47 protein-coding genes and 1 riboswitch are annotated in these 52,683 nt (G+C 69.5%); of the genes, 28 read left to right on the top strand and 19 right to left on the bottom strand.

Translation table 11 applies throughout. From position 1 onward, the window contains the following. Window positions 1-11: 11 nt before the first annotated feature. From AX744_RS15865 to paaZ, 5 genes are all read left to right on the top strand, one after another. Complete coding sequence (locus AX744_RS15865; RefSeq protein WP_046748874.1) at window positions 12-1,331, top strand: MFS transporter; 1,320 nt, start codon at window positions 12-14, stop codon at window positions 1,329-1,331. A gap of 122 nt (window positions 1,332-1,453) precedes the next feature. Further along, the gene (locus AX744_RS15860) at window positions 1,454-2,644 is read left to right on the top strand and encodes an acetyl-CoA C-acyltransferase (protein WP_061017934.1); all 1,191 of its coding nucleotides are present in this window, start codon (window positions 1,454-1,456) and stop codon (window positions 2,642-2,644) included. Next, entirely contained in the window at window positions 2,644-3,414 is a 771-nt protein-coding gene (locus tag AX744_RS15855; RefSeq protein ID WP_061017931.1) for an enoyl-CoA hydratase/isomerase family protein, read from the top strand. Before AX744_RS15860 ends, AX744_RS15855 begins: the two co-directional genes overlap by 1 nt. Next, window positions 3,411-4,295: a 3-hydroxyacyl-CoA dehydrogenase family protein gene (locus AX744_RS15850; RefSeq protein ID WP_061017927.1), complete on the top strand. Its 885-nt coding sequence runs from the start codon at window positions 3,411-3,413 to the stop codon at window positions 4,293-4,295. The genes AX744_RS15855 and AX744_RS15850 overlap by 4 nt, the downstream gene beginning before the upstream one ends. Then, a complete protein-coding gene (gene paaZ / locus AX744_RS15845) occupies window positions 4,292-6,373 on the top strand; it encodes a phenylacetic acid degradation bifunctional protein PaaZ (protein WP_082738552.1) in 2,082 nt (693 codons plus the stop codon). The genes AX744_RS15850 and paaZ overlap by 4 nt, the downstream gene beginning before the upstream one ends. Window positions 6,374-6,394: 21 nt before the next feature. On the opposite strand, the gene AX744_RS15840 is transcribed toward paaZ, so the two are convergent. The 7 genes from AX744_RS15840 to dhaK all read right to left on the bottom strand — a co-directional run bounded on the left by AX744_RS15840 (window position 6,395) and on the right by dhaK (window position 14,624). Then, window positions 6,395-7,036 carry a TetR/AcrR family transcriptional regulator gene (locus AX744_RS15840; protein ID WP_061017921.1) on the bottom strand — a complete coding sequence of 214 codons (642 nt, stop codon included), beginning with the start codon at window positions 7,034-7,036 and terminating at the stop codon, window positions 6,395-6,397. Window positions 7,037-7,133: 97 nt separating this feature from the next. Then, window positions 7,134-8,453, bottom strand: coding sequence for a phenylacetate--CoA ligase PaaK (gene paaK / locus AX744_RS15835; protein WP_061017939.1), 1,320 nt, complete (start codon window positions 8,451-8,453; stop codon window positions 7,134-7,136). A gap of 23 nt (window positions 8,454-8,476) precedes the next feature. Further along, entirely contained in the window at window positions 8,477-8,905 is a 429-nt protein-coding gene (gene paaI, locus AX744_RS15830; protein WP_061017920.1) for a hydroxyphenylacetyl-CoA thioesterase PaaI, read from the bottom strand. Between the two features lie 136 nt (window positions 8,906-9,041). Next, a complete protein-coding gene (locus tag AX744_RS15825; RefSeq protein ID WP_157543628.1) occupies window positions 9,042-10,328 on the bottom strand; it encodes a hypothetical protein in 1,287 nt (428 codons plus the stop codon). 155 nt (window positions 10,329-10,483) lie between these two features. Further along, window positions 10,484-12,991 carry a phosphoenolpyruvate--protein phosphotransferase gene (gene ptsP, locus AX744_RS15820; RefSeq protein ID WP_082738551.1) on the bottom strand — a complete coding sequence of 836 codons (2,508 nt, stop codon included), beginning with the start codon at window positions 12,989-12,991 and terminating at the stop codon, window positions 10,484-10,486. Further along, on the bottom strand, window positions 12,988-13,632 hold the full coding sequence (gene dhaL, locus AX744_RS15815) for a dihydroxyacetone kinase subunit DhaL (RefSeq protein WP_061017936.1): 645 nt from the start codon (window positions 13,630-13,632) through the stop codon (window positions 12,988-12,990). Before dhaL ends, ptsP begins: the two co-directional genes overlap by 4 nt. Next, window positions 13,632-14,624: a dihydroxyacetone kinase subunit DhaK gene (dhaK, locus tag AX744_RS15810; protein ID WP_058632482.1), complete on the bottom strand. Its 993-nt coding sequence runs from the start codon at window positions 14,622-14,624 to the stop codon at window positions 13,632-13,634. Before dhaK ends, dhaL begins: the two co-directional genes overlap by 1 nt. A gap of 88 nt (window positions 14,625-14,712) precedes the next feature. Here dhaK and AX744_RS15805 point away from each other — a divergent pair, with 88 nt between their 5' ends. Next, window positions 14,713-15,552 carry an IclR family transcriptional regulator gene (locus AX744_RS15805; RefSeq protein WP_227751373.1) on the top strand — a complete coding sequence of 280 codons (840 nt, stop codon included), beginning with the start codon at window positions 14,713-14,715 and terminating at the stop codon, window positions 15,550-15,552. A gap of 37 nt (window positions 15,553-15,589) precedes the next feature. On the opposite strand, the gene AX744_RS15800 is transcribed toward AX744_RS15805, so the two are convergent. Then, a complete protein-coding gene (locus tag AX744_RS15800) occupies window positions 15,590-17,743 on the bottom strand; it encodes a RecQ family ATP-dependent DNA helicase (protein WP_061017916.1) in 2,154 nt (717 codons plus the stop codon). Between the two features lie 136 nt (window positions 17,744-17,879). On the opposite strand from AX744_RS15800, the gene AX744_RS15795 reads away from it, so the two are divergent. The 8 genes from AX744_RS15795 to AX744_RS15760 all read left to right on the top strand — a co-directional run bounded on the left by AX744_RS15795 (window position 17,880) and on the right by AX744_RS15760 (window position 24,585). After that, entirely contained in the window at window positions 17,880-18,299 is a 420-nt protein-coding gene (locus AX744_RS15795; RefSeq protein WP_061017910.1) for a hypothetical protein, read from the top strand. 87 nt (window positions 18,300-18,386) lie between these two features. Then, window positions 18,387-19,361 (top strand): 1,2-phenylacetyl-CoA epoxidase subunit PaaA, encoded by a 975-nt coding sequence (paaA, locus tag AX744_RS15790; RefSeq protein WP_058632485.1) that lies wholly within the window; start codon window positions 18,387-18,389, stop codon window positions 19,359-19,361. Then, the gene (gene paaB, locus AX744_RS15785) at window positions 19,361-19,666 is read left to right on the top strand and encodes a 1,2-phenylacetyl-CoA epoxidase subunit PaaB (RefSeq protein ID WP_061017908.1); all 306 of its coding nucleotides are present in this window, start codon (window positions 19,361-19,363) and stop codon (window positions 19,664-19,666) included. Before paaA ends, paaB begins: the two co-directional genes overlap by 1 nt. Beyond that, window positions 19,663-20,559, top strand: coding sequence for a 1,2-phenylacetyl-CoA epoxidase subunit PaaC (paaC, locus tag AX744_RS15780; RefSeq protein WP_442922836.1), 897 nt, complete (start codon window positions 19,663-19,665; stop codon window positions 20,557-20,559). The genes paaB and paaC overlap by 4 nt, the downstream gene beginning before the upstream one ends. After that, the gene (gene paaD, locus AX744_RS15775) at window positions 20,553-21,047 is read left to right on the top strand and encodes a 1,2-phenylacetyl-CoA epoxidase subunit PaaD (RefSeq protein ID WP_046748862.1); all 495 of its coding nucleotides are present in this window, start codon (window positions 20,553-20,555) and stop codon (window positions 21,045-21,047) included. Before paaC ends, paaD begins: the two co-directional genes overlap by 7 nt. Before the next feature lies 1 nt (window position 21,048). After that, window positions 21,049-22,212, top strand: a complete 1,164-nt coding sequence (paaE, locus tag AX744_RS15770; protein WP_061017906.1) for a 1,2-phenylacetyl-CoA epoxidase subunit PaaE — start codon at window positions 21,049-21,051, stop codon at window positions 22,210-22,212. A 13-nt stretch (window positions 22,213-22,225) separates the two neighbouring features. Further along, window positions 22,226-22,996 (top strand): enoyl-CoA hydratase/isomerase family protein, encoded by a 771-nt coding sequence (locus AX744_RS15765; protein ID WP_061017899.1) that lies wholly within the window; start codon window positions 22,226-22,228, stop codon window positions 22,994-22,996. A 65-nt stretch (window positions 22,997-23,061) separates the two neighbouring features. Next, complete coding sequence (locus tag AX744_RS15760; RefSeq protein ID WP_061017897.1) at window positions 23,062-24,585, top strand: ATP-dependent DNA ligase; 1,524 nt, start codon at window positions 23,062-23,064, stop codon at window positions 24,583-24,585. 43 nt (window positions 24,586-24,628) lie between these two features. Here AX744_RS15760 and AX744_RS15755 read toward each other — a convergent pair whose 3' ends face one another. Continuing rightward, complete coding sequence (locus tag AX744_RS15755) at window positions 24,629-25,138, bottom strand: phosphoribosyltransferase (RefSeq protein WP_046748858.1); 510 nt, start codon at window positions 25,136-25,138, stop codon at window positions 24,629-24,631. A gap of 163 nt (window positions 25,139-25,301) precedes the next feature. Between AX744_RS15755 and AX744_RS15750 the strand changes: the two genes are divergently transcribed. Beyond that, complete coding sequence (locus AX744_RS15750) at window positions 25,302-26,951, top strand: thiamine pyrophosphate-binding protein (protein WP_061017894.1); 1,650 nt, start codon at window positions 25,302-25,304, stop codon at window positions 26,949-26,951. A gap of 89 nt (window positions 26,952-27,040) precedes the next feature. On the opposite strand, the gene AX744_RS20065 is transcribed toward AX744_RS15750, so the two are convergent. Continuing rightward, window positions 27,041-28,981: an endonuclease/exonuclease/phosphatase family protein gene (locus tag AX744_RS20065; protein ID WP_231728832.1), complete on the bottom strand. Its 1,941-nt coding sequence runs from the start codon at window positions 28,979-28,981 to the stop codon at window positions 27,041-27,043. Window positions 28,982-29,074: 93 nt separating this feature from the next. On the opposite strand from AX744_RS20065, the gene AX744_RS15740 reads away from it, so the two are divergent. Continuing rightward, window positions 29,075-29,467: a VOC family protein gene (locus AX744_RS15740; RefSeq protein ID WP_061017892.1), complete on the top strand. Its 393-nt coding sequence runs from the start codon at window positions 29,075-29,077 to the stop codon at window positions 29,465-29,467. A 29-nt stretch (window positions 29,468-29,496) separates the two neighbouring features. Here the strand turns inward: AX744_RS15740 and AX744_RS15735 are convergent, their stop codons facing one another. From AX744_RS15735 to AX744_RS15710, 6 genes are all read right to left on the bottom strand, one after another. Then, entirely contained in the window at window positions 29,497-29,871 is a 375-nt protein-coding gene (locus AX744_RS15735) for a VOC family protein (RefSeq protein ID WP_058632490.1), read from the bottom strand. Between the two features lie 161 nt (window positions 29,872-30,032). After that, window positions 30,033-30,662 (bottom strand): response regulator transcription factor, encoded by a 630-nt coding sequence (locus AX744_RS15730; RefSeq protein WP_061017891.1) that lies wholly within the window; start codon window positions 30,660-30,662, stop codon window positions 30,033-30,035. Then, window positions 30,656-31,777, bottom strand: a complete 1,122-nt coding sequence (locus AX744_RS15725; RefSeq protein WP_061017889.1) for a sensor histidine kinase — start codon at window positions 31,775-31,777, stop codon at window positions 30,656-30,658. Before AX744_RS15725 ends, AX744_RS15730 begins: the two co-directional genes overlap by 7 nt. Before the next feature lie 28 nt (window positions 31,778-31,805). Then, window positions 31,806-32,561, bottom strand: a complete 756-nt coding sequence (locus AX744_RS15720; protein WP_058632493.1) for an ABC transporter permease — start codon at window positions 32,559-32,561, stop codon at window positions 31,806-31,808. Window position 32,562: 1 nt separating this feature from the next. Further along, window positions 32,563-33,537, bottom strand: coding sequence for an ABC transporter ATP-binding protein (locus tag AX744_RS15715; protein WP_061017888.1), 975 nt, complete (start codon window positions 33,535-33,537; stop codon window positions 32,563-32,565). 87 nt (window positions 33,538-33,624) lie between these two features. After that, window positions 33,625-35,496, bottom strand: a complete 1,872-nt coding sequence (locus AX744_RS15710) for an FAD-dependent monooxygenase (RefSeq protein ID WP_061017887.1) — start codon at window positions 35,494-35,496, stop codon at window positions 33,625-33,627. A gap of 175 nt (window positions 35,497-35,671) precedes the next feature. On the opposite strand from AX744_RS15710, the gene AX744_RS15705 reads away from it, so the two are divergent. Further along, window positions 35,672-36,379 (top strand): IclR family transcriptional regulator, encoded by a 708-nt coding sequence (locus AX744_RS15705; protein WP_061017885.1) that lies wholly within the window; start codon window positions 35,672-35,674, stop codon window positions 36,377-36,379. 114 nt (window positions 36,380-36,493) lie between these two features. Here the strand turns inward: AX744_RS15705 and AX744_RS15700 are convergent, their stop codons facing one another. Next, entirely contained in the window at window positions 36,494-37,873 is a 1,380-nt protein-coding gene (locus tag AX744_RS15700) for an MFS transporter (RefSeq protein ID WP_061017883.1), read from the bottom strand. 150 nt (window positions 37,874-38,023) lie between these two features. On the opposite strand from AX744_RS15700, the gene AX744_RS15695 reads away from it, so the two are divergent. From AX744_RS15695 to AX744_RS15655, 9 genes are all read left to right on the top strand, one after another. Continuing rightward, window positions 38,024-39,493: a fumarylacetoacetate hydrolase family protein gene (locus tag AX744_RS15695; RefSeq protein ID WP_061017881.1), complete on the top strand. Its 1,470-nt coding sequence runs from the start codon at window positions 38,024-38,026 to the stop codon at window positions 39,491-39,493. Continuing rightward, on the top strand, window positions 39,490-40,218 hold the full coding sequence (locus AX744_RS15690) for a GntR family transcriptional regulator (RefSeq protein WP_061017879.1): 729 nt from the start codon (window positions 39,490-39,492) through the stop codon (window positions 40,216-40,218). The genes AX744_RS15695 and AX744_RS15690 overlap by 4 nt, the downstream gene beginning before the upstream one ends. Continuing rightward, the gene (gene hpaE, locus AX744_RS15685; RefSeq protein ID WP_046748846.1) at window positions 40,215-41,714 is read left to right on the top strand and encodes a 5-carboxymethyl-2-hydroxymuconate semialdehyde dehydrogenase; all 1,500 of its coding nucleotides are present in this window, start codon (window positions 40,215-40,217) and stop codon (window positions 41,712-41,714) included. The genes AX744_RS15690 and hpaE overlap by 4 nt, the downstream gene beginning before the upstream one ends. A gap of 92 nt (window positions 41,715-41,806) precedes the next feature. Beyond that, on the top strand, window positions 41,807-42,970 hold the full coding sequence (gene hpaD / locus AX744_RS15680; RefSeq protein WP_046748845.1) for a 3,4-dihydroxyphenylacetate 2,3-dioxygenase: 1,164 nt from the start codon (window positions 41,807-41,809) through the stop codon (window positions 42,968-42,970). A gap of 9 nt (window positions 42,971-42,979) precedes the next feature. Beyond that, window positions 42,980-43,765, top strand: a complete 786-nt coding sequence (locus AX744_RS15675; RefSeq protein ID WP_061017877.1) for a fumarylacetoacetate hydrolase family protein — start codon at window positions 42,980-42,982, stop codon at window positions 43,763-43,765. Continuing rightward, window positions 43,750-44,550, top strand: a complete 801-nt coding sequence (locus AX744_RS15670) for an HpcH/HpaI aldolase family protein (RefSeq protein ID WP_061017875.1) — start codon at window positions 43,750-43,752, stop codon at window positions 44,548-44,550. Before AX744_RS15675 ends, AX744_RS15670 begins: the two co-directional genes overlap by 16 nt. A 113-nt stretch (window positions 44,551-44,663) precedes the next feature. Then, window positions 44,664-45,893, top strand: a complete 1,230-nt coding sequence (locus AX744_RS15665) for an MFS transporter (RefSeq protein WP_052748791.1) — start codon at window positions 44,664-44,666, stop codon at window positions 45,891-45,893. A gap of 38 nt (window positions 45,894-45,931) precedes the next feature. Further along, the gene (locus tag AX744_RS15660; RefSeq protein ID WP_046748842.1) at window positions 45,932-46,654 is read left to right on the top strand and encodes a DUF6882 domain-containing protein; all 723 of its coding nucleotides are present in this window, start codon (window positions 45,932-45,934) and stop codon (window positions 46,652-46,654) included. A gap of 30 nt (window positions 46,655-46,684) precedes the next feature. Then, window positions 46,685-47,242 carry a hypothetical protein gene (locus tag AX744_RS15655; protein WP_061017873.1) on the top strand — a complete coding sequence of 186 codons (558 nt, stop codon included), beginning with the start codon at window positions 46,685-46,687 and terminating at the stop codon, window positions 47,240-47,242. Between the two features lie 75 nt (window positions 47,243-47,317). Here the strand turns inward: AX744_RS15655 and AX744_RS15650 are convergent, their stop codons facing one another. Together AX744_RS15650 and glyA are read right to left on the bottom strand one after the other, a co-directional pair. Continuing rightward, window positions 47,318-48,196, bottom strand: coding sequence for a bifunctional methylenetetrahydrofolate dehydrogenase/methenyltetrahydrofolate cyclohydrolase (locus AX744_RS15650; RefSeq protein WP_046748840.1), 879 nt, complete (start codon window positions 48,194-48,196; stop codon window positions 47,318-47,320). A gap of 168 nt (window positions 48,197-48,364) precedes the next feature. Next, the gene (glyA, locus tag AX744_RS15645; RefSeq protein ID WP_046748839.1) at window positions 48,365-49,639 is read right to left on the bottom strand and encodes a serine hydroxymethyltransferase; all 1,275 of its coding nucleotides are present in this window, start codon (window positions 49,637-49,639) and stop codon (window positions 48,365-48,367) included. A gap of 38 nt (window positions 49,640-49,677) precedes the next feature. Beyond that, window positions 49,678-49,762: riboswitch (ZMP/ZTP riboswitch) on the bottom strand. 108 nt (window positions 49,763-49,870) lie between these two features. Here glyA and AX744_RS15640 point away from each other — a divergent pair. Continuing rightward, window positions 49,871-51,382, top strand: coding sequence for a family 20 glycosylhydrolase (locus tag AX744_RS15640; RefSeq protein ID WP_082738549.1), 1,512 nt, complete (start codon window positions 49,871-49,873; stop codon window positions 51,380-51,382). Then, window positions 51,379-52,551 carry an N-acetylglucosamine-6-phosphate deacetylase gene (gene nagA / locus AX744_RS15635; RefSeq protein ID WP_061017869.1) on the top strand — a complete coding sequence of 391 codons (1,173 nt, stop codon included), beginning with the start codon at window positions 51,379-51,381 and terminating at the stop codon, window positions 52,549-52,551. Before AX744_RS15640 ends, nagA begins: the two co-directional genes overlap by 4 nt. Window positions 52,552-52,683: the final 132 nt, after the last annotated feature.

Below are 52,683 nucleotides of genomic sequence, written 5' to 3'. Positions count from 1 at the left end.
ATGGAGTTCTCATGACGTCAGCAGTCTCCGACCGCACCCCATCCACACGGATGCCCGCCGAGGAACGGCGCGTACTCGCCGGCACCCTCGTGGGCACGTCGATCGAGTGGTACGACTTCTTCATCTACGCGCAAGCAGCGGGGCTGGTGCTCGCGCCCCTCTTCCTGGCTCCGATCGCACAGGAGAACCCCGGCTTCGCCCAGGTGCTCTCGTTCGCGACAATCGGCATCTCCTTCCTCTTCCGCCCGCTCGGCGCGATCGTCGCGGGCCACCTCGGCGACAAGCTCGGTCGCAAGAAGATGCTCGTGCTCACCCTCGTCATGATGGGCCTGTCCACGTCGTTGATAGGCCTCCTTCCGACGTATGCCGCGATCGGCGTGGCCGCGCCCATCCTGCTGATCCTGCTCCGCATCGTGCAGGGATTCTCCGCGGGTGGCGAATGGGGCGGAGCCGCCCTGATGGCCGTCGAGCACGCGCCGAACAGCCGCAGAGGACTCTTCGGGGCGTTCCCGCAGATCGGCGTCCCCGTCGGCATGATCCTTGCCACTTCCACCCTGTGGGTGCTCACCAGTTCGATGTCGCCGGAGGCCTTCCTCGAGTGGGGCTGGCGCATCCCCTTCCTGCTCTCGATCGTGCTCATCGCGGTCGGCTACGTGATCCGACGCGCGGTCGATGAGAGCCCGGTGTTCGAGGACCTGCGGCGCCGCCGCAAGGAGGCATCCGCTCCCCTGCGCCGGCTCTTCCGTCAGAACACCAAGCAGGTCGTCCTCACCGCGATCATCTTCATCGCGAACAACGCGGCGGGGTACCTGCTCATCGCGTTCTTCGCGACCTACGCCGTCACCACCCTCGGCATGGACCGACCCCCGGTGCTGCTGGCGACCACCCTCGCCTCGTTCGGGTGGCTCATCTTCACCCTGTGGGGCGGACACCTCTCCGACCGGCTCGGCCGCATCCGCACGTTCCAGATCGGCTACGTGGCGCTCGCACTCTGGGCGGTGCCGATGTGGTTCCTCATCGACACCGCGAACATCCTCTGGTACTTCGTGGCACTGTTCGTGATGACGTTCGCGCTCGGACTCTCTTACGGCCCGCAGGCAGCCCTGTACGCGGAGATGTTCCCCGCGAACGTGCGCTATTCGGGCGTCTCCATCGGCTACGCCCTCGGTGCGATCCTCGGCGGAGCGTTCGCGCCGATGATCGCGGAGGCGCTGATGAACCAGTTCCACGCGGCCTGGACGATCGGCGTGTACATCGCGGTGGCATCCGTGATCTCGCTGATCGGCGTCTCGCTCGTCAAGGAGACGAAGGGCGTGGACCTGCTCAGCTGAAGCCGCTCCGATCGCGGCGCCGGCCACACCTGTGACATAATTACCGGACGATCGGTCAGTAATTCGGGCCGATCGTCCGGACAACGGGCAACCCGTCGAGACAACGCAGTCAGGAGTTCCGCATGACCGAGGCCTACCTCGTCGGAGGCGTACGCACCCCGGTCGGTCGCTACGGCGGAGCCCTGGCCTCCGTCCGTCCCGACGACCTCGCAGCGATCGTCGTCCGCGAGGCCGCGCGACGCGCAGGCGTCGACCCCCTCCAGGCGGAGATCGACGAGGTCATCCTCGGCGCCGCGAACCAGGCGGGCGAGGACAACCGCAATGTCGCCAGGATGGCGGTCCTGCTCGCCGGCCTTCCCGACAGCGTCCCCGGCATCACGGTCAATCGGCTGTGTGCCTCCGGCATGTCCGCCGTCACGATCGCCGCTCAGGCGATCCGAGCCGGCGACGCCGACCTCATCATCGCCGGCGGCGTCGAATCGATGACCCGCGCACCCTGGGTGCAGGCCAAGCCCGAGAAGGCATGGGCGAAGCCCGGCGCCGCGTTCGACACCTCGATCGGCTGGCGATTCCCGAACCCGCGGCTCCTGGCCCGCGAGAAGGCGACGTACACGATGCCGGAGACCGCGGAGGAGGTCGCGCGCGTCGACGGCATCGGACGCGAAGAGGCGGACGCGTTCGCCCTGCGCTCGCAGCAACGGGCCGCCGCGGCGATCGCAGACGGACGGTTCGAGGCGGAGATCGTCGGAGTCCCCGTCGGCTCGGGTGAGGTGCTCGTGGACGAGGGCCCTCGACCGGAGACGACGCTCGAAGGCCTCGCCCGACTGCGGCCCGTCGTCGCGGGCGGTCAGGTCGTCACCGCCGGAAACTCGAGCGCGCTCAACGACGGTGCCTCCGCGATCATGGTCGCGAGCGCGGAGGCGGTCGAGCGGCACGGGCTGACACCGCGGGCGCGGATCGTCGTCGGCACCAGCGCAGGACTCGCGCCCGAGATCATGGGCCTCGGACCGGTGCCCGCCACGGAGAAGGCGCTGCAGCGCGCCGGGCTCTCCATCGACGACATCGGCTCCGTCGAGCTCAACGAAGCGTTCGCCACCCAGTCCATCGCCTGCCTCCGACGCCTCGGGCTGGACGAATCCCGCGTAAACGCCGACGGCGGAGCGATCGCGCTCGGTCACCCGCTCGGCTCGTCCGGCTCCCGCCTTCTGGTCACGCTCCTCGGACGCATGGAGCGCGAGGGCTCCCGCTACGGACTCGCCACCATGTGCGTCGGCGTCGGCCAGGGCGCTGCTCTGATCGTGGAGAAGGTGTGATGCCGCGGTCTCCCCTCGGCGATACGCAGGCGCACGACGAACCCCTCCTCGTCGAAAGGCGTCACGACCGCGTGGTCGCCACCCTCAATCGGCCGCACAAGCGCAACGCGATCGACCAGGCCACGATCGACGCGCTGCACGCGCTGTGCACCGAGCTGGAGACCGTGCCGCTCCCGCTGATCCTCACCGGCGCCGGCGGGGTCTTCGCGGCGGGTGCCGACATCGCCGAACTGCGCGAACGGCGTACCGCCGACGCGCTGCGCGGGATCAACGCTCACGCGTTCGTCCGACTCGCCGAACTGCCGATGCCCGTCATCGCGGCGATCGACGGCTACGCGCTCGGCGGTGGAGCCGAGCTCGCCTACGCGGCGGACATCCGCATCGGGACGCCGACGCTCGCGATCGGCAACCCGGAGACCGGGCTGGGCATCCTCGCAGCGGCCGGCGCGAGCTGGCGTCTCAAGGAGATCGTCGGCGACGCCAGGGCGATCGAGCTGCTGCTCACGGGTCGCACGGTGAAGGCAGAGGAGGCGCTGCGCATCGGGCTGGTCTCGGCGATCCACGAGACGACGGACCTGCTGCCGACCGCCCACGCCATCGTCGACCGCATCGCCCGCAACGACCCCGCAGCGACCATCGCGACCAAGCGGGTGTTCCGGGCACCCCGCGACCACCACCCCGCCGCCGATCTGGAAGCCCAGGCCGAGCTCTTCGAGAGCCCGGAGAAGTTCCGACGGATGACCGACTTCCTCGAACGGAGAGACCGATGACCGAGAGCACGTTCATCGCGCCCGAACAGGTGGGGGTGCTCGGCGGCGGCCGTATGGGCGCGGGCATCGCGCACGCCTTCCTGCTCGCCGGCTCCCGGGTCGGCATCGTCGAACGCGACGCCGACGCGGCGGAGGCGGCCACGGCACGCGTGCTCGAGTCCATCGACGCCTCGGTCGCACGCGGCACGGCCCTCGACTCCCCCGAGGCCTATCGGGCGCGCCTGACCACGGGCACGGATGCCGCCCTATTCGCGCAGTGCACGCTCGTCGTCGAAGCCGTTCCGGAGGACCTCGCCCTCAAGGTCGACGCGCTCCGTCGGGTCGAGGCGCAGATCGCACCGGACGCCGCCATCGCCTCGAACACCTCGTCCATCTCGATCGATGGGCTGGCCGCGGTGCTCGATCGCCCCTCGCGGCTGCTGGGCATGCACTTCTTCAATCCGGTGCCCGCCTCCACCCTCGTCGAGATCGTCCATGGTGCGAGCACCGCTCCTGCGCTCGTCGATGCCGCCCGCGGCTGGGTGGCCGCCATCGGCAAGACACCGATCGTCGTGGCCGATGCTCCCGGATTCGCGTCGTCCCGCCTCGGCGTCGCGATCGGGCTCGAGGCGATCCGCATGCTGGAGGAAGGTGTGGCCTCCGCCGAGGACATCGACGCCGCGATGACGCTCGGATACAAGCACCCCGTCGGTCCGCTGCGGCTCACCGACATCGTGGGCCTCGACGTGCGCCTGGGCATCGCCGAGTACCTCTCCGCACAGCTGGGTGAGCGCTTCGAACCTCCGGCCCTGCTGCGACGCCTGGTCGCCGAAGGCCACCTCGGCCGCAAGAGCGGACGCGGCTTCTACGAATGGGACGCCTCAGGAAGGGAACAGAAATGATCGAGATCCTCCCCAGCTACGTCGAGGGAGCGTGGTGGACGCCGTCGTCCGACGCCGAGGCCACGGATGTCCGTGACGCCTCAACGGGAGAGGTCGTCGCCCGCGTCTCGACCGACGGGCTCGATCTGGGGCCCGTGCTCGACCACGCCCGCACCGTGGGACAGGCGTCGCTGGGGGAACTCACCTTCCATCAGCGCGCCGTGGTGCTCAAGCAGCTCGCCCTCGCCCTCACCGAGCGCAAGGCCGAGCTGTACGAGCTGTCCAGCCGCACCGGTGCCACAGCGCAGGACTCCTGGGTCGACATCGACGGCGGGATCGGCGTGCTGTTCGCGTACTCCAGCAAGGGCCGGCGCGAGCTGCCCAACGCGAAAGTGTACGTCGACGGGGGTGTCGAGAACCTCTCCAAGGACGGCTCGTTCCTCGGCCGCCACATCTACACGCGACTCCGCGGCGTCGCCGTGCAGATCAACGCCTTCAACTTCCCGGTCTGGGGGTCTCTCGAGAAGTTCGCACCCGCGTTCCTCGCCGGCGTCCCCACCGTTGTGAAGCCGGCCACCCCCACCGGATACCTCGCCGAGGCCATGGTGCGCGTGATGGTGGAATCGGGGCTCCTCCCCGACGGTTCGCTGCAGCTGGTCTCCGGCAGCGTGCCGGGTCTCTTCGACGAACTGCGGCTGGGCGATCTGGTCGCCTTCACCGGCTCCGCGTCGACCGCCGAGAGCCTGCGTGCCCACGATGCCGTGCAGACGGGAGGGGTGCGCTTCACGAGCGAGACCGACTCGATCAACGCGTCGGTCCTCGGAACGGATGCCGTCTCGGGCACGCCGGAGTTCGATGCGTACGTCAAGCAGCTGGTCGCCGAGATGACCACGAAGGCCGGGCAGAAGTGCACCGCGATCCGCCGGGCGATCGTGCCGGCGGAAGCTGTCGACGACGTGATCGCCGCGGTCCGCGAGCGGCTGTCGTCGCGCGTGATCCTCGGCGACCCGCGCGCCGAAGGGGTGACCATGGGCCCGCTCGCCTCCACCGCGCAGCGTGAGGAGGTGCTGCGTCAGGTCGACCGTCTGCAGGCCGGCGGCGGCGAACTGGTGATCGGCACGACCGACGCGCCGATCGTCCGCCATGCCGACGGCACCGAAGGAGCAGCCCCCGACGGCGCCTTCGTGGCGCCGATGCTGCTGCGCTTCCCCGATCCCACGAGCCCCGCCGTGAACGAGATCGAGGCGTTCGGACCCGTGTCGAGCATCGTCGGCTATCGCACCCTCGACGAGGCGAGCAGCCTCGTGGCTCGCGGCGGCGGCTCGCTCGTGACGAGCGTGGCGACGCACGACCCCGAGGTGGCCGTCGCCCTCGCCACCGGCATGGCCGCCTACAACGGGCGCGTCCTCTTCCTCGACCGGGACGACGCCCGCACCTCGACGGGGCACGGCTCTCCACTCCCGAACCTCGTGCACGGTGGCCCGGGCCGCGCGGGCGGAGGTGAGGAGCTCGGCGGCATCCGGGCGGTGCTGCACCACATGCAGCGCACCGCGGTGCAGGGTTCCCCGGAGATGATGACCGCGCTCACGGGAGTCTGGCACCAGGGCGCGAGCTCGCGCCCGTACGAGCGGGGCGACGGCGTGCACCCGTTCCGAAAGTCGCTGGCCGAACTGCACGTCGGCGATCAGGTGGCCAGCGGCTCGCGCACGGTGACCCTCGACGACATCGAGACGTTCGCGGCGTTCACCGGCGACACGTTCTACGCGCACATGGACGAGGACGCTGCCTCCGCGAATCCGTTCTTCCCCGGACGCGTGGCGCACGGATACCTGCTGGTGTCGTGGGCTGCGGGGCTGTTCGTCGACCCGGCCCCCGGCCCCGTGCTGGCGAACTCCGGGCTCGAGAACCTGCGATTCGTCACGCCCGTCTCCCCCGGCGACGACATCAGGGTCGAGCTGACCGCGAAGCAGATCACCCCAAGGGAGACCGACGAGTACGGGGAGGTGCGGTGGGATGCGGTGCTGAAGAACCAGCACGATGACATCGTGGCCACGTACGACGTGCTCACCCTGGTGGCGAAGGAGCGTGCGGCGGCGTGACGCTGAGCGCGGGAGCCCCGGTCAGACGACCGCGGCTCCCGCGCCATCGTCCGTGCGCAAGCCGTCCAGGGCGATGGCCACCACGTCGTCTGCGAGACGGTCGGCGCCCTCGCGCCCGCCGGGCCGATACCACTCGACGATCGAGTTGATCATCCCGAACACCAGACGCGCCACCACACTCGCGTCGATGTCGGCCCGCAGTTCCCCCTCGCGCTGCGCCTCAGACACGAGAGCGGTGATCCGACGGTCGAACGCCCGGCGACGGATGAGAGCCCTGCGCTCCACCTCGGTGTTGCCCCGCACCCGCAGCAGCAGCGTCACGGCCGGCAGCTGCTCCACGAGCACCCGGACGGCGCCGCGCAGCACCTGCTCGAGCCGGTCGACCGCGCTCGATGCCCCCTGAGCGGCAGCCGAGTCGGGAATCGGGCCGTCCACCACGGCTTCCAAGCCGCTCAGCGCCGCGTCCAGAGCGAGGTCGAGGATCTCGTCCTTCGAGCCGAAGTGATGGTAGATCGCCGACTTCGACAGACCGAGGCGCTCGGCGAGCATCCCGATCGACGTGGCGTCGTACCCGTACTCGTTGAACGCGGCGACGGCGACGGCGAGGATCCCCTGCTGGTCGTACCCCGGTCGGCCTCGTCGCGTGCTCTGCATCTCGGACATCACCCCACAGTCTCGCACTCGAAGCGGCGGGCGGGCGGGAGCACCGACCGCGAGGCGGGCGCGACAGCTCTCCGTGTCAATCCCCGCATCGCCCGCATCAGCGCAGGTCGTACACCCGCTTGTACTTCCCCTCGCTCCGGGGCAGCGCTCCCGGCTCCTCGAGTTGGACGGCCACCGTCGATCCGACGAAGATCTTGATCCGCTGCGCCAGCACCTCCGCGGCGCTGCGGCAGGTCTCGACGGACAGGTCGGGGTGCCGCTCGATGCGGACCTTCAGCGTGTCCATGCGCCCCGCCTTCGACAGCTCGAGGATGAAGTGCGGGGTCAGCTGCTCGATCCCCAGCACCAGCTCCTCGATCTGCGTGGGGAACAGGTTCACGCCCCGCAGGATGATCATGTCGTCGTTGCGGCCGGTGATCTTCTCCATCCGCCGCATCCCGGGCCGGGCCGTCCCGGGAAGCAGGCGGGTGAGGTCGCGGGTGCGATAGCGGATGACCGGGAACGCCTCCTTGGTCAGAGAGGTGAACACGAGTTCCCCGAGTTCGCCGTCTGGCAGCACGGCGCCGCTCTCTCCGTCGATGATCTCCGGCAGGAAGTGGTCCTCCCACACATGCGGACCATCCTTGGTCTCGAGGCACTCGTTGCCCACACCGGGCCCCATCACCTCGCTGAGACCGTAGATGTCGAGCGCGTCGATGCCGAGGCGCTGCTCGAGCTCGTGACGCATCTCGTTCGACCAGGGCTCCGCTCCCAGAACCGCGACCTTCAACGAGGTGGAGCGCGGGTCGACTCCCTGCGCGGCCATCGCATCGGCGATCGTCAGCAGATAGCTGGGCGTGCACAGGATCGCGTCGGGCTCGAAGTCGAGTATCAGCTGCACCTGGCGTGCGGTCTGGCCGCCGGACATCGGGATGACCGTCGCGCCGAGCGCTTCGATGCCCGCGTGTGCGCCGAGCCCGCCGGTGAAGAGCCCGTAGCCGTATGCGTTGTGCACCTTCATGCCGGGGCGGATGCCGCTGGCTCGCAGCGAACGCGCGACCAGCGCGCCCCACCGCTGGAGATCGCCTCTGGTGTAGCCGACGACCGTCGGGCGGCCGGTGGTGCCGCTGGAGGCGTGGATGCGGGCGACGTCGGACATCGGCACAGCGAACATCCCGAACGGATAGGTCTCGCGCAGATCCGCCTTGGTCGTGAAGGGAAGCAGCCGCACGTCGTCGAGCGTGCGGATGTCGTCCGGGTGCACGCCGGCCTCGTCGAACTTGCGCGTGTAGAGAGGCACGTTCGCGTAGGCGTGGCGCACGGTCTGCTGGAGTCGACCGAGCTGGAGCGCGGCGATCTCGTCGCGCGTCATCCGCTCTTCCGCGTCGAGCTCGGCGGATGCGGGCGGGTGGACGTGGGAGGGTGTTGCGGTCGTCATCGACACGAGGTTCTCCGGAGCATTCAGAAGGTCTGGCTGGTGGTGCGGGAGCGCCCGCGGAACTCGGCGACGGGATCGCCCCGTTCGTCGACCACGGTCACGTCGTAGATGCCGGAGCGTCCGCTGAGCGACCGTCGGACGGCGGTGGCGGTGAGGGTCTGTCCCGATACGGTCGGCTTCAGGAAGGAGATGTCCGCGCCAGCGGCCACGGTGACCCTGTCGTCTTCGTTGCACGCGATCGCGAAGGCGGTGTCCGCCAGGGCGAAGACGAAGCCGCCGTGGGTGATGTGGAAGCCGTTGGTCATGTCGTCCCGCACGCGCATCGAGACGACCGCGTGGCCGGGGTCATCGCGTTCGACCACGAGGCCCAGCGAAGCCGAGGCGCGGTCGCGCTCCATCATCGCGCGGTTCGGGCGCGCGTCGTCCGTCGTCCGCGCCGTCGCTTCCGTCATCGTCGACCTCCTCGTCGAGCGGGTTCGGGCGCTGCACCTGCGGTACCCGATCCGCTCATACTAACCGACCGATCGTTCAGTTAGTCAAGCAGGTCAGCCTCGTCTGCTCCGGGATCCCGGCCTGTGGACGACCCCCTCAGCTGAAGTCGGGAAGCCGGCGCAGTGTCGCATCCTCCGTCAGGATGCCGGTGATCACGGCACTCGGGTCGCCTGCGTCGCGATCGACGCGGAACCGGATCGCCGCCCCCTCGCGCGTCGTCCACTGATAGAAGTACTCGCCGGAGGACACGATACGGATCGCCGTACCCCCGGGGAACGCATCCTCGGCCTCGCCGACGGTGTCGCCGATCCGCACCTCGCCTGCCGTCGGCAACGCGGCAGGATCCTCCTGGGGCTCGTTCCCGACGTTCGCGGAACCGATGGATGCGGCATCGACGACGGAGTCGCCCGCGTCGGTCCACAACAGCACAGAGGCCGAACCGTCCGGACTGACGATCCGCGTCTGCCCTCCGTCCCACTCCGGCCTGATCACCGTCGCTCCCGGGACGGCCGCGATGGCCTCGTCGAGGTCGGAGCCGAGGACGATCGGCCCGATCCCGGTAGCGCTCACCTGCCAGCTGCTCCACGCTGCAGCAGGGTCGACAGCAGGCGGCGTCGCTGCGGGCGCCGGCGGGTTCGCGGTCAACTCCTCGATCAGCTGCGACCGAGCGTCGGACGCCTGGTCGCTCAGGAACGCGGCGGCCCGCTCAGCGTCGAAGGCGGCGTCGCCGGTGAACGGCTGCCAGAAGTTCACGAGGACGTTGCCGACCGACGCGTACCCCTGGTAGAGCCGGTGTCCGCCGACGAGTCCGTCGTCGAGCACCAACGCTCCGGTGACGGCGCGGATCCCATCCCCGGAGTCGAGCGTGGTCGAATCGAACGTCGACGCGCCGCTGCCGTAGGTGAAGTCCGCACACTGCTTCGCCACCTCGACGTACCGGTCCATCAGCCCCTGCGCCGTCGCCTCGTCCGCGAACTGGAGCACATGCATCCAGCCGTCCCGCCCATCGGGGAGGGAGCTGGTCCACGTGACCGAGCGCGCGCCGATCGACGCCTGGGAAGGCTCGTAGAGGAAGAGGTTGCAGATCGCCGGCGAGAGCTCGGGGCCGCCTCCGTCGGAGATCTGGATCAGCGACGGTGACGGCGACCCCACGTCGCCGACGTCGGGGAGGAGACCGGCGATCTTGTCGGCGCTCGGCAGGAACCAGTCGAGCTGGTCTCCGACGAACACCGTCGGACCGTCGTACGGCACCGGAGCAGGGCTCTCGGTTGCCGGAGTCGGCTTCGGTGTGGCTTGCGGTGCGGGCACGCACCCCGACAGGGCGATGATCGCCCCCGCCGTGAGCACTCCCAGGACAGTTCGTGACGACCACCGTGTGGACATGGACCCTCCGATTGCTCGCGACGCCACGATCGACGCCCCCTCGCTGATGAGCCTAGGGCCGGATCCATCGCCCTCACGCTTCTGGACCATGTCCATATCAGAATGGAACGAAACGCATGCCGAGATGCGCATACGACGTGGCAGGACCGTCTCGTTCACCCCTCGACGAGAGCCGAGGAAGCGGCAGCGCGGGCGGCATCCGCAGAGCTCGCACCGACTGCTGCCTCCGCGGCTCGTCGACAGTCATCGACGGACAACTCCTGCAGGCGCGCGGCCACGCGACCGAGCGATCGCGGCGCCATGGACAGCGACGTCACCCCGAGGCCGATCAGGACCGGAGCGAGCGCGGGGTCGCCGCCTGCTTCGCCGCAGACGCCCACCGACTTTCCGGCAGCCCGACCTGCGGCACCGACGGCGGCGATGAGTCGCAGCACTGCGGGCTGCCACGGATCGTTGAGGTCGCCCAGATCGCTGAGCAGCCGATCCGCCGCCATCGTGTACTGGGCGAGGTCGTTGGTGCCGAGGCTCACGAAGTCGACGACCTCGAACAGCTCCGCGGCGAGCAGTGCGGCGGACGGGGTCTCGATCATGATGCCGACCCTGTCGAGCCCCGCGGACCGACAGCGTTCGGCGAAGTCCCTGGCCTCGTCGACCGTCGCGACCATCGGAGCCATCACCTCGACCTCCGCCGCTTCCGCCGCGGCCGCTCGTGCGAGGGCGACCAGCTGATCATCGAGCAGTTGCGGGCGGCGTCGGGCGATCCGCAGCCCGCGTACGCCGAGCGCGGGGTTGTCCTCGCTGTCGGAGTTGGCGAAGGGAAGGGGCTTGTCGCTCCCCGCGTCGAGGGTGCGCACGACGACCTTGCGCCCAGGGAAGGCGGACAGCACGCCGCGATAGGCGGTCACCTGTTCGTCGATGCTCGGCGCCTCGGCGCGGTCGAGGAAGCAGAACTCCGTGCGGAAGAGTCCGACACCCTCCGCATGCGCCGAGGCCGCCACCGTCGCGTCCGCCGCTCCTCCGACGTTGGCGAGCAGCGGTATGCGGTGCCCGTCGGAGAGCGCTCCGACGCCGTCGAAGTCGACAGCGGTCGCCGAGGCGCGCGCTTCGGCGACGCGGGATTCCGCCGGGGCGACCTCCACCGTGCCGCGGTCGCCGTCCACGAGGACCATCGTCCCCACCGGGATCGCCTGGGCGTCGACGACACCGACGACAGCCGGCAGTCCGAGGGAGCGCGCGATGATCGCCGTGTGCGAGGTCGGTCCGCCCTGGACCGTGACGAGGGCGACGCATCGGCCCCCGGCGAGCAGAGCGGTGTCAGCGGGAGCGAGGTCGGCGGCCACCAGCACGAAGGGATCGTCGCGCTCGGGGACACCCGGCATGTCGACTTCGAGGATCTCGGCGATGATCCGGTCGCGTACATCGCGGATGTCGGCGATGCGCTCGGCCATCCGACCCCCCAGCGCGGCGAGAGCCTTCTCGTGGACGACGGCGGTCTCCCAGACCGCACGGGCGGCGGTGCGCCCCTTGGAGAGGACCAGAGCCGTCGCCTCGGACACCAGCTCGGGGTCGGAGGCCAGCAGGCGCGAGGCATCGAGGATGGCCTTGGTCTCTCCCGTCGCCTGCGCCGTGCGTGTGCGGAGCTGATCGGCGACCGCGACGGCGGCCCACTCGATCGCTGACACCTCGGAATCGCGGTCGGCGGGGGGCACCAGCACGTCCGGATCGGGTTCGGGAAGCGGCGGTGCGAGATGCACGACGGGGGCGGCGGCCCGGCCGGAGCTCACCCCGCGCCCGCGGAGCACGGCGCCCGGCGCGACGGTTCGCGTCGGCTCCTCCTGCTCACGCGATTTCGGTTCATCCGCGCGCATCGGCAGACCGGGTGCGGGTGCGGGTGCGATCGAAGTCGCGTCGCCATCGGGTCCGGTCTCCTCGGCCCCCTCCCCGAAGCCGTCATCGAACAGAGCGACCAGGCGATCCAGCGCCTCCTCTCCCCCATCGCCCCGTGCGGTCAGCTCGATCTCGTCCCCCTGCCGCGCACCGAGCACGAGCAGCCGCGTCAGGCTCGCCGCCGACGCGTCGGGGCCGTCGGGGAGCCGGCGCACGCGCACATCCGCGCCGGACGACGCCTTCGCGATCAGTGCCGCAGGACGCGCATGGATCCCCTGCGGGTTGCGGACCCGCACTCGTCGCACCTGCGCGTCATCGTCCTTCGGAGCATCGGAGGTCTCCGCCTCGTGCGCCTCCTCGACACCGAGGGCGCCGGTCTTCGCCGCCAGGGCCGTAGAGGCCTCAGCCGCCACGGTGTCGAGCGATCCGCCCGCCGCAGCGGACACGACAGCGGCGAGAAGCCCCTCCACGAAGGGTGCGGGAGCGAGCCGGACGGGCACGTCGCTCGAACGCAGCTCCACCGCGAGTTCCGCGCTGAGCACGGCTGAGCCCAGATCCATGAGCACGAGGACGCCGTCGCACTCCGTGGCGAGCTCATCGATGGCGGCGGACACCGCGACAGCGTCCGTACCGAGGATCGGTACGCCCTCGGCGTCGACTCCGGCGCCGGCGGCGACCCGCACCCGCACCTCGCCGTCGTGGACCATCTGCAGGGCGAGCTCCAGCGCCGCCTCCCCGAGCCGTGCACTGTGGGAGACGGCGACGATGCCGATCATCTGGCGCTGTCCTCGATCGTCTCGGCGAGCGTCTCGAAGAGGATCGCCGTCGAGGCCGCTCCGGGGTCGAGGTGTCCGGCGCTGCGCTCGCCCAGGTAGCTCGCCCTGCCCTTCCGGGCGACGAGAGGGAGGGTGGCGTCCCGACCTGCCGCCGCGGCATCCGCAGCGGCTCTGGCGGCGTCGGAGACGGAGGCGCCCGCGGCGAGCGCGGCATCCATCGCGTCGACCGCCGGCGCCATCGCGTCGAACATCGTCTTGTCCCCCGCCTCGGCCTTGCCGCGCGCGACGATACCGTCGAGTCCTGCCCGCAGTGCGGCCGCGAGAGCGTCGCCGTCGAGATCGGACACGGCACCCGCGGCCATGCCCATGCGGAGGAAGAACGTGCCGTACAGAGGCCCGCTGGCACCGCCGACCGAGCTCACCAGCGTCATGCCGACCGTCTTCAGGAGCTCGTCCACCGTTGCCGGCGCGCCGGCGGACAGCTTCTCGCCGACAGCGCCCATGCCCCGAGCCATGTTGGCCCCGTGATCGGCGTCGCCGATGGCCGAGTCGAGTTCGGTGAGCCAGTCGCGCTTCTCCGTCACGGCGGCGCCGAAGCGTGCGATCCAGTCGGCGAGGAGCGTGGTGTCGACCGCGGCCATCAGACGCCCCATCGCAGACCGGGGGTGTTCACCGGGGCATCCCACAGCCGCAGCAGCTCATCGTCGGCTTTGAGCAGGGTCACCGAGCACCCGGCCATGTCGAGCGAGGTGATGTAGTTGCCGACGAGGTTCCTGGCGACCTGCACTCCGGCCTTCTCCAGCAGCGCGGCGACCTCGCCGTACATGAGGTACAGCTCGATCAGCGGGGTCGCACCCATGCCGTTGAGCATCACGATCGCAGGACCGGTGCCGTCGATGTCGGCCAGGATCGGCTCGACGAGCTGCCGGGCGATCTCGGAGGCCGGGGCGAGGGGTTCGCGATGCCGACCCGGCTCCCCGTGGATCCCTATGCCGATCTCCATCTGATCGTCCGGAAGGTCGAAGGTGGGCTTGCCCGCTGCGGGCACCGTGCAGCTGGTGAGGGCCATTCCCATCGAGCGGCCCTGTCCGTTCACCTTCTTCGCCAGCTCGACCACGGCCGGGAGGTCGCGCCCCTCCTCCGCTGCCGCCCCGAGGATCTTCTCGAGCAGCACGGTGAGGCCCACCCCGCGGCGTCCTGCGGTGTACAGGGAGTCCTGCACCGCGACGTCGTCGTCCACCGTGATGCTGCCCACCTCGATGCCGTCCATGGCGGCGAGCTCGGCGGCCATCTCGAAGTTCAGCACGTCACCGGTGTAGTTCTTCACGATGTGGAGCACACCCGCTCCGCGATCGACGGCCTTGGTCGCGACCTGCACGCGGTCGGGGGTGGGTGAGGTGAAGATCTCTCCGGCGACAGCGGCGTCCAGCATCCCGGTGCCGACGAAACCGCCGTGCAACGGCTCATGGCCGGAGCCTCCGCCGGAGACGATCGCGACCTTGCCCTGCGCCTTGGGCGTGGCGCGCGTGATGACGTGGTTCTCCAGGTCGACGGAGAGCTCGGGGTGAGCGAGCGCGACGCCTCTCAGCGACTCGACGAGAACGTCTTCCGGGGCGTTGATGAGCTTCTTCATCGTTCGATCTCCTTTGATCTTTCGCGGACTCTTTCGCAGAAATCCGAAAGCAATTCGTTAATGTCGAATATGCTCGGAGCCTGCCGGGTTGTCAAGATCAATCGTGAAGCCCGGCTCCATCGACACCGGCTCGACGACGCACCGGAAGGAGGCCCTCCCCGTGATCCAGGCGATCGACCGCGCGGCGAAGATCCTCGAACTGCTCCAGGGAGCACGCCACCTCGGCATCACCGACCTCTCTGCAGCCCTCGGCCTGCCGCCGTCGACCGTGCACGGGATCGTGAAGTCGCTGCGCGCGCACGGGCTCGTCGCGAAAGAGCGGGGTGGCCAGCGCTACATGCTCGGCCCCACCCTGCTGCGCCTGAGCAACGTCTACCTCGACACCCTCGACGTGCGCGCCAGAGCCATGCGGTGGACGCAGGAGCTCGCACGCCGCACCGACCTGTCCGTACGGCTGGGCGCTCCGCACTTCACCGATGTGCTCGTCATCCACCACAATCTGCGCCCCGATGACAGCCAGCAGATGCTCGAGACCGGTGTCGCCATCCCCGCCCACGCCTCGGCGATGGGCAAAGTGCTCCTCGCCTACGACCTCGGGTTCCAGCAGAGCGTCTTCGAACAGCCGCTGCGCAGCCTCACCGGCGACACCGTCACCGACGTGGCGCGCCTGACGCTGGAGCTGCCGTCGATCGCCGAACGCGGCATGGCCGGGGAGTTCGACGAGGCCGTCCTCGGCGAGTCCTCGATCGCCGCCCCCGTCGCTGACGCGTCGAACGACATCGTCGCCGCGGTCGCCGTCGTGTTACCCACCTCGCAAGCGCCGGCGTCGGATGCGATCCTCAACGCACTGCGGGAGACGGCACGCAACATCTCACGCGAACTCGGCGCCACCGCCTGGCCCCCGCGCATCGCGCCCGCCGACGACTGACACCTGTCCCACGCAGCGCCACCCCGACGGTCGGCTGTCAGCCGCGCAGCGCCAGCGCGAAGGGCAGCACGCCCGTCGCCCCGGCACGACGGAGCTCACGCGCCGCGACGGTCATCGTCCACCGGCTGTCGACGAGGTCGTCGACGAGCAGCACCGGTCCGGTCGGCACATCCAGATGCCGAGCGCTGAAGCGCTCCCAGAGTCCCGCGAGGCGGAAGACGCTGTTCCCACCCGGCCCGCCGGAAGGCCCTCCTCCCACGAGTTCGAGCGCCCCGAGATACGGCAGGCGCCCGACATCGGCGAGTCCGCGCGCGAGCGAGTCGACCAGCAGCGGGTGCGAGCGCGAGGGCATCGCGACCACCGCCACGGGGCGCTCCTCCCACCCCCATCCTGCGAGCACGCGGACGCACGCCTGCAGCAGCTGCGGTGTCACCGCGGCATCGGGCGCCCCGGCCGCGAACAGCTCGCGCAGCGCCCCGCCCCAGCCCAGATCGGTGAGACGCGCGAGTGCACGCCCCTCACTCGCCTGCTCGTCTGCCGGGATGCGCCCCTTGACCGGCACGTCCAGCCGGTCCGCACCGGTCGGCCAGGCACGACGAGGCTCGATCGGCACTCCGACGCGGTCGAGCGATTCCACGGCCTGCGAGCTCGCGGAGGCGCCGATCTCCCGCGGGAACCACTCTCCCGCGCAGTTGTCGCACCTCCCGCACGGAGCGGCCGTGTCGTCGTCGAGCGCGCGCTGCAGGAACTCCATGCGGCACCCGTCGGTCTGCTCGTACTCGATCATGTGCTGCTGCTCGGCCACACGCTCGGCGGCGATGCGCTCATACCGCTCGGCGTCGTAGCTCCAGGGTGCACCGGTCGCGACCCACCCGCCCTGCACGCGCCGGACCGCCCCGTCGACGTCGAGCACCTTCAACAGCAGCTCGAGCGGCGTGCGGCGGATGTCGACCATCGCCTCGAGCGCCGGCGTCGAGATCGGAACGTCGCCGAGGGCCCCGATCACCCGCTCGGCTCGTTCACGATCGGGCATCGAAGCTGTCGCGAAGTAGTGCCAGATGTCACGGTCCTCGACGCCGGGGAGCAGCAGCACGTCCGCGCTCTCGCTGGCACGTCCGGCACGACCCACCTGCTGGTAGTAGGCCACGGGGGAAGACGGCGCGCCCAGGTGCAGCACGAAACCCAGATCGGGCTTGTCGAACCCCATGCCCAGCGCGCTCGTGGCGACGAGAGCCTTGACCTCGTTGCGCTTGAGCATCCCCTCGGACTCGGCGCGCTCGTCGGGGTCGGTCTGCCCGGTGTAGGCACGCACGTCGTGGCCGTGCTCACGCAGCAGGCGTGCGGTGTCGACGGCGGCCGCGACCGTCAACGCGTAGATGATGCCGGAACCGGGAAGGTCGTCGAGGTGGCTCAGCAGCCAGGCGAGGCGACTCGCCGAATCGCGCAGGCGCAGCACTCCCAGTCGCAGCGACGTCCGGGCGAGCGGCCCGCGGATCGTGAGCACCGGAACCGCATCGGCGTCGGCGGCCGTCCCGTCGTCCGCTCGGAGGCTGCCGAGCTGCTCGGCCACGTCGGCCACGACACGGCTGTTGGCGGTCGCCGTGGTCGCGAGCACCGGCACGTCAGGCGGCATCTGGGCGATCAGGTCGCGCAGGCGGCGGTAGTCGGGACGGAAGTCGTGCCCCCAGTCGCTGATGCAGTGCGCCTCATCGACGACCAGCATCCCGATGCGCCGGACGAGCGCCGGCAACTGCTGCTCACGGAAGGCGGGGTTGTTGAGCCTCTCGGGAGAGACCAGCAGCACATCGACCTCATCGCGATCTAGCTTCGCGAGCACATCCGACCACTCGTGCGCATTGGTGGAGTTGATCGCCACGGCCCGCACCCCCGCACGTTCGGCGGCGGCGATCTGGTCGCGCATGAGGGCGAGCAGCGGAGACACCAGCACGGTCGGGCCCGCCCCCTGCCGACGCAGCAAGAGCGTGGCGACGAAGTAGACAGCGGACTTGCCCCACCCGGTGCGCTGCACCACGAGCGCGCGGCGGCGCCCTTCGACGAGCGCCTCGATCGCCTCGTACTGTCCGTCGTGGAAATCGGCATCCGGGCGTGCGACGAGTTCGCGCAGCGCCGCGCGGGCGGACTCGCGGAGGTCGGCGGCCTCGGGGGATGCTGCAGCGGCGTCGGCGGTCATCCCCCCACTCTGCCCCACACCTCCGACACCTCCGACACCTCCCACACCCCCCACACCTCCAACACCTCCGACACCCGTGGTCGCGTTCCACAGGTTCGCCGGGCCCCGGGCGAGTGCCGTCGTCTAGCGTGAGGGGATGATCACACGCGAGCTCGCCGTCGCCCTGCGGGACACCGGACTGATCTGGCATCCGGCCGATGGCGACCGCTTCCAGCTCGATCTCCCCGACGACGTGGAACTCGAAGCGGAGGCCGACGTCTTCACCGTGAGTGAGATGACGATCGAGGCCCGTCAGACGCCGAGCGGCACCGATCTGGCGTTCAACGGCACGACGGAGTGGGCGCTCGACGCGGTGACGCTCGCGGACGCCGTATGGCTGCCGCGGGAGGACCAGCTTCGCGATCTGCTCCGCGGCACGTTCCGTTCGCTGGTGCGCCTCGAGGACTCCTTCCGCGTCGAGATCGAGATCGGGGGCGAGCTGCTCGCTTTCGAGCACCCCGACCCCTCAGAGGCGTACGGCCGCGCCCTCCTCGATCTGATCTCCCGCTCGCGCTGACCTCGCCGTCTTGAATCCGGCAGTCCACTGTGTCAGAATTACCAAACGATCGGTCAGTAAAGATGGCCCGATGCCGAGGAGTCGATGATGACCAGTCCAGCAGACCTGTCCCTGGTGGGCGAGATCTCCGATGAGGAGCGCCTGTTCGACGAGCTCATCGCCAACGAGCAGCGCATCGAACCCCGCGACTGGATGCCCGACGCCTATCGCAAGACACTGGTGCGGCAGATCTCGCAGCACGCGCACTCCGAGATCATCGGCATGCAGCCGGAGGGCAACTGGATCACGCGCGCGCCGAGCCTCAAGCGCAAGGCGATCCTGATGGCCAAGGTGCAGGACGAGGCCGGTCACGGCCTCTACCTGTACTCCGCCGCCCAGACCCTCGGCACCACGCGCGACGAGATGATGGACCAGCTCATCAGCGGCAAGGCCAAGTACTCGTCGATCTTCAACTACCCCACCCCGACCTGGGCGGACATGGGCGCGATCGGCTGGCTCGTCGACGGCGCCGCGATCTGCAACCAGGTGCCGCTGTGCCGGGCGTCCTACGGCCCCTACGGCCGCGCCATGGTGCGCGTCTGCAAGGAGGAGTCGTTCCACCAGCGTCAGGGCTTCGAGATCCTGCTCACCCTGATGCAGGGCACCGAGGAGCAGCGCGCGATGGCTCAGGATGCGGTGAACCGCTGGTACTGGCCGAGCCTCGCCATGTTCGGGCCGCCCGATGACCAGTCCCCCAACTCGGCGCAGTCGATGAAGTGGAAGATCAAGCGGTTCTCCAACGATGAGCTGCGCCAACGCTTCGTCGGCATGCTCGTGCCCCAGGCCGAGATCCTCGGCGTCACGCTGCCCGACCCCGACCTGCGCTTCGACGAGGAGAGCGGACAGTACGTGATCGGCGAGATCGACTGGGACGAGTTCTTCGAGGTGGTGCGCGGCAACGGGCCCTGCAACGCCGAACGCCTCGAACGCCGCCGGACGGCTCATGAAGAGGGCGCCTGGGTGCGCGAGGCCGCGGCCGAGTACGCGCGCAAGCAGTCGCTGAAGACGAAGGCGGTGGCGTGATGGCGACGCCCGGCGCCGACGAGCGCGAGCCCTGGCCGCTGTGGGAGGTCTTCATCCGAGCGAACCGCGGACTGAGCCACGTGCACGTCGGCTCGCTGCACGCTCCGGACGCCGAGATGGCGATCCGCAATGCGCGCGACCTGTACACGCGTCGTGGAGAGGGCGTCTCGATCTGGGTCGCCCCCGCAGACGCGATCACCACGAGCGACCCCGACGCCAAGGGCGCCTACTTCGAGAGTCCCGCCGGCAAGAACTATCGCCACGCCGTGTACTACACCGCCTCAGAGGGAGTGCCGCACCTGTGAGCACGGCACACGAGGAGACGGTGTACGCGGAGACGGTGCACGAGGAGACGGTGCACGCGGAGACGGTGCACGAGGACATCGACGTGCACGGGAACGTCTCGGTCGACGAACTCGACCTGGCGCAGGAGCTGTCAGGCACCGGCGCGGTCGCCGCATCGGCCGACGTGGCGGAGTACGCACTTCGTCTCGGCGACGACGCGCTGATCCTCTCGCAGCAGCTGGGCGCGTGGATATCCCGCGCTCCCGAGCTCGAGGAAGACGTGGCCCTGGGCAACATCGCCCTCGACCTGCTCGGTCATGCGCGCTCGTTCCTCCACTACGCCGGGTCCTTCGACGGGCGCAGCGAAGACGATCTGGCCTTCTTCCGCGACGAACCCGATTTCCGCTGCGCATGGATCGTGCAGCAGCCCAACGGAGACTTCGCCCAGACCATCGCTCGCCAGTTCGTGGTGGCCACGTACATGTTCGAGCTGTACTCGGCCCTGCGCGGCAGCACCGACGAGACGTTCGCCGCGATCGCGGAGAAGTCGCTCAAGGAGGTCGACTACCACCGCGACCACGCCGTGCAGTGGATCCTGCGTCTCGCCGGAGGCACGGAGGAGTCGCGCGCCAGGATCATCCGCGCACTCGGCGACGTGTGGCCGTACGTCGATGAGCTGTTCCGCGACGACGATCTGATCGCGCGGCTCGGCGACGCGGCCGTGGTGCCGTCGACGCTGCGGCCTGCTTTCGACGGCGTGGTCGAGACGGTGTTCGCGGAAGCGGAGCTCTCGGTGCCCGCCGTGATGTCGTCGTCGGCCGGCGGGCGCACCGGTGCGCACGCGACCCCGCTCGGCCACATCCTCGCCGAGATGCAGGTGCTCGCCCGCAGACATCCGGGGGCGACATGGTGACTCTCACGCCGACGCAGGCCGCGTGGCGGATCGCTGCCTCCGTGCCCGACCCCGAGGTTCCTGTGCTCACGATCGAGGACCTCGGTGTGCTCCGCGCGGTGGAGGTCGACGGAACCGCGGTGCATGTCGACATCACCCCGACCTACAGCGGCTGCCCCGCGATGGACACGATCCGCGACGATGTGGTCCTGGCTCTCACCGCCGCCGGCTTCGACGAGGTGTTCGTGCGCCTGGTCCTCTCCCCCGCCTGGACGACCGACTGGATGACACAGGCGGGCAAGAGCAAGCTCGCCGAGTACGGCATCGCACCGCCCTCGGGCCGCGCCGCCGTGTCGACCGGCCCCATCCGCCTGGCGTTGAGCGTGCGCTGCCCCCGCTGCGGGTCGCTCGACACGCGCGAGGTCTCCCACTTCGGCTCCACGTCATGCAAAGCCCTGTTCGAGTGCCGCGCCTGCCTCGAACCCTTCGACCACTTCAAGGTGCACTGACATGTCGCTCTTCACCTCCGCGCCAGCGCCCATCCCGCAGGCGACGACGCCCCGCGAGACCGCACCCCGCAAGCGCGCCCGGTTCCACACCCTCACGGTCGAAGACGTGCGCCCGCTCACCGACGACGCTGTCGAGGTGACCTTCACGGTTCCCGCCGCCCTCGCCGACGAGTACGACCACCTGCCCGGTCAGTACGTCGCGCTGCGCACGACACTCGACGGCGTCGAAGTCCGGCGTTCCTACTCGCTGTGCCGCGCCCCGGAACACCGCGGCGACGGTCAGGACACGCGCTTGAGCGTCGCCGTGAAGCGGGACGAGGGAGGTCTCTTCTCCACGTGGGCGCAGACCGGTCTCCATGCCGGCTTCGAGATCGACGTGATGAGCCCGCAGGGCACCTTCACCTCCGCTCTGCCCGACCTCGACGACCGGCACGTGGTGGGGATCGCGGCCGGCTCCGGCATCACGCCGCTGATGGCCCTCGCGCACACTGTGCTCACCCGGTCGGACACGTCGCGATTCACCCTGCTGTACACGAACCGCGCCACGCTCGACGTGATGTTCCTGGAAGATCTCGCCGACCTCAAGGACCGCTACCCCACCCGACTCGTGCTGCACCATGTGCTGTCCCGTGAACGGCGGGCCGCTCCCGTCCTCTCCGGGCGCATCGACGAGGAGAAGCTCCGCACGATCCTGGCGACCCTCATCCCCCCGTCGACCGTCGACGAATGGTTCCTGTGCGGCCCTCTCGCTCTCGTCGACCTGTGTCGCGAGGTGCTGGCCGACCACGGTGTCGACCGCTCCCACATCCGCTTCGAGCTGTTCACGACGGGTGATGAACCCGTGCGCGCGGCACGGCCGGTGCAGGTGCGTGCCGGCGAGAAGACGGTGCGTATCGAGGTCACTCTCGACGGCGTCTCGTCGACCGTGGAGAGCCCCGTCGACGCCAGGGAGTCGGTGCTCAATGCGGCACTGCGCGTACGGCCCGACGCTCCGTTCGCCTGTGCCGGCGGAGTCTGCGGCACCTGCCGCGCACGCGTGATCGAGGGCAGCGTGACGATGACCGAGAACTACGCCCTGGAGCCCGACGAGCTCGAGCGCGGCTTCGTGCTCACCTGCCAGTCCCACCCCACCAGCGACCGCGTGGTCGTCGACTACGACGTCTGATCGAGGAGCGCCCATGATCGACCTCACCATCGCCGACGACGTGGCCACGATCGTGCTGGACGCGCCATCGAAGCTGAACGCTCTCGACGAGAGGGCACTCGCCGAACTGGATGCCGCCTATGTCGAGGCCGAGGCTGCGGGAGTGCGAGCACTCGTGCTCCGTGGCGAGGGGCGCGCGTTCTGCGCGGGGCGTGACATCTCCGGCGTCGACCCACGGGACGACGATGTGCTCCGCTATCTCGGCGGTCTGGTGACCCCTCTGCTGCAGCGCATGTCGCGGTTCCCCGCGCCGACGTTCGCTGTCGCCCACGGCGCCTGCCTCGGCGTGGGCCTCGGCCTGCTGATCGCGACCGACGTGGTCTACGTGGCGGAATCGGCGAAGATCGGCTCCCCGTTCGCCGCCCTCGGTGCGACGCTGGACTCCGGCGGACACGCGCTCTTCCTCGATCGGCTCGGCGCGCACAAGACGCTCGACCTCATCTACACGGGACGTCTGATGAGCGGCACCGAGGCCGTGGCGTCCGGCCTGTTCTCCCGCGTGTTCCCCGATGATGAGGTGGTGCAGGCCACGACCGACGCGGCCGCCGCCGCCGCTCGCGGTGCGACGGCGGCGTTCCTCGCGAGCAAGGAGCTCATCGCCCGCATCCGCGACGAGCGACTCGCCCTGTGGGATGCGGTAGGGATCGAGAACGCCGCACAGGCCGCGCTCTGCGACACCGACGACTATCGCGAGGGCTTCGCGGCGTTCCAGGAGAAGCGCAGGCCCGAGTTCCGCGGACGCTGACGCCCGGGTTCCCGCTTCTCGGCAGCGTCGTCTCCAGCGTCGGAGGCCGATGCGACAATACGGAGATGATGCTCTCCGAGGTCGTCTCCACGGCAGAAGAGGTCTCCGCCACGGCGTCCCGCCTCACGAAGATCGATGCCCTCGCACGGCTGCTGGCGCGTTCCGCAGCGGACGAGCTCCCAGCCGTCATGGGGCTCCTGCTGGCCGCTCCGCGCCAGGGTCGGCTCGGCGTCGGTTGGCGGGGACTCGCCGCCATCGAGATCACGCATGCGGAAGATCCCACCCTCACGGTGAGCGACGTCGATGCCTCGCTCACCGCCCTCGCCGCCGCCTCCGGATCAGGCTCCGCGGCAGCCCGCACCGGGATGCTCGGCGAGCTCGGCTCGCGAGCGACGGCCGCCGAGTGGGACTTCCTCGTCCGCGCCATGCTCGGCGAGCTTCGCACCGGGGCATTGTCCGGCGTGCTTCTCGACGCGGTCGCGAAAGCGTCCGACCGGCCGCTCTCCCTCGTGCGCCGCGCCGCCATGCTCTCCGGCGATCTCGGCGAGACCGCTCGTGTCGCCCTCACCGAAGACGCAGACGCGCTGGACGCGGTCGGCCTCGAAGTCGGTCGCCCTGTCCTTCCCATGCTCGCCTCCACCGCGGCGACGCCATCGGCTGCACTCGAGATCACCGGCACGGCGTCGGTGGAGTACAAGCTCGACGGTGCTCGCATCCAGGTGCACCGTCACGGCGACGACGTCGGCGTCTACACGCGGAGCCTGGCCGACATCACCCACCGCGTACCGGAACTCGTCGAGATCGTGCGCGCTCTCCCCGTGGACGATGTCATCCTCGACGGCGAGACGCTGTCGCTCGATGAAGACGGTGGGCCCAGGCCCTTCCAGGAGACGATGTCGAGGTTCGGTGCCGATGCCTCCCGCGAACTGGTGCTGCGGCCATGGTTCTTCGACGTGCTGCACGTGGACGGACGCGACCTGATCGACGAGCCGCTCTCGATCCGCCTCGCCGAGCTCGAGCGCGTGGCCGGCGACTGGCGGATGCCCGGCATCGTGACCGACGACCCGGATGCCGCGGAGCAGCTGTCGCACGAAGCCCTCGCCGCCGGCCATGAAGGCGTGGTGGTCAAGGGTCTCGACGCCCCCTACGCCGCCGGCCGTCGGGGCAAGTCCTGGGTCAAGGTCAAGCCCGTGCTGACCTTCGATCTCGTCGTGCTCGGCGCGGAGTGGGGTTCGGGCCGCCGCCGGGGATGGCTGTCGAACCTGCACCTGGGTGCGCGCGACCCCGACGGCGAGTTCGGCGACGCCGGGGAATTCGTCATGGTGGGCAAGACCTTCAAGGGCCTCACCGACGAGCTGCTGCGCTGGCAGACCGAGGAGTTCCCCGAGCATGAGACCCACCGCACGGCGTCGACCGTGTTCCTGCGCCCCGATGTCGTGGTCGAGATCGCCATCGACGGCGTGCAGCGCTCTCCGCGGTATCCGGGAGGTGTCGCGCTGCGTTTCGCCCGGGTGAAGGGCTATCGGCCCGACAAGTCGCCGGCCGAAGCCGACACGATCCAGACGCTGCGCTCCCTGCTGCGCGGCTGACGAAACACGCGAGTCAGACGGACCGCGTCCAGGCCGACGGCATTCAGGCCGACGGGGCGAGTCCCAGGTCCTCTTCCCGCACGGTGCCGCGGAACGACCACGGGAAGTTGATCCAGAGGTCGGTGTCCTTCCATGCGAAGTCGGGCTGGATGATCGTGGAGGGCTTGGTGTAGATCGTGACCGACCGCACATCGGCGCCCTTGTCCTTCAGCAGCTGCACGGCCAGGGCGAGCGTGCGTCCGGAGTCGGCGACGTCGTCGACCAGCAGCACGCGGCGGCCATCGAGGTACGCCATGTCGAGCTCGGGAGGCAGCACCTCGGGCGCGTCGAGCACCGTGCCGATGCCGGTGTAGAACTCGACGTTGATGGCGCCGCAGTTCTTCGCGCCCAGCCCGTAGGCGATCGCCCCTGCCGGGAGCAGGCCGCCCCGGGCGATGGCGACGACGACCTCCGGCATGAAGCCGCTGTCCAGGATGCTTCGTGCCAGATCGCGCGTCGCCTCCCCGAAGCCGTCCCAGGTGAGTGTCTCGCGCTCGATCTCCGCATCAGTCATTCCTGCATTCTCCCGCATCTCTGCGGGCCCGCTCGCCGATAGACTGAGCTGGTCCGGCCAGGCCGGTGCCTGAAAAAGAGGCACGAAGCACTTCGCGAAGACGCGGAGGCGAGACACATACGGATCCCGCAGTTCCTCCGTCCCTGTCTCGAAAGGCTTTCCCATGCCCTCCGTGTCCGCCCATGTCGCCCTCACCCTCGCCCAGCACATCGATGCCGTCTTCGGGGTGATGGGCAACGGCAACGCCTACTTCCTCGACGCGATCGAGACACAGACGGATGCGGTGTTCACCGCCGTCCGTCACGAGCAGGGTGCTGTGGTCGCAGCCGACGCCCACTTCCGCAGCTCGGGTCGCATCGCCGCAGGCACCTCGACGTACGGAGCCGGCTTCACGAACACGCTGACCGCCCTCGCCGAGGCCGTGCAGGCGCGGGTGCCTCTGGTGCTGGTCGTCGGCGATGAGCCCACGTCCGGCCCCCGCCCGTGGGACGTCGATCAGATCGCCCTCGCCTCGGCCGTCGGCGCCCGCACCTATACGGTCGGACGGGCCGACGCCGCCGCCACCACGGTCATCGCGATCGAGCACGCCCTCACGTACCGGGTGCCCGTCGTCCTCGCGATCCCCTATGACGTCGCAGCGCTCGAAGCAGGTGAGGTGCCGGAGGCCCCCTCACCCCGGATCCCGGCCCCGCTCGCCCCTCGCGGCGAATTCGCCGATGCGATGCTCGACGAGATCGCCACCGCCCTGGCCGGGGCAGAGCGCCCGTTCCTGCTCGCCGGTCGCGGCGCGTGGCTGTCCGGTGCGAGCACCGCGCTGGGAGAGCTGGCCGCGGCCACCGGCGCTCTCACCGCCTCTTCCGCTTTGGGCCGCGGAGTGTTCCCCGACACCAGGTACGACCTCGGTGTGACCGGTGGCTTCGGGGCGGACGGAGCGATGGAACTCGTGCGATCTGCAGACGTCGCCGTCGTCTTCGGAGCGGGCTTGAACCAGTTCACGATGCGTTTCGGCGACCTGTTCGCGCCGGGGACCCGGGTCTTCCAGATCGACATCGCGGCGGCGGCGACGCACGCCCACGTCGGAGGCTTCGTCCGTGCGGACGCCCGTCTCGCCGCGGAAGAGCTCGTGGCGCGGATCGGAGACGCCGGCTCGGCGCATTCCTGGCGCGAGAGCGTGGACGTGGCGGCCGCACGCACCTACGACCGCGGCGACGACCTCGCCTCCGACGGGCGTCTCGACCCGCGCTCCGCCGCTCGTCGCATCGCCGAGCTGCTGCCGGAAGACCGCGTCGTGGTGTCGGACGGCGGGCACTTCATCGGGTGGGCGAACATGTACTGGCCGGTCGCCGCCCCCGACCGCATGATGATGGTCGGCACCGCGTTCCAGTCGATCGGGCTCGGTTGGCCGAGCGTCGTCGGGGCCGCTCTCGCGCGCCGCGAGTCCACCGTGGTACTCACCTCCGGCGACGGCGGCGGGCTGATGGCCATCGCTGATCTGGAGTCGGCCGTCCGGGCGGCTGGAGGACGCGGCATGGCGGTGGTCTGGAACGACGCGGCCTACGGAGCCGAGGTCAACCTCTACGGTCTCAAGGGACTGGCGGAAGGACCGATGCGCATCCCCGAGGTCGATTTCGCCGCGTTCGGTGCGGCCGTCGGCGCAGAGGGCGTCGTGGTGCGCACGCTCTCCGATCTCGACCGTCTCGCCAACTGGGTCGAGGAGGACCCGTCCTCACGGCCCTTCCTGCTTCTCGATCTGCGCGTCTCGGGCGATGTGATCGCGCCGTACCAGCAGGAGATCATCCGCGTGAACTCCTGACGCCGCGGGACAGTCGGTAACGCGAGGGCGTCGGCACGACGCGAACGTCGTGCCGACCCCCTCGTCGCACCCGAGCGTCGTTCAGTCGATCACCCGAGACGCCGGCGCCTGCGCGCGATGCCGAGGCCCGCTCCGACTGCCAGCAGCAGCACCCCGGCGAGGAGGAACGGCGCGCTGTCGGCTCCTGTCGCGGCGAGGTCGCCGTTGCTCGTCGTGCCGGGGCCGGAACCCGCGTTCCCCGAGCCGTCGGCGGGAACACCACCCGGAGCGCCACCGAGAGTGCCTCCGCCTGGGGTACCGCCGCCGGGAGGTGTGCCACCGGGCGCAGCCGTGACGGCGATCGCCGCCGTCGTCTCCACGCCGTCCGGGTCGATGAGCACGATGCTGTGGGTGCCGGGTTTCGTAGCGGCCGGAACGGTCACGGTCACGCGGAACCCGCCGGTCGCGTCCGTCGTCACGGCACCGAGCGGAACCGGCGTCGAACGCAGCTCGATCCGCAGCGCTGTGGCGGCGGGGAAGCCGGCGCCGGAGATCGTGATCGCATCGCCCGCGGCGACCGATGCCGAAGCGAGCGTCACGGTCGGCTGCTCGGGCTCAGGCGTCGTGCACCCGCCGCCGCAGACGGTGAAGTTCGCCAGCACCGCCTTGTGGTCGGAGGGCCAGACGGCATCCGGCGTCAGGATCTCATCGGCACTGTCGTCGACGACACGCTGATTGCGCACGATCGTCGACTGCGGTCCCACCACGCTCGCTCCGTCGATCGACAGTCGCTCGTCCGGCGTGGCGAAGACGTAATCGATGCGGTCGCGCTCATCGGCGTCGGGAGCCCAGGTCAGAGATGACGTGGGGAACAGAGGATTGTCCGACGGCCACGTGAAGCCCGGGTTCGCCGCGGGATCGGGATGCACGGTGCGGAAGGCATCGACCAGTCCCCCGTCGAGCAGCGTCTGCGTCGTCTGCCAGGGAACGACGACGCCGTTGTGGTCGAACAGCTCGGCTGTCGCCGCGGTCCAGTCCTGCGACGGCGGCTCGTTGAAGTCGCCGCCCACGATGGCGATCCGTCCAGTCGTGCGCTCTGCGGCGATGTCGGCGAGCAGCTCGGCAGCGGCGGCCGGTCGGCCCGACTGCGCGTTCGCCGCCAGGATGGCCTCGACGTCGGTCACCGGGGCGTCGAGCTTGTTCCAGGTGTTCCACCCGGCCGGCCAGTCGCCGTGGATCTCCCCGCCGTAGCCGCGCGGGAGGTACGTGGTGTACCAGCGGTACTCCAGGTGGCCGCCGTACACCACGACCTCCGATCCGTTCACGTCGAGAACCGCCTTCGACCACCAGCGGCCGATCGTGTCGGTGGAGACGATCGGGTAGCGCGAGACGATCCCGGTGTCGGTCGCCGTGAGGTGCTGGTAGCCGAGCAGTGCGGCGACCTGAGCGGGCGCCTGACCCACTTCGGGGAGGAACGTCACGTCGGCGTCGGTCTGCGTGATGACATCGGCGATCTGACGCGCACCGTCGGCCACCTGGGTGCCCCCGTGCCAGACGTTGAAGGTGAGCACGTTCAGGCCGCTCTTCCCTTCGACCTCGGGCTTCGGTTCGGCCGGGGCGACCGGCTGCGCCTCCTCGTCCGTGACGGTGAGATCGATCGGCCCGGCCAGCACCGTGTAGCCGTCGTCTTCGAGGAGGTAGACGTCGTACTCGCCCGCCCCCATCGTCGCCGAGTTGCGGGTCCAGCCGTCCCGACGCGAGGCGTTCCACGTGACCTGGCCGGTCTGGTCTGCGACGTATCGCCAGTCGAGGGATGCCGGACCGCCGGGCACCGCGCCGTCACGATAGATCCCGATCCAGTTGCGATCGTGGACCGCCGAGCCGGCGTCGAACGAGAACGTGACCGTCTCGTCGACCCCGATGCGGGGCGTGTCCAGCGTGAGCATCCCTTCCGCCGCCTGAGCGGCGGGAACGACGAGGAGACCGGCGAGAACGATGCCGGTGCCGAGCAGGGCGAGGAGCCCCCGCTTCGGCCGAGTGGCGGAGGTCATGACGAGAAGGTCCTTTCGACGACGTGGCGCATCGAAAGCTACGGCCGCCGGATGACCGGACCGTGACCGTGAGGTGAATGGCAGAATCGGACGATGCCTGGTCTCCATCACGTCGAGCTGTGGATCGCCGACCTCGATGATGTGCGCGCGCAGTGGCGGTGGATCCTCGAGCGCGTGGGGTTCTCCCTGACGAGCGAATGGAGCGGCGGCGAGTCGTGGGCCGCAGGGGGCAGCTATCTCACGCTCACGATGTCTCCGAACCTGTCGAGCTCCGCGCACGACCGTCGACGCGCCGGCCTCAACCATCTGGCATTCCAGGGCGGTGATCGCACCGCGGTGGATGCGCTGATGGCCGAGGCCGAGCGCCACGGCTGGCGACCACTGTATGCGGAGCGCTACCCGCACGCCGGCGGCGACCAGCACTACGCGGGCTGGTTCGAGAACGCCTCCGGCTTCAAGATCGAAGTGGTCGCGGATCCGTCGTAGCCGAGCCGGCCTGCTGCCGTGCCGGACCCCTAGGCGCCGTAGTCGGGCAGCTCCTGCAGCGTCCAGGTGTTCCCGTCGGGATCGTCGAACGACACGAACCGTCCCCAGTCGAGGTCCTGGACGCCACGGGCCTCGACGCCGAGCCCCTGCAGGTGCGCGAGCGCCTCGTCGGCATCGGGGACGACGACCTGGATCGAGTTCTGCTGTCCCGGCTCGAGCTCGATGCCCAGCCCGGTGCCGAACGCGATCGAGCAGGCGGACCCCGGCGGCGTCATCTGCACGAAGCGCAGCCCATCGACGGGCGTCTGGTCGTGATCGGGGGTGAATCCGATCCTCTCGTAGAACTCCTTGGACCGGTCCACATCGGTGACCGGCACGAAGATGAGTTCGATCTTCCAGTCCATCACGCACTCCTCCTGTCGGGCTCCGTCGCCCGTCGGCACCCACGGTACGCGGGGCCACCGACACCGCAGAGACACCGACACTGCACAGTCGCCGATCGTGCATGGACGCCGAGACCGCAAGGACACCGAGACGCGGTGTGGAGCCGCCGCGAGCCTCGGCGTCAGATCCACCCCTTGTCGAGCGCGATGCGCACCGCCTGCGCACGATTGGCCGCACCGGTCTTGCCGATGGCAGCGGACAGGTGGTTGCGCACGGTGCCGGCCGACAGGAACACCTCGGCGGCGATGGCGGCCGCCGAGCGTCCGTCGGCGGCGAGTCGCAGCACCTGGCGTTCCCGGTCGCTCAGCGGATTCGCTCCGTCGAACAGGCCGTCGGCGGCGAGCTGCGGATCCAGCACCCGCAAACCCGAATGCACGCGGCGGACGGCGTCGGCGAGCGTCTCGGCGGGAGTGTCCTTCACGATGAATCCGCTCGCCCCGGAGTCCAACGCGGAGCGCAGATAGCCCGGGCGTGCGAAGGTGGTCACCACGAGGACGCGCGTCCTCGTGCTCACCTGTCTGATCCGCCGCGTCGCCTCCACACCGTCCATGCCCGGCATCTGGATGTCCATCAGGCACACGTCGGGGTGCAGCTCCTCAGCGAGCCGCACGGCCTCCGCGCCGTCCGAGGCCATGCCGACCACGGTCAGGTCGGGCTCGAGGTCGAGCAGCGCACCGAGCGCACCACGCACGAGCGCCTGATCGTCGGCGATCAGCAATCGGATGGACCCATCGTCAGGCGCCGTCACCATGTCACCTCCACGCGGGTTCCGTCCTTCTCGGTCGAGCCGAGGGCGAACGCCGCCCCCGCAGCCGCCGCGCGCTCCCGCATGCCGCGGATGCCGTTGCCCTCTGCGGTGGCGATACCCGCGCCGATGCCCACTCCGTCGTCCTCCACGGCGAGCCGTCCCGGCCACAGGATGACCCGCACGGTGCGGGCACCCGAATGCCGCAGGACGTTGGTCGTCGCCTCGCGGAGGATCCAGCTCGCCGTGATGGCCTGCACCGGCGACAGCGCCTCCGGCTCCCCCTCGACCCGCAGCTCGATGTCCGCCGCGCGGAGCGAATCCCGCGAGGAAGCGAGCTGCTCGATGAGGGTGGTCGCCCGCGCGCCCGCGACCGTCGAGCGCACTCCGGCGATCGCCTCGGCCGTCAACCGCTCGATGTCTGCGAGCTCGGCCCTGGCGCGTTCCGGGTCGGAGTCCATGAGCCTCCGTACCAGCTGCGCTTTGAGACCCACCACCGTCAGCGAATGCCCGATCAGATCGTGCACATCGCGGGCCACGGCTTCGCGTCCCTCGCTGGTCGCGAGCTCCAGACCGAGCCGCTCCGCCTCGGCCGAACGCAGGATGAGCCACGTCGACACCGTGTTGACCACACCGAGCAGCGCGACGATCGCGAGCACCGACAGGTAGCTCAGCCCGCCCGGGAGCAGGAACACGCAGAGCGCCGTCACGGCGACCGCCGCGATGGTCGTGATCCAGTGCCATACGCGCGTCAGGCCGTAGGACGCGAACGACATGATGAAAGGCAGGAAGCTGAGCGCCGATCCGCCTTCGGCCGGCACCGAGACCAATGCGCAGACGATGAGCGCGGCGAACGTGGCCCACTGCCGCTTCGAGGGAGTGCGCCCCAGCCCGCCACCCCCGCGCATGCCGTGCATGAACCCGGTGACGTACAGCACGACGAACGTCACCAGAGCGACCCATCCCCCGACCACCCAGGCGAGGGGCGCCTCGGAACCGAGCAGGGCGATCACGGGGTAGACGAGGAACACCAGCCAGACCACCGCCATCAGCCAGCCGAACCGCGCCCACGGGTCCTTTCCCGTGGCGCGGCTCGTCGTGCGCTTCTCGTGCGGGGTCATCCGTCCAACCTAGTGTCGCCGCGTGCCACTACTGCCGCGCCCGCGAGCGCTTCATTCCCATCGCGACGAGGAGCGCGAAGAGGACGAGCCAGACGGCCACGTTGAGGAACAGCATCCACAGCGGATCGGTCTGCCCCGTCGTGAGCACCCCGTCGGTGAGGGGCCAGCGGCTCAGCGCCACGAAGCCGTACAGCGGGGTGAACCGGGCGATGTCGAGCATCACGCCGTCGAGAGGCATGAACACGTTGCCGAAGAACGCGAAGAACGTCATCGAGATGGAAGCGAGCGCCGCGGCCGAGTCCGAGCTGAAGAACAGTCCGACGCCGAGGCCGAACAGCCCGTACATGAGACCGATCCCGAGGATGATGCCCGCCGTCGCGACCCACCGCCAGGCGTCCTCGGCCTGAGCACCGGTCATCATCCCTGCCACGAACACCGCGACCAGGGCGAGCGCGGCGAAGGACACGGCAGTGAGCAGTTTGGTCAGCGCATACCCCGCGGTGGTGAGCGGGGTCATCGCGAGCTGCCGTCCCCACCCCTGCTTCGCCTCGGTCGCCGCGAGGGAGGTGAGCGAGCTCATCGCGACAGCGGTGCCGTACGCGGCCATCGAGGTCATGACGTAGAACGAGACGTTCCCGTGGCCGGCAGAGAGCGAGCCGTATCCCATCCCGGCACCGAACAGCAGGTACATCGCGACGGGCATCGCCAGGGTGAACGCGAGAGTGTAGGGGTTGCGCAGCTGGCGGACGCCTTCGATGCGCAGCATGGTGGGTGAGACGAGCATGTCAGTTCTCCGTCAGAGCCGTGAAGGCGGTTTCGAGGGTGGGGGCGGCGATCTCGAGGTCGTGCGCGCCGCCGGCGAGGAGGATCCGCGCTGCCGCATCGGAGTCCGTCGCGCGCAGGCTGAGACGATCACCGTCCACACGCACAGCCGCGATCCCCTCCGTCGACGTCAGCGTCGCGACGAGCGCGGTCGGGTCGTCGTCGACCGTGGCGGACACCGTCCGCTCCCCGAGGCTGGCGCGCAGCAGCGCGGTGGGGGCGTCGGCGACGACCGTTCCGCGATGCATCACGACGGTCCGCCGAGCGAACTGCTCCGCCTCTTCGAGGTAGTGGGTGGCGAAGACGATCGTGCGGCCGGCGTCGGCATCCGCACGCATCACGTCCCAGAAGTGGCGGCGGGCCGTGACGTCCATCCCCGCCGTCGGCTCGTCGAGCACCAGGATGTCGGGGTCGGGGATCATCGCGAGCGCGAACTTCACGCGCTGCTGCTCGCCACCCGAGCACTTCGACACCCTTCGGCGGGCGAGAGCGGTGAGGTCGGCGCGCGCCATGACCTCGTCGACCCTCCCCCGCGCCTCGTCTCCGTAGAGGGAGGCGATGAGGCGCACGGTCTCCCCGACGGTGAGGTCGCCCAGCAATCCGCCCGTCTGCAGCACGGCGCCGATCGCACCGCTGGAGGTCGCACGATCCGGAGTCACCCCGAGCACGCGGACGGTGCCGCTGCTCGGTTCGGTGAGGCCCAGCAGCATGTCGAGCGTGGTCGTCTTGCCTGCCCCGTTCGGTCCCAGCAGTGCCACGACCTCGCCCCGCCGGATGGACAGGTCGACCCCGTCCACGGCCTGCACACGGCGCTCCCCTGCGCCGAAGTGTCGTCTCACGGCGCTGAGCTCCAGCACCACGGGGTCATCGATCGGGGCAGCGGAAGCCGGTCGCGCGATGACCCGCGTCGCCGATCCGTCCCTAGAGGTGTCGTCCATGCCTCCAGCCTCGTCCGATGCCGACGAGGAGTCCGGAGGGCGGTGTCATCTCCTCGACGTGACACGTGTCATGTCGAGACCCTCGGCTCATCGTGCCGGGAGCAGCGCCCCCTCGAGGAATTCGGAGAGCTCTGCCGTGTCGTCCAGCGGCAAGATCGCCGCCACGTACTGGTCGGGGCGCACCACGACCACCACACCGTCGCGCGAAAGCTCACGCGCTGCGAAGATGTCGGTCTCCGTCCACTTGCTGGGGCCCGCCGCGTAGACCTTCTCCCAGTCGGTGAGTCCGAGCGGGCCGGTCTTCGGCTGGAACAGCTCGGGTGCCGAGGTGACCTCGACCTCCTCGAAGGGCTGCTGGTAGACGGCCTTGACGTCGAAGATCGCATCCACGTCGGCATCCGTCGGAGTGAAGCGCGCGAACAGCGGAGCGGCCTGCTCCGCCCAGGCGGCGAGCGCCTCGCCGGTGCGGTCGCCGAACGCGTACACGCGCCAGCGCCCGTCGGCCTTCGCGTGGTGTCCGAGGTGCACCACATTGCCGTCGCCGACGCGCACGACCTCGGCCGACTTGAACCGCTTGCCCAGCGGGTAGCCGGGCGCCAGCGCCTGGTGCGCGGCGGTCCCCGTGATCATCGAGGAGGTGTACTGCGTCATGAACCCGGACGGGAACTCGGCCGTTGCGAGGTAGTACGTGGCCAGTTCGTTGGGGTCGGAGATCTCCTCGGGCTTGCGGGCCATCAGGCTCGACCATTCGCGGTCGAAGTCGATCAGCTGCTGGGCGACGGGGCGTCGTTCGGCGCCGTACGTGGCCAGGAGCGCCTCGGGAGCGCGGCCCGTGAGCACAGACCCGAGCTTCCATCCGAGGTTGAAGCCGTCCTGCATGGAGACGTTCATGCCCTGCCCGGCCTTGGCGCTGTGCGTGTGGCAGGCGTCGCCGGTGAGGAACACGCGGGGTGTGCGTCCGGAGCCGTCGATGACGTCGTCGAAGCCGTCGGTCACGCGGTGGCCGACCTCGTACACGCTGTGCCAGGCCACTTCGCGCACGTCGAGCGTGTACGGGTGCAGGATCGCGTTGGCGCGACGGATGATCTCCTCGATGGGCGTCTGGCGCACCCGGTGGTCGTCGTCCTCCGCGACCTCGCCGAGGTCGATGTACATGCGCGAGAGGTATCCACCCTCGCGCGGGATGTGCAGGATGTTGCCCGCCTCCGAGTTGATGGCGCACTTGGTGCGCCAGTCCGGGAAGTCGGTGTTCACGAGCACGTCCATCACACCCCAGGCATGCGCGGCGGAGGCGCCGACATGCGTGCGGCCGATGGCCTGTCGTACACCGCTGCGTGCGCCGTCGCACCCGGCGACGAACTTCGCGTGGATCGTGCGTTCTTCACCCGCGCGCTCACCGGCGACGTAGCGGATCCCCACCTCGACCGGGTACTCCCCCTCGTCGTGGACCGTGAGCCCGGTGAACTCGATCCCGTAGTCGGGCACGATCCGCCCCGGGCCGTTGGCCGCGGCTTCGGCGAAGTAGTCGAGCACGCGCGCCTGGTTCACGATGAGGTGCGGGAACTCGCAGATGTCGTAGGCGTAGTCGGCCGTCCGGGAGGTGCGGACGATCTCGTCGCGCTTGTCGGGGTTCGGGCCCCAGAAGTTCATCCAGCCGATGTTGTAGGCCTCGGCGATGATGCGCTCGGCGAACCCGAACGCCTGGAACGTCTCGACGCTGCGCGGCTGGATGCCGTCGGCCTGGCCGAGCGGGAGGCGGCCGTCGCGCTTCTCGATGATGCGGGTGGAGATCTCGGGGTACTGCGCCATCTGGGCGGCCAGCAGCATTCCTGCAGGCCCCGATCCGACGATGAGCACGTCGATCTTGTCAGGGAGGTCGGTGGGGCGGGCTGCGCCGATGCCGGCGGCGTCCTGCACACGCGGGTCAGCGGACACATAGCCGTGGTGGTGGAACTGCATCGTCGTCGATTCCTTCCGGACGTCTTCGTCGGGTCAAGCGCGTCGGGCCATACGCTTCGGGTCGTGTGTGAGGAGCTCTTGCGCGAAGAACAGGCGTGTTCTATATTCGAACAGAGAGTTCTACTATTGAACACAGCCTAAACCGCGCCGTCCGTCATCGCAAGGGAGTGCCCCCATGCCCGGCAGCACCACCTCTCCCGCTTCGCAGACTCTGAGCCGCGGCATCCGGATCCTCGAGGTGCTGGCCGATGCCCGCACGCCCCTGACGATCGACGAGCTCGCGTCCCGCCTCGGCGTGCACCGCTCGATCGCCTATCGACTGCTGCGCACGCTGGAGGATCACGGGCTGGTCACGCGCGATGCCGCAGGGGCCGTGAGCCTCGGCGCCCGGATGGCCGCACTCGCCGCCGGGGTCGCGCATGACCTCCAGGCCGAGGCGCTCCCCGAGCTCACGGCCATCGCCAACGAGCTCGGCATGACCTGCTTCCTCGGCGTGCTGGACGGCGAGGAGTGCATCACCCTCGCGAGCGTCGAGCCCCGACATGCAGTCGCAAGCGTCGCCCAGCGCCCTGGCGCCCGTCACCCGGTCACGGTCGGCGCACCCGGCAAGGCCATCCTGTCGCTGCTCCCCGAGGATGAATGGCCGGACGTCGTGCCGCCGACCCTCGCCGGCGATGTGGAGTCGACCCGCATCCGCGGCTATGCGACGAGCCACGACGAGGTCATCCCCACGGTGCAGGCCGTCGCCGTCCCCCTCGCCCTGCGCGGACAGCGCCCCGCCGCGATCGCCGTGGTGCACGTGTCTACAGACCTCGACGACGCCGAGATCGCCGCACGGCTCCAGCGTGCAGCATGGGAAATCCGCGACGCTCTCGACGGCTGACGTCCGGCTCCGCCGAGACCGCGCACAGACGAACACTCCCGCCGCGCTTCCGGTCGGTCGCCGTAGGGCAGATGACAGGGAGCGCGACGGGAGCAGGTCGACGAGCGGCGCGGCTCAGGCCTTCGCGAGTCCGTAGATCGGGCTGACGGACTGCTCCTCCTCGTGATCCGGTCCGAGCGGGATGCCCGAGCGGTCGCGCAGCAGCAGGGTCGCGACGAGGCCCAGCACGGTCATGCCGGCCAGGTACCAGGTGACGGCGCCCGTCGAGCCGGTCGCCTTCACGATGGCCGTCGCGATCGTCGGGGCGAACGCGCCGCCGGCGATGGCACCGATCGCGTACGAGATCGAGACACCGGAGAAGCGGATGCTCGCGGGGAACAGCTCGGCGTACAGCGCCGCCTGCGGGCCGTAGGTGAATCCGAGGCCGATCGTGAGGATCGCGAGTCCGGTGAACAGCAGCCCGATCTCACCGGTGTTGACCAGCGGGAACAGCGTGAACACACCCACCAGCTGCAGCACCCAGCCGACGATGTACGTGGTGCGGCGGCCGATGCGGTCGGAGAGCCACCCCGCGAGGAGGGTGGTGAGCAGCCAGGTGACCGCAGACCCGGCGACAGCCCAGAGCACGGGGCCGCGCTCGAGGCCGATGGGACCTGTGGGGTCCGTGGCGTACCCCTGGATGTAGCCACCGGTGGTCATGTAGCCGACCGCGTTGTTGCCGGCGAAGACGAACGCGGCGACGATCACGAGCAGCAGGTGCTTGCGGAACAGCTGCGCGATCGGCATCCTGGCCTTCTCCTTGCGGGCCGCGAGCTCGGTGAACACGGGGCTCTCCTCGACCTTGCGACGCACGTAGTAGCCGACGAGGATCAGCACGACGCTCAGCAGGAACGGCACGCGCCAGCCCCACGCGAGGAACTGGTCGCCGGGGGCGATCACCGTCATGAGCGCCATCACACCGGAGGCGAGCAGGAGGCCGAGGGGCACGCCGATCTGCGGGGACGCTCCGAAGATGCCGCGCTTCTTGCGGGGAGCATGCTCGACGGCCATCAGCACCGCGCCGCCCCACTCGCCGCCCGCCGAGATGCCCTGCACGATGCGCAGCAGCACCAGCAGGATCGGCGCCATCAGCCCGATGGTCTCGTAGGTGGGGAGGATGCCGATGAGGGCTGTGGCCGCGCCCATCAGGATCAGCGTCCACATCAGCACGGTCTTGCGTCCGAGCTTGTCACCGTAGTGACCGGCGAGGAACGCACCGAGGGGGCGGAACAGGAAGCTGACGCCGACCGTGGCGAAGCCGATCAGGGCGCTGTTCTCGCCGAGCGGGGCGAAGAAGAGCTGCCCGAAGACGAGACCGACGGCCGTGGCGTAGATGAAGAAGTCGTACCACTCGACAGTGGTTCCGACGACGGTGGCGAACACGACACGGCGCCGATCAGCCGCTGTCGCGATGGTTCCGGTGGGCGTGAACCCAGCCTGTGACTGCCCGCTCATGGGGTGTCTCCTTTGGTTGTGACCGCATTGTCACGGCGCGCGGCGGACGTGAATCCGAAGTGCTTGCCGAGGGGTGAACCGATAATATATGATTTCGAATACGACGCACAAGGCGTCGCGCAGGACACTGACAGCGCGAGGAGGCGCCCCGTGACGGAACCCATCGACCGCCCCGGCAAGATCATCGCGATCCACCTGAGCTACGCCTCCCGAGCGGATCAGCGCGGCCGGCGCCCCGCCGCCCCCTCCTACTTCTTCAAGCCGGCCAGCTCCGTCGGCGTCTCCGGCGGCACCGTCGAGCGGCCGGCCGGTACCGAGCTGCTCGCGTTCGAGGGAGAGATCGCGCTCGTGATCGGCTCGGCCGCGCGCCGCGTCTCCCTCGATGACGCCTGGTCCCACGTGGGCTGGGTGACCGCCTCGAACGACCTCGGCCTGTACGACCTGCGCGCCAACGACAAGGGCTCGAACGTCCGCTCCAAAGGCGGCGACGGCTACACCCCGATCGGCCCCGAGCTGATCGATGCCCGCACCGTCGACCCCACGGCGCTGCGCGTGCGCACCTGGGTCAACGGCGAACTCCGCCAGGACGACACCACGGCAGGACTGATCTTCCCGCTCGCCCAACTCGTCGCCGACCTCTCCCAGCACTTCACGCTCGAACCCGGCGATGTGATCCTCACCGGCACCCCCGCCGGCTCATCCGTCATCGTCCCCGGCGACGTCGTCGAGGTCGAGGTGGACGCACCGGATGAACCGGGAGCCCCGAGCTCGGGACGCCTCGTCACCACCGTGACCCAGGGCGAGACTCCGTTCGACGGAGAGATCGGCTCGCTCCCCGCCGTGGACGACCTGCAGCGCACCGAGGCATGGGGCTCGCGGGCGGAAGCAGGACTGCCTCCCGTCGAGAAGGCTCCCGGCCTCTCCCCCGAACTGCGCGCACAGTTGCGGGAGGCGCCGACGGCCGGGCTCTCGGCGCAGCTCCGCAAGCGCGGACACCACTCCTGCTTCATCGACGGAGTCTCGGTCAACATCCCGGGACAGAAGATCGTCGGCACCGCGAAGACGCTGCGCTTCGTCCCGTTCCGCGAAGACCTCTTCGCCTCGCACGGCGGCGGCTACAACGCCCAGAAGCGGGCGTTCGACGCGGTGGAGGACGGCGAGGTCATCGTGATCGAAGCTCGCGGCGATGCCACGACGGGCACGCTCGGCGACATCCTGGCCCTGCGCGCCAAGGTGCGCGGCGCAGCGGGAGTCGTCACCGACGGCGGCGTCCGCGATTACGACGCGGTGGCCGAGATCGGCCTTCCCGTGTTCTCGCAGGGCGCGCACCCGTCGGTGCTCGGTCGCAAGCACGTGCCGTGGGACGTGGACGTCACGATCTCCTGCGGCGGCGCGACCGTGCAGCCCGGCGACATCATCGTCGGCGACAGCGACGGCGTGATCGTGATCCCACCGGCCCTGGCCGCCGAGGTCGCGGCGAGCGCCGTCGCGCAGGAGATCGAAGACGCCTGGATCGCCGAGCAGGTCGCCGCAGGACACCCGGTCGACGGCCTCTTCCCCTTGAACGCCGAGTGGCGGGCACGCTACGAGAAGGCCGTGTCCGACGGGAGCACACGATGACCACGACGGCCGCGAGCAAGTCCGAGGTCGCGTACGAGTGGCTGCGCTCCCGCATCACGGGACACATGTTCAGCCCCGGGTACCGGCTGGTGCTGGGATCCATCGCCGACGATCTCCAGATGAGCGTCGTCCCCGTGCGCGAGGCGATCCGCCGTCTCGAGGCCGAAGGGCTCGTGACGTTCGAGCGCAACGTCGGCGCGCGGGTGACCCTCGTGGATGAGAGCGAGTACGCGCACACGATGCAGACGCTCGGCCTCGTCGAGGGCTGCGCCACCGCCCTGTCCGCTCCCCTGCTCGACGACCAGGCCCTCGAGGAGGCCGCCCGGATCAACGACCGGATGGCGCAGATGCTCGACCACCTCGACGCGCACGCCTTCACCGAGCTCAACCGCCAGTTCCATTCGGTGCTGTTCGAGCCGTGCCCCAACCCGCACCTGCTCGATCTCGTGCACCGCGGCTGGTCGCGACTCTCCGGCATCCGCGAGACGACCTTCGCCTCGATTCCAGGGCGCGCTCAGCACTCGGTCGAGGAGCACACCGAGATCCTCGACCTCATCCGAGCAGGCGCCGATCCGCTCGAGATCGAACTCGCCGCCCGCAACCACCGCTGGCGCACCATGGACGCGTTCCTCGACGCCCTGCACACCCGTTCCGCCCAGACGACCTCAGCTCAGACGACTTCAGCTCAGACGACTTCCGCACAGACGACCGGAGAAACCTCATGACCGATTCGCGCATCCCCGCCGACCTCCCCGACCACATCCAGCACTACATCGACGGCGCCTTCGTGGATTCCGTCGACGGCGACACGTTCGACGTGCTCGACCCGGTGACGAACAAGACCTACACGACGGCCGCTGCCGGCAAGAAGGCCGACATCGAGCTCGCGGTGGCCGCAGCCAAGCGCGCCTTCGACGAAGGTCCCTGGCCGCGCATGCTGCCGCGCGAGCGCTCCCGGGTGCTGCACAAGATCGCCGACATCGTGGAGTCGCGCGACGCCCGGCTCGCCGAGCTGGAGTCGTACGACTCCGGCCTGCCGATCACGCAGGCGTTGGGGCAGGCCCGCCGCGCCGCCGAGAACTTCCGCTTCTTCGCCGACCTGATCGTCGCGCAGTCCGACGACGCCTTCAAGGTGCCGGGCAAGCAGATGAACTACGTCAACCGCAAGCCCATCGGCGTGGCCGGACTCATCACACCCTGGAACACGCCGTTCATGCTCGAGTCCTGGAAGCTCGGTCCCGCCCTCGCCACCGGCAACACGGTCGTGCTGAAGCCGGCCGAGTTCACGCCGCTGTCGGCATCCCTGTGGGCGGGCATCTTCGAGGAGGCCGGCCTCCCCCAGGGTGTGTTCAACCTCGTGAACGGCCTCGGCGAAGACGCGGGCGACGCCCTGGTGAAGCACCCCGACGTGCCGCTCATCTCGTTCACCGGCGAGAGCCGTACGGGACAGATCATCTTCGGCAACGCGGCACCCTTCCTCAAGGGGCTCTCGATGGAGCTCGGTGGCAAGTCGCCCGCCGTGGTCTTCGCCGATGCCGACCTGGAGGCCGCCGTCGACGCGACCATCTTCGGAGTCTTCTCCCTGAACGGCGAGCGCTGCACGGCAGGTTCGCGCATCCTCGTCGAGCGGTCGATCTACGAGGAGTTCGTGGAGCGCTACGCGGCGCAGGCGAAGCGCGTCAAGGTCGGCTACCCGCACGACCCCGCCACGGAGGTCGGAGCGCTGGTTCACCCCGAGCACTACGACAAGGTGATGAGCTACGTCGAGATCGGCAAGGGCGAGGGCCGCCTGGTCGCCGGCGGTGGCCGTCCGGAGGGCTTCGAGGAAGGGAACTTCGTCGCACCGACCGTGTTCGCCGATGTCTCCCCCGATGCCCGCATCTTCCAGGAGGAGATCTTCGGTCCAGTCGTCGCGATCACGCCCTTCGACTCCGACGCCGAGGCGCTGTCGCTCGCGAACAACACGAAGTACGGTCTGGCCGCCTACATCTGGACCAACGACCTCAAGCGTGCGCACAACTTCGCGCAGTCGGTCGAGGCCGGCATGGTGTGGCTGAACAGCAACAACGTGCGGGACCTCCGCACCCCGTTCGGCGGTGTGAAGGCATCGGGCCTCGGCCACGAGGGCGGCTATCGCTCCATCGACTTCTACACCGACCAGCAGAGCGTGCACATCACGCTCGCTGAGCACTCGCACAACCCGACCTTCGGCAAGAACTGACCACAACCCCTCCGCTCCGGTCGCGATATGACAGGCTTCTCGCCCGAATCCCCTGGAATATCGCGACCGGAACCGTAAGCAAGGACGCTGACATGACACACCGCGACGACATGACCCTGACCTCCTCGGGCTTCTACGTCTCCCAGGAGGCGCCGATCCGCTCGGACAACCCCATCGCGACGCCGCAGAGCTCGCCTCCGGACATCCTGCGCTGCGCCTACATGGAGCTCGTGGTCACCGACCTCGCCGCGTCGCGCCAGTTCTACGTCGACGTCCTGGGTCTGTACGTGACCGCGGAGGACGACGAGGCGATCTACCTGCGCTCGACCGAGGAGTTCATCCACCACAACCTCGTCTTGCGAAAGGGGCCGATCGCCGCCGTCGCCGCGTTCTCGTACCGCGTCCGCACGCCGGAGGACCTCGACCGCGCCGTCGAGTTCTACACCGAGCTGGGCTGCGACGTGCGCCGCAAGGAGGGCGGCTTCGTGAAGGGCATCGGAGACTCGGTGCGTGTGGTCGACCCCCTCGGCTTCCCGTACGAGTTCTTCTACGCCACCGAGCACGTCGAGCGGATGTCGTGGCGGTACGACCTGCACATCCCCGGCGAGCTGGTGCGGCTCGACCACTTCAACCAGGTCACCCCCGATGTGCCGCGCGCCGTCGGCTTCATGCAGGACCTCGGCTTCCGCGTCACGGAGGATATCCAGGACGAGGAGGGCACGGTCTACGCCGCCTGGATGCGCCGCAAGCCCACCGTGCACGACACGGCCATGACCGGCGGCGACGGACCGCGCATGCACCACGTGTGCTTCGCGACGCACGAGAAGCACAACATCCTCGCGATCTGCGACAAGCTCGGAGCTCTGCGCCGTTCCGACTCGATCGAGCGCGGTCCCGGCCGTCACGGCGTGAGCAACGCGTTCTACCTCTACCTGCGCGACCCCGACGGGCACCGCGTCGAGGTGTACACGCAGGACTACTACACCGGCGACCCCGACAACCCGGTCATCACCTGGGACGTGCACGACAACCAGCGCCGCGACTGGTGGGGCAACCCCGTCGTCCCGTCCTGGTACACGGATGCGTCTCTGGTGCTCGACCTCGACGGCAACCCGCAGCCCGTGGTCGCCCGCACCGACTCCAGCGAGATGGCAGTGACCATCGGTGCCGACGGCTTCTCCTACACGCGAGCGGAAGACGACAAGGACATGCCCGAGTACAAGCAGGGCGAGTACAAGCTCGGCCACCAGCTCTAGGAGGATCCGATGCTGCCAGAGGAGACGGTCGCCGCGATCGCCGCAGAACTCGCCGATGCCGACCGCGCGCATAGCGTGATCCCGCGCATCACGGCGCGGTACCCCGAAGCCACGGTCGAGGATTCCTACGCGATCCAGGGCGTCTGGAGGGACTCGCAGATCGCTGCGGGACGTCGACTCGTGGGGCGCAAGATCGGCCTGACCTCCAGAGCCATGCAGCAGGCGACGGGGATCACCGAACCGGACTACGGCGTCATGTTCGACGACACCGTGTACGAGTCCGGCGCCGAGATCCCCGTCGACCACTTCTCGAACGTGCGCATCGAGGTCGAGCTGGCCTTCGTGCTGAAGACGCCGCTCGAGGGGCCGGACTGCACTCTCGAGGACGCTCTCGCGGCGATCGACTACGCGGTGCCGGCGCTCGAGGTGCTGAACTCGCACATCGAGCTCGAGGGCCGGACGATCGTCGACACCATCAGCGACAACGCCGCCTACGGGGCGATGGTGCTCGGCACGGTGCACAAGCGTCCGGACGAGATCGATCTGCGCTGGGTGCCCGGCGTGCTCTCCCGCAACGGAGAGATCGAGGAGACCGGTGTCGCCGCCGGGGTGCTCGGGCATCCGGCCACCGGAGTGGCATGGCTCGCGAACAAGTTCCACCAGCACGGCGCGCGTCTCGAAGCGGGCGAGATCATCCTGGCAGGATCGTTCACGCGCCCGATGTGGGTGTCGCGCGGCGACGAGGTGCTGTGCGATTACGGACCGATGGGAACAATCGCATGCCGCTTCGTCTAGCTCCGTCCTTCCGCGAGCAGTTGGCCGACTCCGACCGATCGCTCGTGGGGATGTGGGTCTGCTCCGGCAGCCCGCTGCTCGCCGAGGTCGCCGCGGGGTCGGGGCTCGACTGGCTGCTGATCGACATGGAGCACTCGGCGAGCACGCTGGAGTCCGTGCTGGTACAGCTTCAGGCGGTCGCCGCCTACCCGATCGCTCCCCTCGTGCGGGTGCCGTCGAATGACACCGTCGCGATCAAGCAGGTCCTCGACCTCGGGGCGCAGAACCTCATCGTCCCGATGGTGTCCTCCGCTGAAGAGGCACGCACCGCCGTCGCCGCGACCCGGTACCCGCCGGAGGGCGTGCGCGGAGTGGGCAGCGCTCTGGCCCGCAGCGCCCGCTGGAATCGCGTCGACCGGTATCTGCAGGAATCCGCGCAGCACGTGTCGTTGACGGTGCAGATCGAGACGGCTGCGGGCGTCGAAGCCGCCGCCGACATCGCCGCGGTCGACGGGGTGGACGCGGTGTTCGTCGGTCCCTCCGACCTCTCCGCGTCGATGGGATTGCTCGGCCAGCAGACCCACCCCGAGGTCACGGCCGCTGTCGAGAGGGTCTTCACCGCCGTCAAGGCTGCGGGCAAGGCCGTGGGTGTGAACGCCTTCGACCCCACGGCCGCCGATGCCTATCTCGCGGCGGGCGCCGACTTCGTGGCGGTCGGAGCCGACGTGGCGCTGCTCGCCCGAGCCTCGGAGGCCCTGGCCGCCCGCTTCATCGCCGTGGATGCCGCCGACCGCGCCAGCTACTGACCGTTCGACTCGCGCGAATCGTCGTATCCAGGTCCTGGATGCACCCCTTTGCGCGATTCGAAGGGCTCCAGGCCGTGGCAGGATAGCCCGGTGCACAGAGGCGAGGTCGTGAGGTGATCCGCGGGCTCGCCGCGATGCAGGACCGCAACTTCCGCTGGTTCTTCCTGGCGCGCGCCATCACGATGATCGCCGGCTCGATGTCGTCGATCGCGCTCGCGTTCGCGGTCCTCGAGATCGACAACGACGCCAGGTCGCTGTCGTTCGTGCTCGCCGCCTTCACCATCAGCAACATCGTGTTCGTGCTGTTCGGTGGAGTGATCGCCGACCGTCTCCCCCGTGCGCTGATCATCCAGGCCTGCTACGTGGTCGACATCCTCTCGATCGGCACGATCGCGGCTCTGTTGTTCACCGGCACCGCCACGATCCCCCTGCTCATCGTGCTGTCGATCGTGAACGGCGCCTCCACGGCGTTCGTGCTGCCCGCGATGCAGGGCATCATCCCGCAGCTGACGACGCCGGAGCACCTGCAGCAGGCGAACGCGATGCTGTCCTTCGTGCGGTCCGCCGTGACCATCGGCGGCCCGATCATCGCGGGCGTCCTGGTGGCGACGGCGGGGCCGGCGTGGGCGATGGTGGTGCAGGCCGCCGGCTGGGTGATCGCGATCCCGGTGCTGGCGCTCGTGAAGCTCCCGCCGCCATCGCACGCGGGCGGCACCACGATGTTCCACGACCTCCGCATCGGCTGGCGGGAGTTCTGGAGCCGGTCGTGGCTGTGGACGATCGTGCTGGCGTTCATGATCATGAACGCCATCCATGTGGGCGCGTGGGGCGTCGTCGGTCCGTACATCGCCAAGAACAACGACCTGCTGGGCATCACCGGCTGGGGATGGGTGGTCAGCGCCGAAGGCGTCGGGGTGCTGCTGATGACCCTGCTGCTGATGTGGTTCCCGCTGCGACGACCGCTGCGCTACGGGATGATCGGCATGGCCGCGTTCGCGATCCCCGTCACGATGCTGGGCGTCCACCCCGCCGTGGTCCTGCTCGCCATGGCCGCCTTCATCGCGGGTGCCGGCGCCGAGGTGTTCAGCACCGGCTGGAACCTCGCGATGATGGAGAACATCCCCGGCGAGAAGCTCTCCCGGGTGTCGAGCTACGACATGCTCGGGAGCTTCGTCGTGATGCCGATCGGAACCCTGGTCTACGGCTGGCTGATCACGCACGCAGATCCGGCGACCGTTCTGATCACGTCCGGGGTCGTCTACGCGGGTGTCGCGCTCGTCACGCTCGCGGTGCCGAGCGTGTGGCGGATGGGCAGGCCGCAATCCGCGACGCTCCCCGTATGAGCGAGCGGATTCATAGCATCGACCGCGAGACTGTGGGCATGACCTTCGCCGCGCTCCAGCCCCTCGCCGATCGTGCCGCTCTCTTCGTCGCACTCCGTCAGGACGCCCTGTCCGCCGCTGCCGACGCCCTCGGCGAGCACCGCTGGGACGCCGACCTGGCCGCCGGCACGATCACCTTCACGTCCGACGCGGATCCGTCTCGCCAGCTGGTCGCCCGCGCCCACCTGATCGCGACGATCGCGCCGGGCCCCCGCTCTCTCCTCTGGGCCTGGGCGCATCCGAGCGGCGACCCGCAGGGCGTCGCGGGTCAGCTGCACGCCTATGGCAGCGAGCACGGGATCACAGAACTGACGACGGCGGAGGTGCCGTTCCCCGACGGCGTGTCCGGCGACGACGCGTGGATCGCTCAGGCTGCGCACACGATCGGCGGTGTCGCCGTCGAGCTCACTGGCCGCTCCCCGTACTACTCCGCCCCGGTCGGCAACGGAACCCGCGCCGTGTTCCTCCTCGATGCCCCGCTCGCACCGCTCACGGTCGCGGATGCGGTCATCGCACTGCCCCGTGTCCTCTCCGCCACGGCACTCCCCGACGCGCGCACGGCGGTCTGGGACCTCGCGCGTCTCGCGGGGTGGACCCTCACCTGGACGGACGAGGCGTTCTCCGGGGCGACGGTGTCGGATGCCACGGGAACCGCGAGCTTCCGCTTCGACGAGCAGGCCCGCATCAGCGGGATCGAGAGCACCCTGCAGACCCAGGGGTGATCGCCTCCTGAGGTGTGGGATTCTGGTCGCATGAAGAACGGAATCGTCCGGTTCGCCGCGCTCTACGTGTTCAACGTCGCGGCCCTGTTGCTGATCGGCCTGCTGCTGCCGGGCGTCTCCGTCGGCCTCAACGCCCTGTGGGCATCGGTCGTCCTGACTCTCGCCGCCCTGTTCGTGAAGCCCCTGCTCGCCGGGGCCTTCCGCAGATCGGCGGCGAAATCGGCGGCCGAGCGCACGAAGACCGGCGAGAAGATCGTGCAGTACGTGCTGGTGTACCTCGTCGAACTCATCATCTGGGTGCTCACGGTCTGGCTGAGCGGTGTGCGCGCTTCCGGGTTCTGGGCATTCGTGCTGCCGCCCCTGGCGCTGCTGTTCGGGTGGATGATCTACGACCAGATCGACGATCGCCTGCGGGCGAAGGCCGGCGAGATCTACGACTCGGTGCAGGCGAGGATGAAGGGCGGGACGAAGACCGCGCCCTCCGCCGCCGCGCCCGTCCCCGAGACCCCCGAGACCCGAGCCGCACGTGACGAGCTCGGAGACGGTCTGACGGCCGAGCAGCGTCGGATGCTCGACGAGCTGGACTGATTCGACCCCGCTCCGCGAAGACGAGAGGCGCCCATCCTCCAGGATGGGCGCTTCTCGTTTCGAGTTCGGTCGTCGTCAGAGCGACCGCTCAGCGGCCTCCACGACGTTCGTCATGAGCAGGGCGACCGTCATGGGGCCGACGCCGCCCGGGTTCGGGGAGATGTACCCCGCGACCTCGGCCACATCCGGTGCGACGTCGCCGAACACGAGGCTCTTGCCGGTGTCGGGGTCGGTCTCGCGCGTCACGCCCACGTCGAGCACGGCGGCTCCGGGCTTGACGTCTTCCGCGCGGATCAGGTGCTTCACCCCGGCGGCGGCGACGATCACGTCGGCTTCACGCAGGTACTTCGGCATGTCGACGGTGCCGGTGTGGGTGAGTGTGACGGTGGCGTTGAGGTCGCGTCGGGTCAGCAGCAGGCCGATGGAGCGACCGATGGTCACCCCGCGTCCGACCACCACGACGTGCTTGCCCTTGAGGTCGTAGTCGTTGCGCAGCAGCAGCTCGATCACACCGCGCGGCGTGCACGGCAGCGGGGTGTGGATCGGGCTGTTGACGTTCAGCACCAGCCGACCGAGGTTGGTCGGGTGCAGGCCGTCCGCGTCCTTCGCCGGGTCGATCCGCTCGAGGATCGCGTCCGTGTCGATGTGCTTCGGCAGGGGCAGCTGCACGATGTAGCCGTGGCAGGCGGGGTCGGCGTTGAGCTCGTCGATCAGGGCCTCGACGTCGGCCTGCGTCGCATCGGCGGGCAGTTCACGCTGGATCGAGTTCATGCCGATCGCCTCGGACTGCCGGTGCTTCATGCCCACGTACAGCTGCGACGCCGGATCGGCACCCACGAGCACCGTCGCGATTCCCGGCGTGATCCCCTTGCTCTTCAGCTCGGCGACACGCTCGGTGAGCTCGGCACGGATCGCCGCAGAGGCCGCCTTCCCATCGAGGATCTTCGCGGTCATGTCTTCTTCCTTCTTTCCCTGTCGTGTCCTGTTCCTGCTCACCTTGCCCCCTCGCCCCACTCGGCCCGTCGAGTGCACCGGTACTCGGCGAGTGCACGGCCGGTTCGCGTGAACGAGCCGTGCACTCGGCGATATCGCGTGCACTCGCGGAGCGAGGAGCGAGAGGTGCTACTGCTGCAGGTCGGGGTAGAGCGGGAAAGCGGCGGCGAGGGCGTCCACGCGCGCGCGGAGGGCCTCGATATCGGCACCGGGGAGCAGCGCGAGCGCGATGATGTCGGCCACCTCTGTGAACTCGGCATCACCGAAGCCGCGGGTCGCGAGCGCGGGCGTACCGATGCGCAGACCCGAGGTCACCATCGGCGGACGCGGGTCGTTCGGCACGGCGTTGCGGTTCACCGTGATGTGGATGTCGTGCAGGAGGTCCTCGGCCTGCTTGCCGTCGATCTCGGCGTCGCGCAGGTCGACGAGCACGAGGTGCACGTCGGTTCCGCCTGAGCGCACGGCGATGCCGGCGTCCTGAACGTCCTGCTGCGACAGACGCTCGGCGATGAGCTTTGCACCGCGGAGCACGCGCTCCTGGCGCTCCTTGAACTCCGGCGTGCCTGCGAGCTTGAAGGCGGTCGCCTTCGCGGCGATCACGTGCATGAGCGGCCCGCCCTGCTGGCCAGGGAACACCGCGGTGTTGATCTTCTTGGCGAGCTCGGCGTCGTTGGTGAGGATGAAGCCGGAGCGCGGTCCGCCGATGGTCTTGTGCACGGTCGAGGAGACCACGTGCGCGTGAGGAACCGGGTTCGGGTGCAGACCTGCGGCGACGAGGCCGGCGAAGTGCGCCATGTCGACCCAGAGCAGCGCCCCGACCTCGTCGGCGATCGCACGGAACGCCGCGAAGTCCATCGTGCGCGGGTAGGCGGACCAGCCGGCGATGATCACCTTGGGCTTGTGCTCGATCGCGAGACGACGCACCTCGTCCATGTCGATCGTCGAGGTCTCAGGGTCGACGCCGTAGGCGACGATGTCGTAGAGACGACCGGAGAAGTTGATCTTCATGCCGTGCGTGAGGTGGCCGCCCTGGTCGAGCGACAGGCCGAGCAGGGTGTCGCCGGGGCGGGCGATCGCGTGCAGCACAGCGGCGTTCGCGGATGCACCTGAGTGCGGCTGGACGTTCGCGAACTCCGCGCCGAACAGGCTCTTGGCGCGGGAGATGGCGAGCTCCTCAGCCACGTCGACCTCTTCGCAGCCGCCGTAATAGCGACGACCGGGGTAGCCCTCTGCGTACTTGTTGGTGAGCACGGAGCCCTGCGACTGCAGCACCGAGACGGGCACGAAGTTCTCCGATGCGATCATCTCGAGGAAGGTCTGCTGACGCTTCAGCTCGCGGTCGAGCACCTGGGCGATCTCGGGATCGACCTCGGAGAGCGGGGCGTTGAAGTAACGGTCGGTCATGACGTGCTCCTTTTGACGACGGATTCGAAAGGGGTGTTCCTATCGGCCCAGGCGCGCGGTCGAATTCCGTGGTCAGTCGCTCCCCGGTGGTAGTCCACCCAGACGCCAGTCGCGACGGTTACGAGCATAGCCGATCAGAGCCGGCGCGCACGTTGCTGATCCGGCCATCGTCGCAGAATCGATTCGATCTCGACCATTCCCCTCGACGACACCGACGGGTAGGTTTTGTTCATGGTCCTTCCTCATCCTCTCCCTCTGGTCCCCGCACCCGTTTCGGCCGTCCCGCGCGAAGGACGGATGCCGATCACCGCGACGACGCGTGTTCTCGGCTCCTCCCCTGCTGCCGACCAGCTGATCGAGGCGGTCGAGCGTCGCAGCGGTATCCGCCTGTCGCTCGCGGACGAGGCGCCCGCCGACATCGAGCTGCTGATCGATGCGACCTCTTCCGCACCCGAGGGGTACACACTCGAGGTCGGCGAGCGGGCTGTCGTCGTGGGTGCCGACGAGGCGGGACTGTTCTACGGCGTGCAGACACTGCTGCAGCTGCTGCGCCAGGACGAGTCCGGCTGGGGCCTGCTCGGCGCGGACGTCGCGGATTCCCCCCGCTTCCCGCGGCGCGGAGTCATGCTCGACGTGGCGCGTCACTTCTTCGGCGTCGACGACGTCAAGCGGTTCATCGACAGCACCAGCGCCCTCAAGTTCAACCACCTGCACCTGCACCTCAGCGACGACCAGGGGTGGCGCGTGCACATCGACTCCTGGCCCCTGCTGACCGAGCGGGCATCCCTCACCTCGGCGGACGGCGACCCCGGCGGCTTCTACACGAAGGACGACTACCGCGAGATCGTGAGATACGCCGCCTCGCGTCACATGATCGTCATCCCCGAGATCGACCTTCCCGGCCACACCCACGCGGTCGGCGTCGCCTACCCCGAGCTCGTCGAGGCACCCGTGCTGAACGACAACCTGATCGCGGAGTCGGAGCGGCTCGGCCAGCCCCTCCCCGTCGCCGGTGAGACCTACCTGGGGTGGGGGGTCGGCCACTCCAGCGTGCGCATCCACGATGAGCGCACCTACGACTTCGTGCGCGACGTCGTGCGTGAGCTCGCCGAGATGACCCCTGGCCCCTACATCCACATCGGCGGCGACGAGTCCCTCGGAACACCTCAAGCCGACTTCGATCTCTTCGCGGAGCGCGCGACCGCGATCGTCGTGGAAGCCGGCAGGATCCCGGTGGCCTGGCACGAGATGGGCTCGGCGGCGCACATCGCCGAGGGCACGGTCGGACAGTACTGGGGGAAGACCACCCCCGAGGGCACACACGCCGAGGAGGCCGCCCACTTCGTCGAGCGCGGCGGCGCCCTGATCATGTCGGCGGCGGACGTCACGTATCTCGACATGAAGTACACCGAGGACTTCCCGCTGGGCCTCACCTGGGCAGCGATCATCGATGTGCGCTCCGCCTACGAGTGGGAACCCACCGACGTCCTCGACGTGCCGGACAGCGCGATCCTCGGCATCGAGGCTCCACTGTGGTCGGAGACCACCCGCACGCTCGACGAGGTCGAACAGCTGGTCTTTCCTCGCGCAGCCGCGCAGGCCGAGGTCGCCTGGTCGCCGAGAGAGGCACCGGAACGCGCGTGGGAGTCGTTCCGCGTGCGCGTCGGGTCGCTCGCCCCGTTGTGGAAGGCTGAGGGGGTCGACTTCCACCCCGCAGACGAGATCCCCTGGAGCGCACGTTGAGCACCCACTCCTCCGCGACCGGTTCGCTGGTCATCCACTCCGCACGGATCGTCGACCACGGCGACATCGTCGAGGACGGCTGGGTCCGTATCGACGACGGCATCGTGACCGAGCGCGGGACCGGTTCGGGGTGGACGTCCGCGGATGAGGTCGTCGACGCGACGGCCGTCGCCGGTGCCGGTGCTCTGCTCACCCCGGGATTCGTCGACATCCACGGCCACGGCGGCGCCGGCGCGGCGTTCGACGACGGGGCGGAGGCGATCCGCATCGGCCGCGATCTGCACCGGGAGCACGGTACGACCCGCGCCGTCGTGTCGCTGGTCACGGCGTCGCTGGATTCGCTCGCCCGCAGCGTCGGGCTGATCGCCGACCTGACCGAGACGGATGCCGACATCCTGGGCTCGCACCTCGAGGGTCCGTTCCTCGACCCCGGTCACCACGGTGCGCACGAACCGTCACTGCTGCGCCATCCGACGACCGCCGACGTCGCGCGACTGCTGGACGCCGGACGTGGCACCATCCGCCAGGTCACGATCGCTCCCGAACTTCCAGGCGGGCTCGACGCGATCAGGCAGATCGTCGCAGCCGGTTCGGCGGCTGCGGTCGGGCACACCGACGCGGACGCGAGCATGGCGGTCGCGGCGTTCGAGGCCGGCGCTTCCATCCTCACGCACGCGTTCAACGCGATGCCGGGCATCCATCACCGTGCCCCCGGACCTGTGCTCGCCGCGGCGGCAGACCACCGTGTGGTCCTCGAGGCGATCGCCGACAACGTCCACCTCGACCCGCACGTCATCAAGCTGGTGTTCGACTCCGCGCCGGGACGAGTGGCGCTGATCACGGACGCGATGGCGGCCGCAGGAAGCGCCGACGGCCACTACGACCTCGGCGCGGTGAGCGTGACGGTCGAGAACGGAGTCGCGAGAGCCGATGACACCGGGTCGATCGCCGGCTCCACGCTGACGCAGGATGTGGCTCTGCAGCGCGGCGTGCAGGCAGGGGCGAGCCTGGCGGAAGCCGTCCGGGCTCTCACCGAGACCCCGGCGCGTGCGATCGGGCGCGACGCCTTCCTGGGAAGACTCAGTCCCGGGATGCTCGGCGACGCCGTGCTGCTGGATGCGGAACTGCGCGTCGCGCGCGTGTGGTCAGGACCACGGCTGCTCGTCTGAGACGGCGCCGCGCGCGACGCGCAGCTCTGCGCTCTCCGGTCATGCATTGGTGGGGTGGGAGGCCGCCGTTCCCCAGATCGGCGGCCTCGTTCCCCCTCGTGAGACGGGCGGCCGGGTTCTCCTCCCCCGAGG

Source organism: Microbacterium sp. CCH5-D1, from assembly GCF_001557335.1.
Classification (GTDB): domain Bacteria; phylum Actinomycetota; class Actinomycetes; order Actinomycetales; family Microbacteriaceae; genus Microbacterium; species Microbacterium oxydans.
The sequence above is the reverse complement of the archived record's forward strand: the minus strand, read 5'-3'. Positions and strand labels throughout refer to the sequence as shown.

What these genes read in the sequence shown, in the direction of transcription:
- glyA (WP_046748839.1), bottom strand. Translation starts at nt 49,639, where the DNA reads ATGACCGACCGTTACTTCAACGCCCCGCTCTCCGAGGTCGATCCCGAG.
- AX744_RS20065 (WP_231728832.1), bottom strand. Translation starts at nt 28,981, where the DNA reads ATGACCTCCGCCACTCGGCCGAAGCGGGGGCTCCTCGCCCTGCTCGGC.
- AX744_RS15670 (WP_061017875.1), top strand. Translation starts at nt 43,750, where the DNA reads ATGCCGCTTCGTCTAGCTCCGTCCTTCCGCGAGCAGTTGGCCGACTCC.
- AX744_RS15700 (WP_061017883.1), bottom strand. Translation starts at nt 37,873, where the DNA reads ATGAGCGGGCAGTCACAGGCTGGGTTCACGCCCACCGGAACCATCGCG.
- AX744_RS15720 (WP_058632493.1), bottom strand. Translation starts at nt 32,561, where the DNA reads ATGCTCGTCTCACCCACCATGCTGCGCATCGAAGGCGTCCGCCAGCTG.
- AX744_RS15650 (WP_046748840.1), bottom strand. Translation starts at nt 48,196, where the DNA reads ATGACCGCGAAGATCCTCGATGGGAAGGCGGCCTCTGCGGCGATCCGT.
- AX744_RS15640 (WP_082738549.1), top strand. Translation starts at nt 49,871, where the DNA reads ATGGTCCTTCCTCATCCTCTCCCTCTGGTCCCCGCACCCGTTTCGGCC.
- paaB (WP_061017908.1), top strand. Translation starts at nt 19,361, where the DNA reads ATGGCGACGCCCGGCGCCGACGAGCGCGAGCCCTGGCCGCTGTGGGAG.
- paaE (WP_061017906.1), top strand. Translation starts at nt 21,049, where the DNA reads ATGTCGCTCTTCACCTCCGCGCCAGCGCCCATCCCGCAGGCGACGACG.
- AX744_RS15860 (WP_061017934.1), top strand. Translation starts at nt 1,454, where the DNA reads ATGACCGAGGCCTACCTCGTCGGAGGCGTACGCACCCCGGTCGGTCGC.
- paaD (WP_046748862.1), top strand. Translation starts at nt 20,553, where the DNA reads ATGGTGACTCTCACGCCGACGCAGGCCGCGTGGCGGATCGCTGCCTCC.
- AX744_RS15715 (WP_061017888.1), bottom strand. Translation starts at nt 33,537, where the DNA reads ATGGACGACACCTCTAGGGACGGATCGGCGACGCGGGTCATCGCGCGA.
- AX744_RS15705 (WP_061017885.1), top strand. Translation starts at nt 35,672, where the DNA reads ATGCCCGGCAGCACCACCTCTCCCGCTTCGCAGACTCTGAGCCGCGGC.
- paaZ (WP_082738552.1), top strand. Translation starts at nt 4,292, where the DNA reads ATGATCGAGATCCTCCCCAGCTACGTCGAGGGAGCGTGGTGGACGCCG.
- AX744_RS15765 (WP_061017899.1), top strand. Translation starts at nt 22,226, where the DNA reads ATGATCGACCTCACCATCGCCGACGACGTGGCCACGATCGTGCTGGAC.
- AX744_RS15750 (WP_061017894.1), top strand. Translation starts at nt 25,302, where the DNA reads ATGCCCTCCGTGTCCGCCCATGTCGCCCTCACCCTCGCCCAGCACATC.
- paaI (WP_061017920.1), bottom strand. Translation starts at nt 8,905, where the DNA reads ATGACGGAAGCGACGGCGCGGACGACGGACGACGCGCGCCCGAACCGC.
- AX744_RS15840 (WP_061017921.1), bottom strand. Translation starts at nt 7,036, where the DNA reads ATGTCCGAGATGCAGAGCACGCGACGAGGCCGACCGGGGTACGACCAG.
- AX744_RS15660 (WP_046748842.1), top strand. Translation starts at nt 45,932, where the DNA reads ATGACCTTCGCCGCGCTCCAGCCCCTCGCCGATCGTGCCGCTCTCTTC.
- dhaK (WP_058632482.1), bottom strand. Translation starts at nt 14,624, where the DNA reads ATGAAGAAGCTCATCAACGCCCCGGAAGACGTTCTCGTCGAGTCGCTG.
- hpaD (WP_046748845.1), top strand. Translation starts at nt 41,807, where the DNA reads ATGACACACCGCGACGACATGACCCTGACCTCCTCGGGCTTCTACGTC.
- AX744_RS15795 (WP_061017910.1), top strand. Translation starts at nt 17,880, where the DNA reads ATGATCACACGCGAGCTCGCCGTCGCCCTGCGGGACACCGGACTGATC.
- dhaL (WP_061017936.1), bottom strand. Translation starts at nt 13,632, where the DNA reads ATGGCCGCGGTCGACACCACGCTCCTCGCCGACTGGATCGCACGCTTC.
- hpaE (WP_046748846.1), top strand. Translation starts at nt 40,215, where the DNA reads ATGACCGATTCGCGCATCCCCGCCGACCTCCCCGACCACATCCAGCAC.
- AX744_RS15760 (WP_061017897.1), top strand. Translation starts at nt 23,062, where the DNA reads ATGATGCTCTCCGAGGTCGTCTCCACGGCAGAAGAGGTCTCCGCCACG.
- AX744_RS15725 (WP_061017889.1), bottom strand. Translation starts at nt 31,777, where the DNA reads ATGACCCCGCACGAGAAGCGCACGACGAGCCGCGCCACGGGAAAGGAC.
- AX744_RS15740 (WP_061017892.1), top strand. Translation starts at nt 29,075, where the DNA reads ATGCCTGGTCTCCATCACGTCGAGCTGTGGATCGCCGACCTCGATGAT.
- paaK (WP_061017939.1), bottom strand. Translation starts at nt 8,453, where the DNA reads ATGACGACCGCAACACCCTCCCACGTCCACCCGCCCGCATCCGCCGAG.
- AX744_RS15675 (WP_061017877.1), top strand. Translation starts at nt 42,980, where the DNA reads ATGCTGCCAGAGGAGACGGTCGCCGCGATCGCCGCAGAACTCGCCGAT.
- AX744_RS15800 (WP_061017916.1), bottom strand. Translation starts at nt 17,743, where the DNA reads ATGACCGCCGACGCCGCTGCAGCATCCCCCGAGGCCGCCGACCTCCGC.
- AX744_RS15690 (WP_061017879.1), top strand. Translation starts at nt 39,490, where the DNA reads ATGACCACGACGGCCGCGAGCAAGTCCGAGGTCGCGTACGAGTGGCTG.
- AX744_RS15730 (WP_061017891.1), bottom strand. Translation starts at nt 30,662, where the DNA reads ATGGTGACGGCGCCTGACGATGGGTCCATCCGATTGCTGATCGCCGAC.
- AX744_RS15850 (WP_061017927.1), top strand. Translation starts at nt 3,411, where the DNA reads ATGACCGAGAGCACGTTCATCGCGCCCGAACAGGTGGGGGTGCTCGGC.
- ptsP (WP_082738551.1), bottom strand. Translation starts at nt 12,991, where the DNA reads ATGATCGGCATCGTCGCCGTCTCCCACAGTGCACGGCTCGGGGAGGCG.
- AX744_RS15710 (WP_061017887.1), bottom strand. Translation starts at nt 35,496, where the DNA reads ATGCAGTTCCACCACCACGGCTATGTGTCCGCTGACCCGCGTGTGCAG.
- AX744_RS15825 (WP_157543628.1), bottom strand. Translation starts at nt 10,328, where the DNA reads ATGTCCACACGGTGGTCGTCACGAACTGTCCTGGGAGTGCTCACGGCG.
- paaA (WP_058632485.1), top strand. Translation starts at nt 18,387, where the DNA reads ATGACCAGTCCAGCAGACCTGTCCCTGGTGGGCGAGATCTCCGATGAG.
- AX744_RS15735 (WP_058632490.1), bottom strand. Translation starts at nt 29,871, where the DNA reads ATGGACTGGAAGATCGAACTCATCTTCGTGCCGGTCACCGATGTGGAC.
- AX744_RS15655 (WP_061017873.1), top strand. Translation starts at nt 46,685, where the DNA reads ATGAAGAACGGAATCGTCCGGTTCGCCGCGCTCTACGTGTTCAACGTC.
- AX744_RS15855 (WP_061017931.1), top strand. Translation starts at nt 2,644, where the DNA reads ATGCCGCGGTCTCCCCTCGGCGATACGCAGGCGCACGACGAACCCCTC.
- AX744_RS15755 (WP_046748858.1), bottom strand. Translation starts at nt 25,138, where the DNA reads ATGACTGATGCGGAGATCGAGCGCGAGACACTCACCTGGGACGGCTTC.
- AX744_RS15865 (WP_046748874.1), top strand. Translation starts at nt 12, where the DNA reads ATGACGTCAGCAGTCTCCGACCGCACCCCATCCACACGGATGCCCGCC.